This window comes from Kitasatospora mediocidica KCTC 9733 (assembly GCF_000744225.1).
In the GTDB taxonomy this organism is placed as follows: domain Bacteria; phylum Actinomycetota; class Actinomycetes; order Streptomycetales; family Streptomycetaceae; genus Kitasatospora; species Kitasatospora mediocidica.
In genome coordinates, this window is the sequence record NZ_JQLN01000001.1 from 569,455 (window position 1) to 625,576 (window position 56,122).

At 71.5% G+C, this 56,122-nt stretch carries 52 protein-coding genes and 2 pseudogenes (2 of these 54 running past the window's edge); 20 read left to right on the plus strand and 34 right to left on the minus strand.

Features of this window, described 5'->3' with window-relative positions; all coding sequences use genetic code 11:
• The 3 genes from BS80_RS02560 to BS80_RS02570 form a co-directional block, all read left to right on the plus strand.
• Positions 1-111, plus strand: partial view of an ANTAR domain-containing protein gene (locus BS80_RS02560; protein WP_035792079.1) — the final stretch only. 477 nt of this gene lie to the left of the window's left edge; only the last 111 of its 588 coding nucleotides appear in the window; the start codon falls outside the window, past its left edge; it ends in the stop codon at positions 109-111.
• A gap of 623 nt (positions 112-734) precedes the next feature.
• Positions 735-1,073 carry a hypothetical protein gene (locus BS80_RS02565; protein ID WP_198045406.1) on the plus strand — a complete coding sequence of 113 codons (339 nt, stop codon included), beginning with the start codon at positions 735-737 and terminating at the stop codon, positions 1,071-1,073.
• 221 nt (positions 1,074-1,294) lie between these two features.
• Positions 1,295-1,687 (plus strand): hypothetical protein, encoded by a 393-nt coding sequence (locus BS80_RS02570; protein ID WP_035792081.1) that lies wholly within the window; start codon positions 1,295-1,297, stop codon positions 1,685-1,687.
• 656 nt (positions 1,688-2,343) lie between these two features.
• On the opposite strand, the gene BS80_RS40290 is transcribed toward BS80_RS02570, so the two are convergent.
• The 12 genes from BS80_RS40290 to BS80_RS02620 form a co-directional block, all read right to left on the minus strand.
• Positions 2,344-2,598: a hypothetical protein gene (locus BS80_RS40290; protein WP_157535786.1), complete on the minus strand. Its 255-nt coding sequence runs from the start codon at positions 2,596-2,598 to the stop codon at positions 2,344-2,346.
• 191 nt (positions 2,599-2,789) lie between these two features.
• Positions 2,790-3,485, minus strand: a complete 696-nt coding sequence (locus BS80_RS02575; RefSeq protein ID WP_157535788.1) for a hypothetical protein — start codon at positions 3,483-3,485, stop codon at positions 2,790-2,792.
• Positions 3,486-3,644: 159 nt separating this feature from the next.
• A complete protein-coding gene (locus tag BS80_RS02580; protein WP_232246315.1) occupies positions 3,645-3,869 on the minus strand; it encodes a ferredoxin in 225 nt (74 codons plus the stop codon).
• Entirely contained in the window at positions 3,860-5,203 is a 1,344-nt protein-coding gene (locus tag BS80_RS02585; protein WP_083974112.1) for an NADH-ubiquinone oxidoreductase-F iron-sulfur binding region domain-containing protein, read from the minus strand. The genes BS80_RS02580 and BS80_RS02585 overlap by 10 nt, the downstream gene beginning before the upstream one ends.
• Complete coding sequence (locus tag BS80_RS02590; protein WP_051965758.1) at positions 5,200-5,937, minus strand: ferric reductase-like transmembrane domain-containing protein; 738 nt, start codon at positions 5,935-5,937, stop codon at positions 5,200-5,202. Before BS80_RS02590 ends, BS80_RS02585 begins: the two co-directional genes overlap by 4 nt.
• Entirely contained in the window at positions 5,934-6,896 is a 963-nt protein-coding gene (locus BS80_RS02595) for an FAD:protein FMN transferase (RefSeq protein WP_035792085.1), read from the minus strand. The genes BS80_RS02590 and BS80_RS02595 overlap by 4 nt, the downstream gene beginning before the upstream one ends.
• A gap of 690 nt (positions 6,897-7,586) precedes the next feature.
• On the minus strand, positions 7,587-8,972 hold the full coding sequence (locus BS80_RS02600; RefSeq protein ID WP_035792087.1) for a HAMP domain-containing sensor histidine kinase: 1,386 nt from the start codon (positions 8,970-8,972) through the stop codon (positions 7,587-7,589).
• Positions 8,973-8,978: 6 nt separating this feature from the next.
• Complete coding sequence (locus tag BS80_RS02605) at positions 8,979-9,665, minus strand: response regulator transcription factor (protein ID WP_157535790.1); 687 nt, start codon at positions 9,663-9,665, stop codon at positions 8,979-8,981.
• A gap of 160 nt (positions 9,666-9,825) precedes the next feature.
• Positions 9,826-9,984: a hypothetical protein gene (locus BS80_RS38950; protein ID WP_408607330.1), complete on the minus strand. Its 159-nt coding sequence runs from the start codon at positions 9,982-9,984 to the stop codon at positions 9,826-9,828.
• 123 nt (positions 9,985-10,107) lie between these two features.
• Positions 10,108-11,112 carry a YihY/virulence factor BrkB family protein gene (locus BS80_RS02610; RefSeq protein ID WP_051965760.1) on the minus strand — a complete coding sequence of 335 codons (1,005 nt, stop codon included), beginning with the start codon at positions 11,110-11,112 and terminating at the stop codon, positions 10,108-10,110.
• Positions 11,113-11,288: 176 nt separating this feature from the next.
• A complete protein-coding gene (locus tag BS80_RS02615) occupies positions 11,289-11,960 on the minus strand; it encodes a response regulator (protein WP_035792090.1) in 672 nt (223 codons plus the stop codon).
• Positions 11,957-13,081: a sensor histidine kinase gene (locus BS80_RS02620; protein WP_232246316.1), complete on the minus strand. Its 1,125-nt coding sequence runs from the start codon at positions 13,079-13,081 to the stop codon at positions 11,957-11,959. Before BS80_RS02620 ends, BS80_RS02615 begins: the two co-directional genes overlap by 4 nt.
• Positions 13,082-13,337: 256 nt before the next feature.
• On the opposite strand from BS80_RS02620, the gene BS80_RS02625 reads away from it, so the two are divergent.
• The 5 genes from BS80_RS02625 (at position 13,338) to BS80_RS02645 (ending at position 16,600) form a co-directional block, all read left to right on the plus strand.
• Positions 13,338-14,258 carry an ABC transporter ATP-binding protein gene (locus tag BS80_RS02625; RefSeq protein WP_035792095.1) on the plus strand — a complete coding sequence of 307 codons (921 nt, stop codon included), beginning with the start codon at positions 13,338-13,340 and terminating at the stop codon, positions 14,256-14,258.
• The gene (locus BS80_RS02630) at positions 14,255-15,109 is read left to right on the plus strand and encodes an ABC transporter permease (protein WP_035792098.1); all 855 of its coding nucleotides are present in this window, start codon (positions 14,255-14,257) and stop codon (positions 15,107-15,109) included. The genes BS80_RS02625 and BS80_RS02630 overlap by 4 nt, the downstream gene beginning before the upstream one ends.
• Positions 15,110-15,592: 483 nt before the next feature.
• Positions 15,593-15,919, plus strand: a complete 327-nt coding sequence (locus BS80_RS02635; protein WP_035792101.1) for a PadR family transcriptional regulator — start codon at positions 15,593-15,595, stop codon at positions 15,917-15,919.
• Complete coding sequence (locus tag BS80_RS02640) at positions 15,916-16,272, plus strand: DUF1048 domain-containing protein (protein ID WP_035792104.1); 357 nt, start codon at positions 15,916-15,918, stop codon at positions 16,270-16,272. Before BS80_RS02635 ends, BS80_RS02640 begins: the two co-directional genes overlap by 4 nt.
• Before the next feature lies 1 nt (position 16,273).
• A complete protein-coding gene (locus tag BS80_RS02645) occupies positions 16,274-16,600 on the plus strand; it encodes a DUF1048 domain-containing protein (RefSeq protein ID WP_035792107.1) in 327 nt (108 codons plus the stop codon).
• Positions 16,601-17,003: 403 nt separating this feature from the next.
• On the opposite strand, the gene BS80_RS02650 is transcribed toward BS80_RS02645, so the two are convergent.
• The 4 genes and pseudogenes from BS80_RS02650 to BS80_RS02665 form a co-directional block, all read right to left on the minus strand.
• A complete protein-coding gene (locus tag BS80_RS02650; protein WP_051965762.1) occupies positions 17,004-18,296 on the minus strand; it encodes a cytosine permease in 1,293 nt (430 codons plus the stop codon).
• Between the two features lie 172 nt (positions 18,297-18,468).
• Entirely contained in the window at positions 18,469-20,661 is a 2,193-nt protein-coding gene (locus BS80_RS02655) for an exo-alpha-sialidase (protein WP_035792110.1), read from the minus strand.
• 306 nt (positions 20,662-20,967) lie between these two features.
• Positions 20,968-21,342 (minus strand): annotated as a pseudogene (locus BS80_RS43995) (helix-turn-helix domain-containing protein); the annotation flags it as partial.
• Between the two features lie 36 nt (positions 21,343-21,378).
• On the minus strand, positions 21,379-22,968 hold the full coding sequence (locus BS80_RS02665; RefSeq protein WP_232246317.1) for an alpha/beta fold hydrolase: 1,590 nt from the start codon (positions 22,966-22,968) through the stop codon (positions 21,379-21,381).
• Between the two features lie 658 nt (positions 22,969-23,626).
• Here BS80_RS02665 and BS80_RS02670 point away from each other — a divergent pair.
• From BS80_RS02670 to BS80_RS02680, 3 genes are all read left to right on the plus strand, one after another.
• Complete coding sequence (locus BS80_RS02670) at positions 23,627-24,205, plus strand: TetR/AcrR family transcriptional regulator (RefSeq protein WP_035792113.1); 579 nt, start codon at positions 23,627-23,629, stop codon at positions 24,203-24,205.
• A 160-nt stretch (positions 24,206-24,365) separates the two neighbouring features.
• Positions 24,366-24,575: a hypothetical protein gene (locus tag BS80_RS02675; RefSeq protein WP_035792116.1), complete on the plus strand. Its 210-nt coding sequence runs from the start codon at positions 24,366-24,368 to the stop codon at positions 24,573-24,575.
• Complete coding sequence (locus tag BS80_RS02680; RefSeq protein WP_035792119.1) at positions 24,562-25,953, plus strand: Asp-tRNA(Asn)/Glu-tRNA(Gln) amidotransferase GatCAB subunit A; 1,392 nt, start codon at positions 24,562-24,564, stop codon at positions 25,951-25,953. The genes BS80_RS02675 and BS80_RS02680 overlap by 14 nt, the downstream gene beginning before the upstream one ends.
• Here the strand turns inward: BS80_RS02680 and BS80_RS37430 are convergent.
• The 6 genes from BS80_RS37430 to BS80_RS02710 all read right to left on the minus strand — a co-directional run bounded on the left by BS80_RS37430 (position 25,908) and on the right by BS80_RS02710 (position 30,950).
• A complete protein-coding gene (locus BS80_RS37430) occupies positions 25,908-26,159 on the minus strand; it encodes a hypothetical protein (RefSeq protein WP_157535794.1) in 252 nt (83 codons plus the stop codon). The two genes, BS80_RS02680 and BS80_RS37430, sit on opposite strands and share 46 nt — an antisense overlap.
• Positions 26,160-26,368: 209 nt before the next feature.
• Entirely contained in the window at positions 26,369-27,742 is a 1,374-nt protein-coding gene (locus tag BS80_RS02690) for a Ni/Fe hydrogenase subunit alpha (RefSeq protein ID WP_035792122.1), read from the minus strand.
• Entirely contained in the window at positions 27,739-28,527 is a 789-nt protein-coding gene (locus tag BS80_RS02695; protein ID WP_035792125.1) for an NADH-quinone oxidoreductase subunit B family protein, read from the minus strand. Before BS80_RS02695 ends, BS80_RS02690 begins: the two co-directional genes overlap by 4 nt.
• Before the next feature lies 1 nt (position 28,528).
• Positions 28,529-29,344: an FAD/NAD(P)-binding protein gene (locus BS80_RS02700; RefSeq protein WP_035792128.1), complete on the minus strand. Its 816-nt coding sequence runs from the start codon at positions 29,342-29,344 to the stop codon at positions 28,529-28,531.
• Positions 29,341-29,802: a cyclic nucleotide-binding domain-containing protein gene (locus BS80_RS02705; protein WP_035793107.1), complete on the minus strand. Its 462-nt coding sequence runs from the start codon at positions 29,800-29,802 to the stop codon at positions 29,341-29,343. Before BS80_RS02705 ends, BS80_RS02700 begins: the two co-directional genes overlap by 4 nt.
• Positions 29,799-30,950: a 4Fe-4S dicluster domain-containing protein gene (locus BS80_RS02710; RefSeq protein WP_035792130.1), complete on the minus strand. Its 1,152-nt coding sequence runs from the start codon at positions 30,948-30,950 to the stop codon at positions 29,799-29,801. The genes BS80_RS02705 and BS80_RS02710 overlap by 4 nt, the downstream gene beginning before the upstream one ends.
• Positions 30,951-31,124: 174 nt before the next feature.
• Here BS80_RS02710 and BS80_RS02715 point away from each other — a divergent pair, with 174 nt between their 5' ends.
• Positions 31,125-31,658, plus strand: coding sequence for a hydrogenase maturation protease (locus BS80_RS02715; RefSeq protein ID WP_035792133.1), 534 nt, complete (start codon positions 31,125-31,127; stop codon positions 31,656-31,658).
• Positions 31,659-31,736: 78 nt separating this feature from the next.
• On the opposite strand, the gene BS80_RS02720 is transcribed toward BS80_RS02715, so the two are convergent.
• From BS80_RS02720 to BS80_RS02745, 6 genes and pseudogenes are all read right to left on the minus strand, one after another.
• On the minus strand, positions 31,737-32,372 hold the full coding sequence (locus tag BS80_RS02720) for an Rv1733c family protein (protein ID WP_051965775.1): 636 nt from the start codon (positions 32,370-32,372) through the stop codon (positions 31,737-31,739).
• Positions 32,373-32,738: 366 nt separating this feature from the next.
• Positions 32,739-35,153, minus strand: a complete 2,415-nt coding sequence (locus BS80_RS02725; RefSeq protein WP_051965777.1) for a phosphoketolase family protein — start codon at positions 35,151-35,153, stop codon at positions 32,739-32,741.
• A gap of 55 nt (positions 35,154-35,208) precedes the next feature.
• Positions 35,209-35,733, minus strand: a complete 525-nt coding sequence (locus BS80_RS02730) for an amino acid kinase family protein (protein ID WP_035792136.1) — start codon at positions 35,731-35,733, stop codon at positions 35,209-35,211.
• 17 nt (positions 35,734-35,750) lie between these two features.
• Positions 35,751-37,340: pseudogene (locus tag BS80_RS02735) on the minus strand (oleate hydratase); the annotation flags it as partial.
• Between the two features lie 198 nt (positions 37,341-37,538).
• The gene (locus BS80_RS02740; protein ID WP_035792142.1) at positions 37,539-38,759 is read right to left on the minus strand and encodes an arginine deiminase; all 1,221 of its coding nucleotides are present in this window, start codon (positions 38,757-38,759) and stop codon (positions 37,539-37,541) included.
• A 35-nt stretch (positions 38,760-38,794) separates the two neighbouring features.
• A complete protein-coding gene (locus BS80_RS02745; protein ID WP_083974115.1) occupies positions 38,795-40,231 on the minus strand; it encodes an amino acid permease in 1,437 nt (478 codons plus the stop codon).
• A 318-nt stretch (positions 40,232-40,549) separates the two neighbouring features.
• Between BS80_RS02745 and argF the strand changes: the two genes are divergently transcribed.
• Positions 40,550-41,551: an ornithine carbamoyltransferase gene (argF, locus tag BS80_RS02750; RefSeq protein WP_035792145.1), complete on the plus strand. Its 1,002-nt coding sequence runs from the start codon at positions 40,550-40,552 to the stop codon at positions 41,549-41,551.
• A 26-nt stretch (positions 41,552-41,577) separates the two neighbouring features.
• The gene (locus BS80_RS02755) at positions 41,578-42,495 is read left to right on the plus strand and encodes a carbamate kinase (protein WP_035792148.1); all 918 of its coding nucleotides are present in this window, start codon (positions 41,578-41,580) and stop codon (positions 42,493-42,495) included.
• Positions 42,496-42,686: 191 nt separating this feature from the next.
• On the opposite strand, the gene BS80_RS02760 is transcribed toward BS80_RS02755, so the two are convergent.
• The 3 genes from BS80_RS02760 to BS80_RS02770 all read right to left on the minus strand — a co-directional run bounded on the left by BS80_RS02760 (position 42,687) and on the right by BS80_RS02770 (position 45,365).
• A complete protein-coding gene (locus BS80_RS02760) occupies positions 42,687-43,508 on the minus strand; it encodes an ABC transporter permease subunit (RefSeq protein WP_035792151.1) in 822 nt (273 codons plus the stop codon).
• A complete protein-coding gene (locus BS80_RS02765) occupies positions 43,505-44,434 on the minus strand; it encodes an ABC transporter ATP-binding protein (protein WP_035792154.1) in 930 nt (309 codons plus the stop codon). Before BS80_RS02765 ends, BS80_RS02760 begins: the two co-directional genes overlap by 4 nt.
• Before the next feature lie 85 nt (positions 44,435-44,519).
• Positions 44,520-45,365, minus strand: a complete 846-nt coding sequence (locus BS80_RS02770; RefSeq protein WP_035792157.1) for a universal stress protein — start codon at positions 45,363-45,365, stop codon at positions 44,520-44,522.
• A 267-nt stretch (positions 45,366-45,632) separates the two neighbouring features.
• Between BS80_RS02770 and BS80_RS02775 the strand changes: the two genes are divergently transcribed.
• Both BS80_RS02775 and BS80_RS02780 read left to right on the plus strand, forming a co-directional pair.
• The gene (locus BS80_RS02775; RefSeq protein ID WP_035792160.1) at positions 45,633-46,334 is read left to right on the plus strand and encodes a response regulator; all 702 of its coding nucleotides are present in this window, start codon (positions 45,633-45,635) and stop codon (positions 46,332-46,334) included.
• 79 nt (positions 46,335-46,413) lie between these two features.
• Complete coding sequence (locus BS80_RS02780; protein ID WP_035792162.1) at positions 46,414-46,794, plus strand: pyridoxamine 5'-phosphate oxidase family protein; 381 nt, start codon at positions 46,414-46,416, stop codon at positions 46,792-46,794.
• Positions 46,795-46,809: 15 nt separating this feature from the next.
• Here BS80_RS02780 and BS80_RS02785 read toward each other — a convergent pair whose 3' ends face one another.
• A complete protein-coding gene (locus BS80_RS02785) occupies positions 46,810-48,519 on the minus strand; it encodes a GAF domain-containing sensor histidine kinase (RefSeq protein ID WP_035792165.1) in 1,710 nt (569 codons plus the stop codon).
• A gap of 190 nt (positions 48,520-48,709) precedes the next feature.
• On the opposite strand from BS80_RS02785, the gene BS80_RS02790 reads away from it, so the two are divergent.
• The 4 genes from BS80_RS02790 to BS80_RS02805 all read left to right on the plus strand — a co-directional run bounded on the left by BS80_RS02790 (position 48,710) and on the right by BS80_RS02805 (position 54,475).
• Positions 48,710-49,156, plus strand: coding sequence for a universal stress protein (locus tag BS80_RS02790; RefSeq protein WP_063771869.1), 447 nt, complete (start codon positions 48,710-48,712; stop codon positions 49,154-49,156).
• Between the two features lie 98 nt (positions 49,157-49,254).
• Positions 49,255-51,963, plus strand: a complete 2,709-nt coding sequence (gene mgtA, locus BS80_RS02795) for a magnesium-translocating P-type ATPase (protein WP_232246318.1) — start codon at positions 49,255-49,257, stop codon at positions 51,961-51,963.
• Between the two features lie 291 nt (positions 51,964-52,254).
• Complete coding sequence (locus tag BS80_RS02800) at positions 52,255-52,947, plus strand: CBS domain-containing protein (RefSeq protein WP_035792168.1); 693 nt, start codon at positions 52,255-52,257, stop codon at positions 52,945-52,947.
• A 199-nt stretch (positions 52,948-53,146) separates the two neighbouring features.
• A complete protein-coding gene (locus tag BS80_RS02805; RefSeq protein ID WP_035792171.1) occupies positions 53,147-54,475 on the plus strand; it encodes a PP2C family protein-serine/threonine phosphatase in 1,329 nt (442 codons plus the stop codon).
• A 183-nt stretch (positions 54,476-54,658) separates the two neighbouring features.
• Here the strand turns inward: BS80_RS02805 and BS80_RS02810 are convergent, their stop codons facing one another.
• Together BS80_RS02810 and BS80_RS02815 are read right to left on the minus strand one after the other, a co-directional pair.
• Positions 54,659-55,516, minus strand: coding sequence for a universal stress protein (locus BS80_RS02810; protein WP_035792174.1), 858 nt, complete (start codon positions 55,514-55,516; stop codon positions 54,659-54,661).
• Between the two features lie 167 nt (positions 55,517-55,683).
• Positions 55,684-56,122 carry the final stretch of a universal stress protein gene (locus BS80_RS02815; protein WP_198045407.1) on the minus strand. The gene runs 506 nt beyond the window's last position, so 439 of the gene's 945 nt are visible here — the last part of the coding sequence; its start codon lies beyond the right edge, outside the window; the stop codon is at positions 55,684-55,686.

A 56,122-nucleotide genomic window follows, 5' to 3' on the forward strand; every position in this document is an offset into this window, starting at 1 on the left:
GCCCAGGCCGAACTACGCCGCCTAGCACGCCACGCACGAACCAGCCTCAGCGCCACCGCCCAGTTGGTCATCCACTCTGCGTCTCAGCATTCCCGGCCAGGGGCGCTGTGACTCCCGCACACCGCGCGATACCGGCCTTACGGGTGCTCCGCATACGACTACGCCCACCTGCCCTCCGGTCCCGGCACTCCGCCCCTCCCCCGCCCACTGACGGACCAGCGCCCGGCAGACCGGCTCGTCGGCCACGGGTGCCTGCAGCAACACCAAATCCTTCTCTCCGCGGCGGCCTCGCCGACCTCAACCTGCCACAGGCAACGCATGATTCGAAGCGCAGCCGGTTCACGCGCCCCGCGCTCGGCACGACTCTGTCCCGAAGCGCACGGCGGTGCTCTGGCGGCCCTAGCTCGGTGCTGTCGAGCAGGCTGGGTGTCAGATGCCCTGGTATCACGAGCTTGCCGCCACCGAGACCCGGCGCCCTCACGATGCGGCAGTGGAACGCATTGCCCGTCATGCCGAGCCTGAACGAGCGGGATCCCGATTCAGAGGATTCTCGTAGCCACCGACGGTGGCCCCCTTGCTGACAATACGTCAGCATTGTTCCTGCCACGTCAAGTCCGCGCTCGGTGGCAGCTCCCCGATGTGCACCCCACGGGGACGCGCCGGGCTCGCCGCCGCGCCCGACGCCCCGGTTTTCCGCACCACCAGGTACCCCTTCCCATTCCCCGGAGGCTCTGATGCCCATGCCCGCACTCGCCCCTGCCCGCATTCTCCCCAGAGCGGCGGCCGCGCTGCTCTGCCTGGCCGTGTCCTGGATCCACGTCCAGGACCAGGGAGGATTCCCCGGCGACAAGACACCGCACTACGTCGCCAACGGCTACTACCTGCTGGAGGCGACCGGCATCCTCTGCGCGGTCCTGCTCCTCGTAGGCAGCCGGCTACGCGTCAACCACATCGAGTGGCTGCTCGCCGCCGGCGTCGCCCTCGGCCCCTGCTCGGCTTCGTCCTCTCCCGCGGCCCCGGGCTGCCCGATTACAGCGACGACAAGGGCAACTGGACGGAGCCCCTCGCCCTGATCAGCGTCGCCGTGGAGGGCACCCTCCTGATCATGGCTGCCACGATCCTGCTGACTGCCTTCAAGGCCGGACGGAACACCGTCGGACAACGTGTGCCCAGCCGCTCGACCGCCCGCTGACCGGGGCGGCAGCCACGCCAGAACCCTCGGGAATCGACCCACTCGCCGACCAGGGATCGTCCGTCCATCGCGCGTTGCTCCGAAAGCAGGGATGCCGCCCGCATGAACCGGATCCAACTCCGCGCCACAGCAAGCAGCTTCACCCTCGCCTTCCTCGCACTCATCGGTTCCCCGACGTCCGCTGCCACACCGACGTCCGGCTGCTCCGCCGTCGTCGCCCATGGCAAGCAGATCTGCCTCAGCGTCAGTCCGCAGACCATCACCGCGCACACGATCGTGCGAAAGGGCGGTCGAGGCTGGTTCGGCCAGATCGAGATCGACGACCCGACCGGCCTCCTGATACGCACCGGTGACAACTCCCTGCCGGCGCCCGCCGACTGGGCCACCAGCCAGGCCGGCACGGGTCGCGGCCGATACTGCGCCATCGACTGGCGCCGGGACGTCTACGGCCAGACCTTCTTGGAAGAGAACAGCACCTGCATCACGGCGAGTTGAGGAACATCGCAGCGAGCGCCCCCCAGCAACGAACACCCACCCCCACCGCCGTCTACGACCCGCATCGGGCACCCCACCCTGAGAGCGCGCCCGAAGAACAGGAGAGGACACACTGATGACTGGAGGACGGCTCACACGACGCAGTACCGCGACCGCGGGCCTGGCAATCCTTTGCCTGGCGGCACTGCCCACAGCTGCCGGCGCGACCACCCCACGTTCCGCTGTCACGACGTGCTCCGGACAACGGATCGGCAAGTCCATCTGCCTGAACTTCGACGGCCCGGCGTCTGCGCCGACCAGCGTGACGGCCACGGTGAACGTCGCCACCGGTGGCCGCGGTTAGGGAGGCCGGATCATCCTCAGCGGACCCACCGGTCAACTTCTCGTCACCGGCCTGCACACGCTGCCGGCGCCCGGCAGCTACGCGGTCACCGTACCCGGCGACGGACCCGGCCAGTACTGCGGCCTCGACCAGGCATGGGACGGCTTCTCCCAGGTGTGGGCGTACCAGGAGGAAATCTGCGTCACCACCCCCTCAGCAAACTGAGAGCACTCCAGGGCGGTGCGATCGGACACCACATGCTCCCCCCCTCGCACTCTCTGCGATCAGCGAATGCGATGGGGCTGCCGGCCAGTCGGATCCTGTGTCGACCGGGTCAGGAACCGCCGGATGTGACGTGGTGCCGGCCGGTACCAGCGGATGGGGGCTGGGCGGACGGCTGCAGGTGGTGCTGCGCCGGCGAACTGCTCGTGCCGGGGTTTGTGGCAGTTGCGGCCTGACCGGGCAGGACATGGGCGAAGACACCGGCCAGGGCCGCGCAGAGCACCGCTGCCGCTGCCGCGCAGCGACGGGTCCAGGACGCCGTCCTCGCCAGGCCCTCGTCACGCAGGCGCTTGCGAGGGGTGTTCACGGGCCGCACCTCCAGATGCTCACCGCGCTGACGGTGCAGCCGTATCCGAGAGGCGGCGCACCAGGATTTCACGCTGACTCCAGTGTGCTGGAGCATCGGTATGAGACGGGTGAAGAAACCCTGCAGGACTTCTTCAGATGCGCGCTCGGCACAGGTCGATGGTCGCCCTCGGCCGGTACCCCGTTGCCCGGCTACGCGCCGCTTGTCGCGGAAGCCACAGAACGCCGGGCGTGGTGGCGCGAGTCGTGGTGAGTGGATGAGCTCCAGTGGGACGCCAGGGGCGCGCCGGCCAGAGCGATGGCGAGCCCCGCGCCCAGGGCCAGCACCAGCAGCGACCAGCGCGCGGCTGCACCACCGATCCGGGCGGAGCCGGAGCCGTGGCGTGCCGACCGGGTCCGCAGATCGGCACCGATCAGGCGGGGCAGCCGCCAGGCGTGTGCCAGGACGTGCGCTGTCATCGCGGCGGCCCAGCACACGAAGCTGGCCTTGTGCAGGAAGAGGACCGGGACCGGTCCGGTGTCGCGTCCCAGGAGGGCGAGCGTGCTGCCGGTGGCCAGGAGCGCGACGGTGGTGACGACCACGAGGGGTGCGAGCAGGCGCAGCAGCAGGTGCGGCGGCCCCTGGCGGCGGTAGGCGGGGTGGCCGGTGTAGTAGCGCACGAAGCGGTAGCCGGTGGAGCCGAGCTTGAGGCAGACCGGGCCTATCAGCAGCATGCCGATGAAGAAGTGCCAGGTGAGGAGCTGCCCCAGGAAGAGGATGGTGACGCCCTGGGCGGCGAAGAGCACCAGCAGGAGCGCGCCCACGGCGGCGATCAGTCGCCGGTTGCCCTCGGGACCGCCGCGGCGGCCCTGGTCCTGCGGCATGGTCCCGCTCTCTGCTGGTGCCATGTCGCTGCTGGTCAAAGCCATACGGGCCGTCCGCCTTCCACTGGTGCCGGTCCGGGGTTCGCGCGGTGCCCCGTGTCTGCGTCAGGCCAGGGCAGACAGCAGTGTGCCGGAGCATCGACTAAGAAGTGGTTCAGGTCACGCGTGAGATGTCCGCCGCAGTCACTGGCGGTCGGTGGCCCGGTCGAGCCGCAGGGCCAGGACCGGGCAGGCCGCGACGGCGCGCCGGGCGTGGGTGAGCAGGTCGTCGCCGACGATGGTGTCGCGGATGATCGGGTAGCCCCATTCGTCGAGGTCGATCAGCTCGGGGAGCAGTTCGGCGCACAGGCCTCGTCCGTCGCAGGCGATGCGGTCGATGCCGAGCCGGTGGGTGCGGGTCATCGCCATCCCTCATCCTGGGGGGCCTGGGCGTCGGGGAAGGGCAGGACGGGTTGGCGACCGGCGGCGGCGCATGGTCCGCCGTTGAGGTGGTGGTGGACGTCGTCGGCGAACGTGTGCAGTGCGGTGGTGGCGAGCCGGGCCGCGCCGTCGGGGTGGCGGCAGGCGCCGCGGCCGGGGAGCTGGCCGGTGCGGCGGTGCAGTCGCTCGATCAGCGCGGAGTCCGGTCGGCCCCAGGCGAGTTGGATGAGGTCGTCGGCGACGGCGGGCAGCCCGAAGCGGCAGGGTCCGCACTGGCGGGCGCTCTGGGCGGCGAGGTAGTCCAGTACCCGGGCGGTTTCGGCGAGACCGCACGCGTCCTGCGGAAGGGCGACCAGGACGCCGGCGCCCGGCCCGGCACCGGCTGCGGCGAGGTCGGTCTTGGTGAACGGAACGGCAGCGGCGGGGGCAGCGGGGAGCCAGCTGCCGAAGAAGCCGCCGACCAGGATCGCCTGGACGGGCTCGGCGGCTCCTCCCGCAGTGCCCAGGATGCTCCCGAGCGGCGTGCCGAGCGGGATCTCGTAGACGCCGGGAACGCGGACGGCGCCGGAGAGCGTGACCAGGGTGGTCCCCGGAGCGTCCGGCCGTCCGGTGCTACGGAACCACTCGGCGCCGTAGCGGGCGATGAGGGCGAGGTGCGCGAGGGTCTCCACGTTGTCGACGAGGGTCGGGCGTCCGTCCACACCCTTCTCGAAGGGCCGGGGTGGGGTGGCCATGGGGCGGGCCTCGCCGCCGTTGAGCCACCGCACCAGGGAGGTCTCCTCGCTGGAGACGTAGTGGTGCGGAAGGGCGTGCACCTGCACGGGGATCCGGTCGAGCCCCGCCCGGCCGCGCTCCTCGATGGCTGCCGTCAGTCGGCGAACCTGATCGGCCCGGGTGCGCGGCAGGCACAGGTGGACGGCCTCGGCCCCGACGGCTGCGGCGGCCAGCGTGGCACCGTCCAGGACCAGGTGCGGGGCGAGGTCGAGCAGCACCTCGTCCTTGCGGCTGGCCGGTTCGCTCTCCATGCCGTTGACAACCACCACGGCCGGCCTGCGGCCCTCGGAGACCGAGCGCAGCTTGCGGCCGGTGGGGAACGCGGCGCCGCCGCGTCCGGTCAGTCCGGCTTCCTCCACGGCCTTGATCAACAGGGTCGCCGGATGGTGGCCGGGGGGCAGTGGGGGTGGGCCGTAGCGGTGCAGGTGCTCCGCCAGGTCGGCGCGCCCGCCGGTGCTGTACCAACCGTGCAGCAGCCGGGCGCCGTGCGGGCCGCTGCGCCCGTCCTGGGCCTGCCCGGTCAGGACGGCGTCCGGTCGCTCGTTCACGCGCTCTCTCCCGTACGGTCGACGGTCGTTCGGTCAACGGTCACGGTGGCGACGCTCGGTTCGGCGCCGTCGGCGCGGTGCGCCCAGCCGGCCTTGAGCGGGCCGGTGGCCAGGAATACCGCCAGCACGACCGGGACGGTGGCGACCACGAGGGCAGCCCAGACCCGGCCGACCCGGTGGCCGGGGCCTGCCCGGTAGAGCCGCCACCACACGGCGACCACCACCACGGCCAGGCAGCCGGTGGAGAGGACCAGTTGGAGCGAGAGCCGGGTGTCCGTCCCGGTCCCCGCGCCGTGGAACAGGGCCAGCGGCCAGCTCGCGTACGCCAGCCAGTGCACCGCCTTCCAGCGCCGCTGCCCGATCCGCAGCCGCACCGCACTGGTCACCAGGACGGCGAGCAGCAGGTCGAACGCCAGCGTTCCCAGGCCCAGCCAGAGCGGGCGGTAGGAGGAGGCGAACGGCACGAACGCGTCCAGCCAGGTCAGGTGCACGAAGGTGTCGGCGATCGCGGTGACGATGTGCAGCGCGAGGAAGACGAGCGTGAGGATCGCGAGGTTGCGGTGCAGGGTGCCGATCTCGAAGCGGGCGATCCGCTTGGGCGTGTACTGGCCACCCGCGACTATGCCCAGCATGACGGTGGCGGTGAGCAGCAGCAGGGCGACGGTGCCGCCGGCACGGGTGGCGTACCAGAGGGGGCTGGGGCCGGCCGCGGCGAGCTGGACGGTACCGATCATCGGGGGCCTCCCTCAGGGCGGTGGGGGCTCGGCAGGTCGGCGGGCCAGCCGCCCAGCCGGGCCACGGACCCGTCCACGCGCACCAGCCGCGCCGGCAGACCGGTTTCGCGCAGCCAGTCGAGCGCCCGCTCACCGCGGACGATCGCGGCGGTGCTGGCCGTGTTGGCGTCCACGCAGGTCGCGGCGGCGACGCTGACGGTTCGCCAGAACGGCGCGGCGACGTCTCCGGTGGCGGGGTCGACGATGTGGTGGAGCCTGCGGTCGGCGCGCTGCCAGGTCCGCACGGTGGTGCCGGAGGTGGCCAGGCCGCCACTGCGAACGGCCACCACCGGGTCGGACTCGCAGGAGGGCGCCGCGTGGTCGTCGGCGATCGCTATCTGCCAGCCTTCGGCCGGCGCGGGGCCGGCGGTGGACAGGTCGCCGCCCAGGCACACCAGCACCCCGCACCCCGCGGCATCCGCGGCACGCCCTGCCGCCCGGTCCGCAGCCAGCGCCTTGGCTGTTGCGCCCAGGTCGAGCGCCGCCCCGGGTGGCAGTCGCAGGCGTCGGCGCTCGGGGTGCCACTCGACGGTGCGCCAGCCGGACGGGCGCACCGGCGCGACCGGGCGGACGTCCTCTGGCCGCAGCGAGGCGAAGGTCCGGTCGTAGCCGAGTGACACGAGCGACGGTCCGACCGTCGGGTCGACCGCGCCGCCGGTGAGTTCGGCGGCGCGCAGCGCGGTGGTGATCGCCTGCGCAAAGAGCGGCCCGACCGTGACCGGGTGCCCGGAGGCGGCGTTGACCTGGGACAGCTCCGAGTCCGGGCGGAACCGGCTGCAGGCCAGGTCGATCGCGGCGAGCTCTTCCTCCAGGACCTGCCGGGCCGCCTGGATCCGGGTGGGATCGGCGACCAGCAGCACCGCGGTGGTGCCGAGCGCTGTGAACCGGGTGACGCCGGGGCCGGCCGTCGTGGCGCTCATGATGCACCGGACTTGGTGGGCGGCGGCTGGGGAGGCTGGACGACCGGCGCGGGCGGCTGAGCCGGGGGCTGCAATGCGGGCGGCTGCGGAGCAGGCGCCTGCCGAGTCGGCGCGGGAGCCGGCTGCGGCGCCCGGCTGGTGGGGATGCTCGATTGCGTGCGCGCCGGCGTCGGTGCCTGCGGGCGGGCGGGGGCGGGTGAGGTGGACGGTTCGGTGGGCGCCGGGGCGGTCGTCGGCGCCATGGACGGCGTGCTGGGCGCGGCACTGGCCGGGTCGGCTCCCGTCGAGGGGGAAGCGGCACGCGGTGCCGGGCCGACGGCCGCGCCGGGCAGCGACTGGGCGTACCCGGCGCCCATCACCACGGAGCCGGCGACTGCGCCGACGGCCACCGCGACGGTGGTCAGCCTGACCCGACGGAGTCCCCGGTCCCGTCGCCGGACCGTCCGCCCGCCCGGGACTCGCTCTGGGTGGGGCATCGTGGTGCTCCTCCTGCTCGGGTGTCCCGGGCGCGCCCCACACCTTCGCGGTGAGACAGACCCAGCAGACGCACCTGCCGCACGTCTGGCTTCCAGCCTCCGGGACGAGCGGTCGGGATACCGTTCAGAAAACCTTCGCAACCCGTTAAGCCGTCGAGAATCATGCTGAGAACCGGCAGACACGAGGGAATGCCCAGGGCGCCACCGACCGCTCTCAGTCGGCGGCCGGCAGTCCAGCTCTGGGCCCCTGGTCGCGGCCGCGGCGAGCACGCGGAAGCTCCAGCACGACGGTCAGTCCCCCTCCATCGGTGTCCTCCAGGCGGGCGGTGCCGCCGTTGGCGGTGATCAGCCGGTGCACGATGGCCAGGCCGAGGCCGGTGCCGCCCGCCTCCGGGTTGCCGAACCGGCGAAACGCGGACGCCCGAGCGCGAACACTCATCCCGGGGCCGTCGTCGACCACCCGCAGCTCCACCGTTCCGCGATCCGCTGTGCCCTCCATACGCACGCGGCCCCCGACCGGGACCGCGTCCAGCGCGTTGGCCAGCAGGTTGTCGAGTACCTGCTCCAGGTCTCCGGACCCCAGATGGGCACTGAGCCCGTCCGGACAGTGTCCGGTGAGAGCGACCCGGCACTCACTCGCCACCGGCTCCCAGGCCGCGATGCGCTCCGTCACCACCCGGTCCACCCGCACGGTGACCGGCCGAGGGACCGTGCTCTCGGCCCTGGCCACCGCGAGCAGCCCGTCCACCAACCGCGACAGCCGGGCGATCTCCTCTTGTGCACCCACCAGGTCGCTGGCCGTCTCCTCGTCGGAGTCGGCAACGAGCACGTCGAGGCGCAGTCTCAACGCCGCCAGTGGGGTGCGGAGCTGATGGGAGACGTCGGCGATCACCGTCCGGTGCCCGTGGACGAGGACCTCGTTGCGCCCCGCCATCGTGTTGAAGGTCGCCGCGAGCCTGCGGACCTCCTGCGGCCCGTTCCCGGTCGGCGCGCGCACCTCCAGCGCGCCCTCGCCCAGTCGCTGGGCGGCCTTGTCCACCTCGCTCAGCGGATGGCCCACCCAGCGCGCGAGCCGGACCGAGAGCAGTGTGCCCGTGAGCAGTCCGGCAACACCGATGGCAGCGAGCCAACCCCACACCACCGCGATCCGGTCGTTCAAGGGATCGACCGACCTCACCAGTACTGCCACGCCGACGGCGTCTTCGCTGTCCCCGATCGGCACCGCCACCTTCAGCCGGTCGTCGGCCTGCGTCACGACCGTCTGCGGATGCGCCAGGACGACGGCCACCATCGCGGGGACGGTGCCGCCGGTGGCCGTGGTGCACGAGGTGCGCGCGATTTCCTGCCCGGTAGTGCCGTAGGCCGCGGCGCAGCCGCCGTCCGCCTGTGTTCGTGCCAGGACCTGCAGCATCTCGGTGTCGGGCTTGTGGTCGGAGAGGGTCTCCTCCGCGGCGGAGGCCACAGCGCGGGCACTCGCCTCGGTGGCGCTGCGGAAGGAGGTCTTCTCCCGTTCCGTCAACAGCACCCCGAGCGGAACCACCGCCAACACCAGCAGCACGGTGACCAGGGCCAGCACGGTCAGGGCGATCCGGCGGGTCATCGCCGCTCAGCCCGGATCGCCGAGACGGAAGCCCCGGCCGTAGACCGTCTCCACCAGCCCCGGCACACCGAGCTTGCGACGCAGCGCCGTCATGTGGACGTCCAAAACCTTGGACGGGCCGTACCAGTGCGCGTCCCAGGCCCGCTCCAGGATCTCCTGGCGCGTCACCACCCGGCCCGGGTCCACGCTCAGGCATTCCAGGATGTCGAACTCCTTGGGCGTCAGCACGATCTCGCTCCCGTCGACGGTCACCTTGCGGGTGCGCGAGTCCACGGCCAGCGGCCCGTGCCGCAGCAGTTCCGGTTCGGCCGGGCGGGTGCGGCGCAGCACCGCCCGGATCCGTGCCAGCAGCTCCGCCAGCCCGAAGGGCTTGACCAGGTAGTCGTCGGCCCCTTCGTCCAGGGCGGACACTCGATCGCCCTCCTCGCCACGCGCGGTCACCACGATGATCGCCGCGTCGTATCTCCGGCGCAGCAGGCGGCAGACCTCGACGCCGTCCACATCGGGCAGGCCCAGGTCGAGCAGAACCACATCGGGCTCCGGCCCGGCTACCAGGGCCGCGCGACCGGTGTCGACGCTGTGCACCGCGTAGCCGGCGCGGTCCAGGCCGCGCACCAGCGACCGTGCGATCCCCGGGTCGTCCTCGACCACCAGCACCCGCAAGGCTTCGGCGTCCACGTTCATCTCCTGCATGGACCCAGCGTAGGCGGGCCGTGTGATCCAGGGCGCCCCGACCGGGCACCGCAAGAGACCGGCAACGACGCGCCCCAGGGTTTCTAGCGCCGCCGGACCGCGAGGACCTCGTCACCTTGCTCGGGCAGCATGGCGGCGACCCAAACTGCGGTCGCGCTCGTCACACCTGGACCTCCTCGCTGCCGAGTTCTGCCAGCAGACCGCGGGTGCGGGCCTGGATATCGTCGCGGATCGGGCGGACCGCCTCGACTCCTTGCCCGGCCGGGTCCAGTGCCGCCGCGAGCAGCGCTCCCAGGTCGGCCATGTCAACATCGCTCATCACGTGTCCCCTTCGCTCCGTCCCCGAACCCGTCCCCCGTCCCCGGCCCTGATCCCCGGCCCTGAGCACCTCGCGGGTCGCCTTCCCCAGGTCGCCCGCTCCAACCGCTCCCCGGGGATCACCTCACGGCTCCTCGGGTTCTCCGGGCACGGCCTGGTGGAAGTCGACCGTGACCTCCTCGCTGGCCCGGTAGGCGGCGGCGGTGGCGTAGGAGGTGTAGGCCAGGCGGTCCGCCCGGGTCAGCGGCGCGTCCTCGGCGAAGGGAGCCGCGATGTTGCGCGGCCACAGGCGGCGGGTGCGCACCGTCGCGCTCTCCGCGCAGACGATCAGGGTGAGGGCGCCGAGGTAGATCCACGCCATCAGGCCCAGCACGATGCCGAAGAGGCCGTAGGTGGCCGTCGCGCCCCGCAGTTGGTGCCCGATGTAGTAGGTACTCACCCCCAGCAGCACCTGCCAGACGGACGCCGCCGCCAACGCCTCCGGCCACAGGCGGCGGACCCGGAGATGACGGTCGGTCAGAACCTTGAAGCTGATCAGCAACAGGCCCGTGTCGACCGCGATCGACAGCGGGACGGCGGCGGCCCGGACGGACCATTCCAGCGAGGCCCCCCGGGCGTGCGCGGTGGCGGCGAGGGCGGCCAGCCCGCTGGAGACGAGGACGGCGCTGGCGAGAGCGGCCAGCAGGAGCAGGCCGCGAAGCCGGCCGACCAGCGCGCTGGGCCGGAGATGCTGGGGGACGGCCCAGATCGTGTTGAAGGCGTTCTGCATCGCCTGCGCCACTCCCAGCGCGCCGTAGAGACTGCCGCCGATGCCGACCGCCAGGGCGAACCCGTTGCCCTGGAAGGAGTGGATGTTGTGCCCGATCTGGTCACCGATCACCGGGAACTGACTGAGCGCGGAGTGCAGCACCTGCTGTTGCAGCTGGGTGTCACCGTGCAGCGCGAAGCCCAGCGCCGTGACCAGGAGCAGCAGCATCGGGAAGAGCGAAAGGAAGCCGTAGTAGGTGATCAGGGCTGCCATGTAGCCGCCCTGATCGTCGAGGAACTTGTAGACGACGGCAACGGCGAGGCCCACCCGGCTGTGCTGTCGTTGGTACCGGTCGAGTCTGCCGAGCAGGCTGAGGGTCATGGGTTGCCGCGTCCTGGGGATGAGTGCCGAAAACCGCTGGATGTCCACCTCACCTGTCCGCTCCGCTCACGGGCAAACCGGCCCGCCCCTCGAGCGCCGCGCCCGAGTGCTCCCCCGCTTCCGGGGCCGCCGACTCGACGGCTACCTCGCGAAGACGGAGAGCGGGACCACGCAGTTCACCGAACGCCTGGAGGCGGTGTGACCAGCCCCATCTCATAGGCGGTGATGACGAGTTGAACCCGGTCCCGGGCGCCGAGTTTGGTGAACAGCCGTGACACGTGTGACTTGGCGGTGGCCACCGTGATGAAGAGATCCTCCGCGATCTCGGTGTTCGACCGGCCGCGTCCGACCAGGGTAAGCACTTCGCGTTCCCGCTCGGTGATGCCCTCGACCGGCCGTGCGGAGCGCTCGGGGGCGGCTCCGGGGCGCGCGACGAAGTCCGCGATCAGACGGCGCGTCACTCCCGGGGCGATCAGTGCGTCGCCGGCGGCGACCACGCGGATCGCCGCGAGAATGTCGTCCAGCGCCATGTCCTTGACCACGAAGCCGCTCGCGCCGGCTCGGAGTGCGCCGTAGACGTGGTCGTCCTCGTCGAAGGTGGTCAGGACGAGGACGCGGGTCGTCGCCGGACCGGCAGTGATCAGGCGAGTGGCCTCGATCCCGTCCATGCCGGGCATCCGGATGTCCATCACCACGACGTCGGGGCTGACGTCCCTGACCAGTTGGACCGCCTCGGCGCCGTTGGCGGCCTCCCCGACCACTTCCAGGTCGGGGTAATCGGCCATGATCACGCGCAGACCGGACCGTACCAGCGGCTGGTCGTCGGCGAGTACGACCCGAACGGTCATCGGCCCTCCACCGGGGCTCCCACGGGTTCGGGCAGCGGCAGCCGGGCCGCTACCCGGAAGCCGCCCTCGGGACGCGACCCGGCGCTGAGGTGGCCGTGCAGCAGACCGACCCGCTCCCGCATGCCGACGATGCCGAAGCCGTGGACCGATCCGTCCCCGGTGGAGCCGCGCCCGTCGTCGACGACCTCCACGGACAGCTCCTCGGACCCGTAGTCGATGGCCACCAGGCAGTGCCCGGTGCCCGCGTGGCGGACCACGTTGGTCAGCGCCTCCTGCACGATACGGTAGGCGGACAGGTCGATGTCGGCCGGCAGCGGACGCTGCTCCCCACGGCGACGCACGTCGACGCGGACCCCCGCGTCCGCGGTCGCCGCCGCCAGCCGTTCGATGTCCGCCAGGCCCGGCGCGGGCCCGAGCGGGTCCTGCCTCGAGGCGGCGTCCGGGTCGGCCTGACGGAGTGCCACCACCGTGCGCCGAAGACCCGACAGGGTCTCTCGGCTGGTGGCCTCGATGGCGCGCAGTGCCTCGCGCGCCTCCGCGGGCTGCGTCTGGATGACCCGGCTGCCCACCCCGGCCTGGATCGCGATGATGCCGATGCTGTGCGCGACCATGTCGTGCAACTCCCGGGCGATCCGCAGCCGTTCGGCGGTCACGGCCTCAGCGACCGCCTGCGAGCGCAGCGCCACCGCGTGCTCGCGACGCTCGCGACTCAGCAGGCCGCCCGTCCACGATGCGGCCAGCGCCAGGAGGGCGATCACGGCGTTGGCGGTCAGGTTGTCCTCGTGTGCGAAACCGCCTATCACCAGGAGCTGCACAGCTGAGGACACGGCCACGGCGACGATCGAAGCCCACCGCGTGCAGGTGGCCACGATGAAGCCCAGGACGAAGTCCACCGCGAGGTACGACAGGAACTGGCCCTGATACGACACCGACAGGCTCGGATGGACGGAGCCGGGAGGGACCACCACCACGGCGACGGACCCGAAGAGCGTCAGGGCCAGCGCCAGCAGCGGCATCCGTCGCAGCACACCGACGAGCAGCACCATGGCGAGCAGGGACCCGACGGCGTGGACGGTGCCGGAGGCACGCGGGGCGCCACACAGCAGCAGAAGCACCGTCACGGGGTACAGGAGACCCCCCGCCCAGGCCATGACCTTCGTTCGCGTCATCGGCGGTGTGCACTTCCCGGAAGGGGGTTGCGACGCGAAACGCGCGCAGGCAGCGAGGTGGTCGGTGTGGCGTCCATGCCGCGACCCTAACCGGCCCCTCCCCGGGAGGCATCCGCCCGTGGACGTACGCCCACGGGCCAACCCGGCCGCGCGATTGCCGCCCACGGCCCAATGCCCGCACAGGGGACCTCCCGGCAGGGTTGCCCCCGTGATCGAAGTCAACGAACTCACCAAGCGCTACGGCAGCAAGACCGCCGTCGACCACCTGTCCTTCACCGTGCGGCCCGGCCAGGTCACCGGGTTTCTCGGCCCCAACGGAGCCGGCAAGACCACCACCCTGCGGATGGTCCTCGGCCTGGACGCGCCCACCGGCGGCACCGCCACCGTCAGCGGCGTCCCCTTCCGCACCCACCCACGCGGCCTGCGGCACGTCGGCGCCCTCCTCGACGCCACCCAGGTCCACGGCGGACGCAGCGCGTTCGCCCACCTGTCCGCCCTGGCCCGCAGCAACGGCATCCCGCCGCGGCGAGTGACCGAGGTGCTGGAGGAGGTGGGCCTGGCCGAGGCGGTGACCCGCCGCATCGGCGGGTTCTCGCTCGGCATGAAGCAGCGACTCGGCATCGCCACCGCGTTGCTCGGCGACCCTCCCGTGCTGATGTTCGACGAGCCGATCAACGGCATGGACCCGGACGGTGTGCTCTGGGCGCGCCGGTTCTTCCGGCGCCTGGCCGCCGAGGGCCGCACGGTCTTCCTCTCCAGCCACCTGATGTCGGAGATGGAGAACACCGCCGACCGGCTCGTCGTCATCGGCCGGGGCCGACTCCTCGCTGCCGAGTCGGTACGGGACTTCGCGGCCCGCGGCACCCGCCTAGCCGTCGTGGTGGGCACACCGCAGGCCGCCGAGCTGACAGCGGTCCTGACCGCCGCAGGCGCGTCGGTCGAGCCGGAAGGCTCCGCGGGTGCCGAGCGGCTCGCCGTGACCGGGCTGCCGGCGGACCGGATCGGCGCCCTCGCCCACGAGAACCGGATCGCGCTGAACGAGCTGACCACCCGAACCGCCTCACTGGAGCAGGCCTTCATGGAACTCACCGCCGACAGCGTCGAATACCAGGCAGGACACCCCCGATGACCACACTCACCGCCGTCCCCCCGACCGGCGCGGCCGCACCCGCCGCCGAGCCGCCCGCCCGCTTCCCCGACCTGTTCGCCGCCGAGTGGATCAAGATGCGGTCACTGCGCTCCACCCCGTGGGCGCTGGCCTTCACCACCCTCTTCGTCATCGGGTCCGCAGCGGTGGCAGCACTGTCGGACTACCACAACCAGCCGCACTACTCCGCGCTCGGGCAGCGGCCCCACCTGTTCGCACTGGGCGACGCCTTCCCGCCGGCCGGATACCTGACCCTGATGCTCGTCGCAGGCAGCATCGGCGCGATCACCGCCGTCAGCGAGTACAGCAGCGGGCTGATCCGCACCACGACCGTGGCCGTCCCCGCCCGCGGCTCGGTGGTGCTGGCCAAGGCGGGCGTGCTGGCCGCGGTCTGGACCCTGCTCGGCACCGTCATCGCCGCCGCTTCCTTCGCGCTTTCCCAGACCGTCCTGGACGGTTGGCACGTCAGCTTCCCGATCACCCACCCCCACGCCCTCCAGGCCCTGGCGGCGTCCGCACTGCTGGCCCCGGCCTGCGCACTGGTCGGTCTCGGCCTCGGCGTGCTGATCCGGCACAGCGCCGCCACCGTGGTCACCACCGCCTTCACCCTGCTGATGCTGCCCCCGATCTTCTCCTCGGGCTCACGCTGGTCTGCCGACATCCGCCACGCGATGGTGCAGAGCGCGTGGGGGCGCCTGATCCAGGACTGGGATCCATCGCCGGGCGACGGCTTCTTCTCCCCCACGGTTACCGGCTCCTGGGTCACGTACGTGGCCTGGCCGCTGGTCGCGGTCGTGCTCGCGCTGGTCGTTGTGCGGCGCCGCGACGTGTGAACGTGCCTGCGGGGCGCGCCTATCGCGCCCCGCAGGCACGTGCCGGGGGCGAGGCCCCCGCAGCACCTGCGAGACCGACGCCCGACGACATCGAGCGCCACCCCTGCCCGCGCGACACGGTCTTCTCATGGTGTCGGGTCTCCTTGACGGTGTGGGTGCCGGTGGGTGCCGGCGGTGCCTCCTGGTTCAACGACCTGGAGGGGATCGGGGGTTGGCGTCGCGTTCGACAGCGCCCACCAGCCCTGGTTCCACGCAGACACCCGCCTGCTCGGCCCCGACCCCACCCCCACCGGACTCGCAGCCCGCATCCACGGCGCCTGGATCGCCTTCGCCCGCAGCGGCGACCCGGGTTGGGCCCGCTACGACCCGCGGCACCCAGCTGCGGCGATGGCCCACTGGATACTGCCGCCCTCCGCTACTCGGTGGTACCGTATAGTGGTACTCGGTATCACGCAGTACCAGCAGGAGCGAGGAGCACCGGCGATGGACGACCTGACGGAGATGTTGAAGGGCACGCTCGAAGGGTGCGTGCTCGAAATCATCGGCAGCGAGGAAACCTACGGGTACGCCATCACCCGCCGACTGAACGAGCTCGGCTTCGCCGACGTCATCGAGGGGACGGTGTACACCATCTTGCTGCGGCTGGAGAGGAACGGGCTCGTCCAGGTGACGAAACGACCGTCCGGGGTCGGTCCGCCTCGCAAGTTCTACGCGCTCAACGACGCCGGACGCGAGGAACTCGCGACGTTCTGGGCGAAATGGCAGTACCTCTCATCACGCATCGACAGGCTCAAGGAGGGCGGGAGATGAACTTCTGGGAGAAGGTCACAGGCAGCGATCTCACCAGGGAATGGACGGCGTTCGAAGCCCGGGCCGAGGCCCTGCCGGACGACTACCGGGCGGCGTGGGGACAGATCATCGCCCACCTCGTCCCGTACGGGGACTTCACCGGCCGCAACCTGATGCCGATCCTCGACGCCGCCCTGGGGCTGCTCGAAGGAGCAGCGGCGGACGGGCAGAGCGTCCACGACGTGCTCGGCGAGAACATCCAGGGCTTCTGCACCGCGCTTGCCGGTGGAGCAGGGGCTCGAACCTATCGCGACCGGTGGCGCGAGCAGTTGAACAGGAACGTCGCAACGAAGTTGAGCCGGCTGGGAGGCTGACGTGAGCATCCAGGACATCGTCGAGGGCAAGAAACAGTGGCGGGCGCACGTGGCTCGGGTCAGGGCTCTCCCGCCGGACTACCAGATCGTCTACAAGGAGATGCAGAGGTACCTGTTCAAGGTCGGACCGATCAGCCTGTCCGACGGGCCCCTGCTCCCGGGGATCGTCGACTTCTTCGAGGAAGGCGTCGCCGCGGGCAAGGGCGTCCTGGAACTCATCGGCACCGACGTCGCCGCGTTCTGCGACGACCTGGTCAAGGACTCCCCCACCTATGCGGATGTCTACCAGGCATCCATCAGCGCGGAACCCGGCTCGAACGAGAAGTGACGCCCGCCGCCCCACCGGGCCCAGACCGTCAGCGGAGCAGGTTCATGCGTTCTCCACGGCGGATCGGGCGGGCTCGCTGTCCGCGGCGCGGCTGACGCGGGCCCTGGAACACGGTATCGGGCCCCGGTGCCCGATACCGCGTCCACTCACCCGGTCAGAACTGGATCAGCCCCACCGGCGGAGTGCCGAGCGCCAGCTCCCAGCCGCTCCACCGCACGCCGGGGACCAGGTAGTTCTCGTAGATGTTGCCGTCGCTGCCCAGCACGTAGGTCACGTTGGTGCCGTTGGTGTCCTTGGTCGAAACCGGCGTGCCGATGAACTTCCCGCAGGGTTTCCGCGCGCCGATGGGCGGGCCGGGCGGGGGGCAATCGCTATCCCATGAGAGGCCGGTACGGTCCGGAGCTCAGCCGCAGATCACTGGCGTCGCTCGGGCCGGGTCCAGCGCGTTGGTGACCAGGTGCAAGGCGGTGGGCGCGAAGGCGACGGCCACGTGTCCGGCGAGCGACAGCGGGCAGTGCTCCTGGACCACCTCGTTGTCCACGCCCGCCCGGCCGGCGCCGCCGAGGAACTTCAGGTAGTAGTTCGGGAGCATGCCGCCCTGTGAGTGCCCCACGATGTCAACCTTCGCGGCGCCGGTCGCGCCGCGCACCAGGTCGACGAAGCGGCCGAGCTGGACCGCCGAGTCGGCGATCGGCCCGAGCCCGCCGAGTGGCAGCAGGCGACCGCCGCCGGCCGAAGTGACGCCGGTTACCAAGCCGTAGTCCAAGGCGAAGACGCAGGCGGGCCATCCGTTGGTGGGCCTCGCGGCCCGCGGTCTGCCGGTGGGGTTCTGCTCACCCGTGGCGATGGTCGCCGAGGCGGCGCCGACCACCGCGAGCAGCGAGACGCCCACGAACACACCGACGGCCGGGTAGAGAGCCACCTTCCAGCGCGCAGTTGCAGCGGGCAGGTAGCGGGTGTAGTCGGCGGCGAACGGGTTCCAGCCGGCGGCGTACCCGAAGGCCGTACTGAACGCCAGCAGGAAGCCGCCCGTGGTGCCCGTGGTGCTCGCCGCTCCGCTCAGGTGGGCCTTGCCGAGGGTGACCGCGGACGCTGCCAGGAACACCACGGTCAGCGGCGGCAGTGCGTAGCGCTCGAAGCCATGCACGAAGTTGTGCCCCAGATAGGCGACCGTGATCTGGGCGATCACCACCAGGACCAGGCAGAGCAGCGTCGGCATCCCGGAGAGGGTGGCCAGTGCGAAGGCGCCGGAGACACTGTTGACGGCGAACCAACCCAGGCCCGCCCCAGCCGCGTTGAGGGCGGCCGGCAGGGCGTTTCCCCGCCGCCCGAACGCCAGCCGGCCGACCACCATCTGCGGAACGTCGAACCTCGGCCCGTACACGCTGAGCCACCCGTGGGTGGCCGAGCCGACGGCGGTGCCGAGCAGCAGCGCCGCGGTGGCCGTCCAGAACCCGAGGCCGAAGAAGAGCACCGAGATCACGCCGATGTAGACCGTCGCGAACTCCATGTTGGGGGAGAGCCACGTCCAGAGCAGCCCCAGTGCGCTGCCGTGCCGGGCCGATTCGGGGACCGGCTCGGCGCCCGTGGGCTCGACGGCGAGGACGTGGGAACCATAGGCGGTGATGAGGGCGTTCGGGTCTGCGGGGGCGCTGACGGACGTACCGTCGTCCCCTCTCGCGGGGGCTGTCGTCATACCCACCAATCTCGGGCCCACGCGCACCGGCGCCAACGTACGGACCGTACGCAGCCAGGCGCGCGGTGACGTACGTTCTGTACGCACCGCGCCCCTTGCGAGGGGCTTCCCACTGCTGAGCGGTGGGAAGCCCCTCCAGGTCAGGGACCGTGATGCACGGGTCCTGTGTCGTTCAGGAGGCGTTGAGCGCGGTGTCGTCGATGACGAAGCCGGTCTGCAGGGAGGCGTCCTCGGTGCCGGTGAACTTGAGGGTCACCGTCTGTCCGGCGTAGCTGGACAGGTTGAAGGAGTAGAGGGTGTAGCCGGTGTTCTTGTTGAGGTTGGAGTAGGTGGCGAGCGTGGTGCCGTTGGCGGTCACCGCGAGCTTGTCGTAGGCGGTGGTGCCGGTCTCGGCGGTGTCGATGTGGAGGTAGAAGGCCAGGGTCGCGGTGCAGCCGGCGGGGATGGTGACGCTCTGGGAGAGGGTGTCGGTGTGGGTGCTGCCGTAGCCGTCCAGCCAGGCTTTCCAGCTGCCGGAGTGGGCGGGTTCGCTGCTGGAGTTGTCGATGACGCCGGCCGAGGCGGTCCAGGGTGAGGCGGTGCCGGTCTCGAAGCCGGGGTTGCCGAGCTTCTGGCCAGGGTTGCTGCAGCCGCTGGTGGGGTTGACGGTCCAGGTGAAGGACGTGGACCCGGAGGCGGTGCCGGAGGAGGCGGTGACGGTCACGGTGGAGGTTCCGGCGGTGGTCGGGGTTCCGGAGATCAGGCCCGAGGCGGAGATCGACAGACCGGTCGGCAGGCCCGTCGCGGAGTAGGTCAGGCCGGCGCCGCCGGAGTCGGTGCCGGAGATCTGCAGCGAGACCGCGGTGCCGGCGGTGGTGGTCTGGTTGCCCGGGTTGGTCACGGTGACGGTGTTGCCGGATGACTGGCCGATGGGCAGGCCGCCGACGGGTGCGTACATCGCCACGTCGAACGTGCTGCCGCTGGGGGCGTGGGCGACCGGGATGACGGGCACGGCGTTGCCGCCTGCGAGGACGGAGGTGGAGATGTAGTCGCCGAACATCCGGCCCTGGCTGGTGTTCGGCAGCCAGGCCAGCGTCATCGGGCCGGCGAGCTGGACGGGGGCGGTCCAGGTGGCGCCGCCGTCGGCGGAGGAGACGTAGCCCGCATCGAGCTGGCAGGTCGTGTCCGTGCAGGAGGCGTTCGGGTAGTAGTAGTACGTCAGGCCGAGGCGAGCGGTGCTCCCCGAGCTGCTCGGGTCCACGCCGACGCCCGGCGTGAAGTGGTCCACCGTGCTGGTGGCCGCGTCGATCGGCACACGCACCGGCGTACTCCACGACGTGCCGTTCGTGGAAGTCGACATGATGATGTCGTTGCTCGTGCAGCCGCTGCGGAAGCGGCAGTCGGACCACACCGCGTAGACCGTGCCGGAGGCGTCGATCTCGGCCGACGGCAGCGAGCTCTCACGCAGCGTGTCGCGCGGGCTGCGCGTGCCTATGTCGGCGGCGGCGTCGTCCTCAAGCCCGGAGACCGTGTGGTGCGAGACAGTGGCGATCTGCACGCTGGAGCCCCAACTCGCACCGCCGTTGGTGGAGGTGAAGGAGCGTTCCGCGTCCGAGCTGGCCGAGGAGAACGGCACGACGACGGTGCCGTTGGGCTGTACGACCGGCTGGCCGCCCAGCCCGCTGGGGCTGTCGGCGGGGCCCAGTTCGTTGCCCCAGGTCGCGCCGGCGTCGGTCGAGGTGCGCATGTGCTCGATGTCGCCGGCGCCGGCGTCGTCGTACTCGGTGTAGCAGTGCCCGTAGTACGGGCTGGCGGCGTGGTCGTCGCAGACCGTCCAGTTCTTGTCGTACGACGCGTTGGTGGACACGGCGACGGGGTTGCCCCAGGTGTGGCCGCCGTCGGTGGAACGGCTGAGTTCGACGTCGACGTTGTTGCCGGTGGTGATGCCGAGCCAGGAGACCATCCAGACGCCGTCCTTGGCGTCGTAGGCCACCGACGCGTCGCTCACCTGCCCGTACGGGCCGCTGGTGTTGGCGGTGGTGGCGGGCATGAACCCGCGCGTCCAACTCTGGCCGCCGTCAGTCGACGTCGCCCACCCGATGTTGGAGGCGCCACCACCGGTGACCCGGCCGACCTGGAACGCGGAGACGATCGTGCTGCCATAGCTGTAGGTGTCCGGCTCGACCTCGGTGGCGTGCTGCGCCTGCGAGTCGGAGTACGGGTCACTGCTGATCTGCGTGAGAGCGGGAGCGGTGACCGGGGACACCTGCGGGCCGTGGGAGGCGGCCTGGGTGGTGACGGCGGCAGACGCGGGAGCGGTGAACGCCGTGGCGGCGGCCAGCGCGCCGACGAGGAGTAAAGAGCCTTTTCTAGCCAGTCCGGACATGTCTCTCCTGACATACCAAGCAGTACCGGATGGAGCGTCGGCTGCCGCCGACACGGGGCAGCCGAATGCTGGCGCGCCCACCGCCGCCGGGAAAGGCAATGGCATGGCGAGAACATGACATGTCGCATTCGCGTCAGGTCCGGCGTGGCGGGTTGACGGTGGCCCAGCAACCGGTGTGGGCACGGACCTCGGCCCCGCGCTCGCGGGGATCGCTCCCGGGTGCGGGCGGATGGCTCCGCCAAGGCCATCGCAGCCGAGATCCGCGACGGATAGAGCCGTGCAGGGCGGGTCACACGGGCCGGCGAATCAATGGATACCCAGGTCCAGTTCCGCCAGCACCCCCGACCGCCGTCGGCTCACGGCCTGTATCCCCCCTGGGAAACCAACCGTGGGCCTACGGCCGTCGACAAAGTGCTGATCGAGATTCATCTCGATCAGCACTTTGTGCTTTCCGGAATCGCAGGTCAGGATCAGCCCAAGCCGCTGGTACAGCGCGGCTCGGTCGGTGGGCTCGGCTCGGGCGAGGACGGCGGCGTTGAGGATCCGCCAGACCGTGGACGGCACGATGGAATGACCCAGTCGGGCCAGTTCGCCCTGGATACGCCGGTGGCCCCAGCGGGGGTTCTCCTTGGCCAGGCCCAGCACACGTCTCTTGATGGCGGACGTGACTGGTGGGCGTCCGGTGCCGCTGCGGCGTTATCGGTTGGCCGGTTGGCCCTACGGCCCGATCTCGAACACCGGCGGCTGGAGACCGGTCAGGCATTCCCTGTTCGGCGCGGTCGGAGTGTCGAAGAACGAGCGGGTGATCGTCTGCGCACACGGCGAGTCGGCGAAGACCACGTGGGCGACGTACGGGACCGTGACTTCGGTGGACCGGCTCAGCGTACTGGCGGCGTACGGCCCGTTGCTCGGTGCGGTCTGGGCGTCGAACCCGCCCGACAGGACGAGAGTCGGGATGTCACTGTGCGTCACGTCCCGGACCGAGCGCGGCGCCGCGGGGACATCCCAGGCGCGGCAGTCGGCGTGCAGCCAGCCGAGCTGCGGGGCGTTGGCCAGCACCGACTCGGGGAACGACGGGAACTCGCGCCGCCCTCCCTCGACAATGTCGGCCTCGCTCTCGAACGGTGTCCACTCGCTGCAGAAGACGCCGTAGTTGAGACCGTACGAAGACCTCCCCATGGCCTGCGGGCTGAGCTTGCCGGCCGCCCACTGCTCGGCGATCCGCTGCGGGTTGCCGTGGGCCAGCTCGTCGATGGAGCGGGGCACTCCGGCCGCCAGGTGGCTGGCGGAGGTCAGCCAGTTCACCAGGACGCCGCCGTCCAGGACGACCTCCACCGGCGCCGGTTGGCCCGGGACGGTGACGGTGGTGGTGACCGGTCGGGCTTCGAGCTCACTGACGAGGCGCTCGAAGGTGCCCTTCGGGTCCGGATAGCGCGAGTTGCAGGCGGGTTGGTCCGCGCAGGTCTTGAAGATGCTGTCGAAACCCTCCCGCGCGGCTTTCCAGGTGACGGCTCCCCCGGCCAGGGATGGCGGCAGGATGCCGTCGATGCCGACCGACCGGATGCCTTCCGGGTGCAGGCGCAGGTAGAGGAGGGCCAGGTCGGTGCCGTAGGAGATGCCGAACACGTTCCACTGTTCGATGCACAACGCCTCGCGCAGGTCGGCGTAGTCGGCGGCGCTCTCGGTGCCGTTGTACGCGCTGAGGTCGGCCCCTCGGCCCACCAGCTCGTCGCGGCAGGCCTGCGTCGCCTCGACGTGCTCACGCCCGGTGGACGGCGCACCGTAAACGAGGCCGAGGGCACGTGCGTTGAACGCGTCGATGTTCGGACAGGTGAGCTGCGGGTCGGCGGAGTAGGTCCCCCGCTGGGACATGAAGATCACGTCCCGGTCGCTGTTCAGGCCCCCGTCGAGCGCCAACTTGATCTCGGAGACCGAGTCGTCGCCGGGCCCGCCGGCGAGCCACACGATCGGGTCGGGTGCCGGTCTTTCCGTTACGGACGGCACGATCGCCACTCCGAGGGTGATCGTCCGCCCGTCGTGCCGGGACCGGTTCTCGGGCACGGTGAGCGTTCCGCACCGCGTCCTCTCCGGAAGCGGGATCGGGTCCGCCATCCTCGGGCAGGGGCCCGGCTCGAAGTGGGCGGGGCCCACCGTCCGGGCGACCGTGCCGAGCGACGCTCGGGCTCCGGACCCGGCCCGGGCGGGCAACGCGGCGAGGCCGACGACGAGGAACCCGGCCGCGGCCCCGGCCAGTGTGGCGCGGAGCCGTCGCGCGATGCGGCGGCGGGGCGGGGGGATGGACATCATGCGGTTTCCGTTTCGGGGGTGATGGTGAACGGTGCGGGCGCGAGATCTGCCACACAGGCGCTCTCGGGCGCGGTCGGATTCACGAAGAAGGAGGCCAGGACGGCCTGCGCGCAGCACGACTGGGGGCCACCCAGTGGCCGATTCCGGGAATCCGCACGACGGTCGAGCGAGACAGCGTCCGGGCCGCGAACCGGCCCCGGGCTCCCGCCCGCCGGCGGCTGCGCCATCACCGTCAGGGGATGCTCCTCAAGCCGTCGTCGTTCGGACCTGCCATTCCTCCGAGGGGACGGCAGGCAACCCGGGCTGATGCCCTGTTTCATCATGTGATCTCGTCTCACAAGTTCGCGGAGGGGGACGGCCCCGCGTGGTTCCGCCCGGCGCCGCCCGGTTCGTACGGACACTGCGTACGCCACCCTGTGTCCGCAGGGCGACGCCCACCACTCATGAACTCCACTTGGAGCAGGTCGGCATCACCCTGGCCCGTCGAGGTCACCGTGGCCCCCGAGTACGCGCCCATCGCCGCGAGAGCAGGCTCGTCGAGTCTGACCGCCGCGGTGGCGCTGCGCCGAGTGGGTGGGTGGCTCTGCGGTGCTCTGGCACGGACTGCGCCCGGAGCCTGGCCGCCCCAGACGCAACTTCTTCGCATTAAGCTGTGCGCATGAGCACCCAAGCGACCACACGCCCCGGCGGGCGCAGCGCCCGCGTCCAGCAGTCCGTGCACCAGGCCGTCCGTGATCTGGAGGCGGAGGTGGGGCGGAGTGCGCTCACCGTGCCGCTGATCGCCGCCCGCGCGGGAGTGACGCCGTCCACCGTCTACCGGCGCTGGGGGGACCTGCGGGAACTGCTGTCCGACGTGGCCGTCGAGCGGTTGCGCCCCGATGGTGCGCCAACCGACCACGGCAGCCTGCGGGCGGACCTGGAGGCATGGGCGGCGCAGTTCGCGGAGGAGATGTCCTCGACGGCGGGCCGCACGTACATCCGCGACGCCCTGCTGGGCGACCCCGAGCAGGGCAACGCGATTCGCTGCTCCGATTACGCCGCCGAGCAGTTGAAGGCCCTCGGTATGCGCGCAGCCGGGCGCGGGGAAGCCGTGCCCGATCTGGAGACCCTGCTGGACGTCGTCGTCGCTCCCCTGATGTACCGCATCCTGTTCCGTCCCTCAGACCTGTCGACGGCCTACACCGACCGCCTGGTGGCGGCGGCGGTCGGCCGGAGTTCGCTCCCTCCGCAGGCTTAAAAGCCAAATGTTTGCGTTTCGGGTGCCGCGAGGCCTAGTCTCCCTAAAGCAAAACGTTCGCCTTTAGGTGTGAGAGGTGCTCCATGCTCACGTCGCAGCCCGCCGTTCCCCTCCCGCCGCCACTCCGCCGCTCCGGCCTCGACCGATAGGGAGAACATCTATGTCCGCCGCCGAACTCACACCGCCGGAGGCCGCCCGCTGGGCCGCCCGCGCCGGACTCGTGCTGCCCGCGGAGCGCCACAGCGCAGTCGCCACGGTCGCCAACCACATCCACAGCGTCGTCATGGTCCTGCGCGAGCTCGACTTCGCGGACGTCCCGCCCGCCGCCGCCTACCGCGCCGCAGAGGAGAAGCACGATGCGGCCGTATGAACTGTCCCTCGCCGCCGCAGCGGACGCGATACGCGCCCGCCGGCTGTCCCCCGTTGAACTGGTCGACTCCGTCCTGGATCGCATCGAGAAGGCGGAGCCACACCTCGGCGCCTACGTCACAGTCACCGCGGAGCAGGCGCGCCGGGCGGCGGGCGAAGCCGAGCGCGCAATGGCACAAGGCCGCTACCAGGGACCGCTGCACGGCATCCCGATGGGGCTCAAGGACCTGATCGACGTAAGCGGGATGGCCACCACGGCCAGCTCCCGGGTCCGCGCCGACCATCGCGCGACAGCGGACAGCACGGTCGCCGCGCGGCTGGGCGCGGCCGGCGCGATCTTGCTCGGCAAGACCCACACCCACGAATTCGCGTTCGGCCTGACCACCCCGCAGACCCACAACGCCTGGGACCACGGCCGGGTCGCCGGCGGCTCCAGCGGCGGCTCCGCGGTCGCCGTCGCGTCCGGCAGCGCGACCTTCGCCCTGGGCACCGACACCGGCGGGTCGATCCGGGTACCCGCCGCGCTCAACGGGGTCGTGGGCCTCAAGCCGACCTACGGCCTCGTCCCGCGTCACGGTGTCATCTCCCTGTCCTGGTCGCTGGACCACGTCGGCCCGATCACCCGCACCGTCGAGGACGCGGCCCTGGTCCTGACCGCGCTGGCCGGACACGATCCGCGCGACCCCGCCTCGTTGTCCGTGCCCGCCACGGACTACCGGCCCGGTGCCGGCACAGACCTGACGGGGCTGCGCATCGGCCTGCCGCGCAGCTACTACTTCGACAACGTCCACCCGCAGGTGGAGACCGCCGTCCACCACGGCATCGCGCAGCTGGAGGCCTTGGGCGCCCAGCTCGTCGAAGTCGACATCCCGATGACCCGCTACATCCAGGCCACCCAGTGGGGCCTGATGGTGCCGGAGGCAGCCGCCTACCACGAAGGCAGCCTGCGCACGGCCCCCGAGCTGTACCAGGAGGACGTCCGCATCCTTCTGGAAGCCGCCGAGTTGATGAGCGCCGGTGACTACGTGCGCGCCCAACGCTCCCGCACGCTCATGCGCGCCGCGTGGGCACGGATGCTGGAGGACGTCGACGTGATCGCGGCCCCGAGCGTCCCGATGCCCGCGGTCGGGGCCGACGAGGAGACGATCAACTGGCCCGACGGCACGGTCGAGAGCGTCTCCGACGCCTACGTGCGCCTCTGCGCCCCGGCCAACATCACCGGAGTACCCGCCCTGACCCTTCCGGTCGGCCAGGACGCGGCGGGCATGCCCATCGGCATGCAGCTGCTCGGCCGGCCCCTCGGTGAGCGCACACTCCTACGGGTCGGCCACGCCTACGAGCAGACGCAGCCCACCCGGCTACTCGCCACAACGGCCTGACCGCCGGCGCTACCCGGCCACCGTGCGGAACTTCCGCTGTGCAGGCGGACGCCGCCGGTGTTCAGGACGTGCCGGGGCAGGCCGTGGGCGACGGCCAGGGCGGAGGCGCGCTCTGCGGCCCAGCCCTTCACCGCGCCGCACGGGTCGAAGTGGGGTGGGTCGCCGACCGCCCAGGCGTCGAACACACCGTCGCTGTCCTGCTTCAACTGCTCGCAAAGGTGCAGGACTTGGCGGAATGCCTGGGCCCTCGGGGTGGTCGGCGAGGGCGGTCAGGGGAAGGCGTCCGTCGCGGATGCGGCTGATCGGGCTGTCCGGTGACCAGAGGTGGCCCACCGGCGGCTAGGCCGTGTCTGACAATTCCCGCCGGGCCCGCGACGCCGGGCATCCCGGCTGGACGCGAATTGTCAGACACGGCCTAGTGCCGCGCTCGTTGCACGGTGAGGTCGAGGAAGTGGGTCGAGCAGGAGATGCAGGGGTCGTGGTTGCGGATGGCCCGCTCGCACAGGGCGGTCAGTTCGGCGTCGGTGGGCTCGTCGTGGCCCAGGCGGGTCTGGACCTGGCGTCGGAGGTCCTCCTCGATGGCGCCCTGGTTCTGCGCGGTCGGCGGTACCAGGACGGCGTCGGTGATCGTTCCGGACGGGTCCAGGGTGTAGCGGTGGTAGAGCAGGCCGCGTGGCGCCTCGGTCGCGCCGTGGCCGGTTCCAGCGCGTGGCGGAACTTCGGTGCAGGGGCTCGGCGCGGGCTCGTAGGCGTCGATGATGCGCAGGGCCTCGTCGACGGCGTACAGGACCTCGACGGCGCGCACGACGATGCTGCGGTAGGGGTTGCGGCAGACGGCGCCCTGGGCAGGGTCGCCGAGCCCGGCCTCGTGGGCGGCTTGGCGGGCGATCGGGGAGAGCAGGCGGCCGCTGACGGCGTACCGGGCGAGCGGGCCGGTCAGGTGGCGTCGTCCGTCGAGCCGGGAGTGCAGGGCGGTGGAGTGCGGCACCTGGTGCTCGACGACGTGGTCACCAAAGGCGTGGAGCGGAAAGCTGTGGGTGGGCAGCGCGCGGTCGCTGTCCGCGGCCAGGCCGGCCGTGCCGGGGGCGGGCATCACGGTGGGGGTGCCGCATTCGATGGCATAGGTGCCGGGTTCGGCCAGGGCGAGCAGGTCGTGGTCGCAGCCGGCGTCGGGGAAGTCGAAGGCGGCGACCCAGCGCACGGTCTGTGCGGCGTCGTCGCGAGCCCGGCGCAACCGCTCGGCCAGCGGACGCAGTTCGGCGGTCGTGGGCAGGCGGTGGAAGCCGCCGAGACGAACGTTGACGGGGTGGATCGCACGGCCGCCGAGGACTTCGAGGATCGCGTTGCCGGCCTGCTTGAGGCGAAGGCCGCGCTCCACGTCGGCGCGGTGGGTGCGAGCCAGGTCGACGGCGCCGTCGGCACCGAGGAAGTCGGGGGCGTGCAGGAGGTGGACGTGCAGGGACTGGCTCTCGATCCACTCGCCGCAGTAGAGCAGGCGACGCAGGGCGGCCGGCTGCCCGGTAACGGTGACACCACACGCGTCCTCGATGGCGCGGCAGGCACTCAGCTGGTAGGCGACGGGGCAGATGCCGCAGATCCGGGAGGTGATGTCGGGCGGCTCGGTGTGGGCGCGTCCGCGCAGGAACGCCTCGAAGAAGCGTGGGGGTTCGTAGATCGCCAGCCGGGCCTCGGTGACGCTGCGGCCCTCCAGGCCGAGGTGGAGCGCGCCCTCGCCTTCGACGCGGGCGAGCGAGCCGACGTGCAGCACACGGGATCCGCGGTGGGTCACCGTTCCAATTCCTTCCGGGCTGCCGCGTCGAATTCCGGGGCGGCTGCGTTGAACGTGCGCAGCACGCGCACCACGTCGAGGGTGTCCATTCCGTCGCGGTGCAGCAGGGGGACGAGGGCGGGGAGGTTGGTGGAGTCGCTCGGGCCGAAGCAGCCGTAGCAGCCGCGTCCGTAGGTCGGGCAGACGGCGCCGCAGCCGGCGTGGGTGACGGGCCCGAGGCAGGGGGTGCCGTGGGCGACGGTCACGCAGACCGTGCCGCGTTGCTTGCACTCGAAGCAGACGCTGTGCGCGGGTACGTTCGGGGTGCGGCCGGCCAGGTGGGCGGTGATGACCTCCAGCAGCTGACGGCGGTCGATGGGGCAGCCGCGCAGCTCGAAGTCGACGGGGACATGGGTACTGATGGGGGTGGAAGTGGCGAGCGTGGCGACGTAGTCGGGCCGGGCGTAGACGACGGCCTGGTACTCGGCCACGTCGGCGTAGTTGCGCAGGGCCTGGACGCCGCCGGCCGTCGCGCAGGCGCCGATGGTCACCAGGCGGCGGGAGACGGCGCGGATGTGGTGGATCCGCTCAACGTCCTGCGCGGTGGTCACCGAGCCCTCGACCAGCGACAGGTCGTAGGGGCCGGGTGCGGTCGCGCTGGAGGCTTCGAGAAAATGGGCGATGTCCAGGTGGTCGGCGAGCGCGAGGAGTTCGTCCTCGCAGTCCAGCAGGGTGAGCTGGCAGCCGTCGCAGGAGGCGAACTTCCAGACGGCGAGTCTCGGGCGTCGGCGGGCATCGGTCGGCATCTCACAACTCCCTGACCAGCAGGAGGGATCGGGCGCGGGTCCAGGTGACGACCGGGCCGTCCCGACACAGCAGCAGCGGGCCGAGTTGGCAGTGCCCGCAGTGGCCGGTGCCGCAGTGCATGGTGCGCTCCAACGAGACGCGGATCCGGTCCGGTTGAACGCCGCGCTGCACGAGGTCGTCGGCGGTGGCCCGGATCATCGGCTCGGGGCCACAGACGAACGCCGTCGCGGAGTGCGGGTCGAAAGAGGCCCGGTCCAGCAGGGTGGTGACCACGCCGACGTCGCCCTGCCAGCGCTCGTCGGCGCGGTCCACGGTGGTCAACACCCGGGCGTCCGCCTGCCAGCCGGTCAGCTCGGCGGGGTAGAGCAGGTCACCGGGTTCACGTGCTCCGACCAGGACGTTCAGTCGCCCGTACCGTTCGGGCGTGGCGAGTGCGGCCAGGACAAGCGGGCGAAGCGGCGCCAGGCCGATGCCACCGGCCACCACCAACAGGTCGTCGCCCGCGGCTTCGGGCAGGCCCCAGCCGGTGCCGAACGGACCGCGCACCCCGACGCAGTCGCCGGGCCGAAGCGCACGCAGGGCACTGGAGATCGCACCGACCGCGCGGACGGTGTGGGTCAGGCGGTTGCCATCGATGCCGCAGACGGAGAGCGGGACGTCGCCGACGCCGAAGGCGTACACCATCGCGAACTGGCCCGGGGCGAAGGGCGGCAGAGGCGCACCGGCCGGCTCCAGCACGATCGTGGCGGTGTCGTCCGTCTCATCCCGATGGGACACCACCCGGTAGGGCAGCGGGACGGCGGAGGGAGCCGTCACCTCGCCGCCCCGGTATCGGGCGGCCCGTACAGGTCCAGCAGGCGGGTGCGGGTGGCCTTCAGCCGCCTGGCGATCACCTGGGCGACGCCGTGATTGACCGCCAGGCCAAAACCCGGATCCTGCACGCATGCCTCACGGACCTTCGGCGCGTCGAACTCGGCGGCCAGCAGCGCGCTGCGTGCCCGGGCGCCGAGGTGCCAGCGGTAGGGTTCGAACAGCCAGGACCAGCCCAGGAGTTCGCCCTCCCCCAGGGTCTCCACGACGGCCGTGCGACGGCCTGGAACGTGGATATCGAGGGCGACCGAACCGGAGCGGACGATCCAGAAGCGGTCGGCCCTGCCGTCCTCCTCGAAGAGCCGCACCCCGGCGGGAAACGAGACCTCACGCGCGAGGGCGAGCAGTCGCGACCGGTGGGCCGGCGCAAGCGTGGCGAGGAAGCCCGACGCCTCGGTGGTCACCGCGTTCCCTCCGCCGCGCCGCTCTCCCACTCGCGGTTCAGCGCGTGGGCCTCCTCGGTGATGTCGATGCCGACCGGGCACCACACGATGCAGCGCCCGCAACCGACACACCCGGAGCTGCCGAACTGGTCGTGCCAGGTACCGAGTTTGTGCGTGGCCCACTGCCGGTAGCGGCTGTGGGAGGAGTCGCGGACCGGGCCGGTCGGGAGGTGGGAGAAGTCCCGGTCGAAGCAGGACTCCCAGTGCCGCCAGCGCTCGGCATGGTCGCCGGTCAGGTCCGTGACGTCCTCGACGGAGGTGCAGAAACAGGTCGGACAGGCCATCGTGCAGTTTCCGCAGGTCAGGCAGCGGGCAGCGACGTCGTCCCAGCGCTCGGCCGTGAGCGTCTCGCGCATCAGGACCTGCAGGTCCACCAACGGCATGCTGCGACCCATCCGGTCGGCCGCCTCGGCGACCCGGTCCCGCGCGGCGGTCCTGGTCGCGGCGTCGGCCACCCGGGCGGGCAACTCGGCCAGCACCGACTCCCCCTCCGCGCTCCCGGCCCGCACCAGGAAGCGGTGCCCGTCGCCGTCGACCACCTCCGTCAGCGCCAGGTCGTAGCCGGGACCCGCGGCCGGCCCGGACCCCATGGACACACAGAAGCAGGTGGCCCCCGGCTCGGTACACTCCACCGCCACCAGGAACGCCCGCTCCCGGCGCCCGACGTAGGCCGGATCGCTGTACATCCCGCCGGTCAGCACCCGGTCCTGGATCGCGATGGCCCGCAGGTCGCAGGGGCGCACGCCCAGGAAGGCGTAGGACGGCGGAACGCTCGCGTCCGCCGTCATCACCAGCGCGCCGTCAGCGCCACGAAGAGCGGTCCACTGCCGCACGCGCGGCGGGTGCAGGAACGTCTTCCAGGACTGCGGGCCCGCACTGTGCGCGAAGGCCGCGCCGTCCTCGCGCGCACGCAGCCGGTAGAGGCCGGCCTCCAGTTCGACGCCCCAGCCGTAGGGCAGGTCCGCGCCGTCGGAGAGCTCGGCCAGCACGATCGCCCCGTCGCGCACCGTCGGCCCGACGACGGTCCGGCCGCGAGCCACCAGGACCGCGATCAGCGCGTCCAGGCCGTCCTTGTCGAGTACCGCGGTCGCCACCTCGTCGTCCGTCATCACCAACCTCCCGGCGCCGATCATGCTGTCCGGGTCAGTATGGGCACGGACCCGGGGGCTGACGCGGGCCGACGGGCTCTGCTGTGGCTCAGGTGGCGGTGGACTTGACCCGTATGGACCCACCCACCCCGTGCACAGGACTGGTGGGTGCGGCGACCGGGAAGAGCCACGCGTATGAGCAGCGCAGCGCGGATCGCCGTCATCGGTGTCGGGAACGAGTACCGCCACGACGACGGCCTCGGCTGGGCCGTGCTGGCCCGGCTCACCCGGCGAACCGAGCAGCTGCCGGACGGGACCGCTCTCCGGGTCTGCGACGGTGACCCGGCCCGGCTCATCGGCCTGTGGGAGGGCGCCGACCTCGCCGTCGTGGTGGACGCCGCACACGCCCACCCCGGCCGGCCGGGCCGGGTGCACCGGCTCGGACTCGACGCCGGACCGTGGTCGAGTGCTGCGGGTACCACCAGTTCGCACGGGTTGGGACTCGGCGAAGCCGTCGAACTCGCCCGCACGCTCGACCGCCTACCGGGACGGCTCGTCGTCTACGCCGTCGAGGGTACGGACACCAGCCCGGGGATCGGCCTGTCACCCCTGGTCGCCGCCGCCGTGGGCCCGCTGGCCCGCCGGATCGCCGGCGAAATCGCATTTCACCACCGCCGCGGCAGGCCGGCGCCGTGTCGTCGGGAACCGCGCGAGTGTGAAGGTCCGTGAAGCGCCCGCCCGGCACGGTGGCCAGGACGGGACAGCAGGACAGCAGCTCGTCGCGGCGTGACGATCGGAAGGACGGCATCAGCACTCGCCGTTCTCCGGACGGCGGTTGCGCCCGGACCAGAGCGGCTCGACCTGCTGCCAGCCACGCTCCCAACCATGCTCGGCCCGCCGGTCGAGCACCCGACGGCGGACGGTGTAGCCGGTCAACGCCGTGGCACCTGTGACAGCGAAGGCGCCGAGACCGTACAGTCCGGCCGTCGTCTCCACCTGGCGGTCGGGTTGCGGTGGCTTTGCCGGATTTCCGCTGTCGTCGACCCAGAGCGAAACGCGAACACCCGCCGCGGTTCCGGCCGGTACCGGGAGGACGCCGGTCCGGTGGTCGGTCGGCGGGTAGTCCCAGGCCGCCTTCGCCGAGGTGGCGGACAGCATCGGGTTGTCGCCGACCGCGGCCAGCGTGGTGGCGGTCACCTGGTGGCGGTGCCCGGCGGTCCGGTGGGCCTGTGCCAGCATGCCGTCCAGCCGAGTCAAGGCGAACAGCGTACTGAAGGCCACGCAGAGCACCAGGGTCACCGTGATGGTGAGCAGCAGCCGACTGCGGGCCCGGTCGACCGGGCGGCAGAGAGGGTTGCGGTCCTGCCCGACGGCGCGCCACAGCTGGCGCGCGAGCGGCGTGCAGGAGTGCGGGTGCCGGTGCGAGACAGATGCAGCGGGCATGGCGCGCCTCCTCGGTGCCGCGCGGTTCCGCGGCGCTGCCCTCAGTCTGTTACACCGACCTCCGCAGCCCCTAGGGTCCAGCGGTACCGGGAGCCGGGCCGGTGGGCCCAACAGCTGGAGACCGTGCTCCAGTCGGTCAAACAAGCCGGGCCGGCATCCGACGGTTCGGCCGGCGTCCCACCCTCGCGCCGCGCCACGGTCAGCGGCGCAACCGTCACACGCCGCGCCGTCGAACGAGCCAATACTGATCAGAGCCGCCCGCAAGAACCCCCGTGAAAACGTCGAATCCCGAATTGCCGGTGCTCGGACAGGCCGACGCGTGACGTGCTGCTCGCCGGTGGTCCGCGAGCCACTCAGTGGGCCGCTTCAGGCGTTCCAGGTCCAGTCGGTGACCTCGGGCAGGTCGGTGCCGTGCTCGCGGATCCATGCCTGGTGGCGGAACCTCGTGTCGACCATCTGCTGGCGCAGGGACGCGGCACGGACGGCCAGGCCGGGCGTGCGGTCGATGACGTCCATGACCAGGCGGTAGCGGTCGAGGTCGTTGCGGACCACCATGTCGAAGGGCGTGGTGGTGGTCCCGGACTCCTTGTAGCCGCGTACGTGCAGGTGCGGGTGGACGGCGCGGCGGTAGGCGAGGCGGTGGATCAGCCAGGGGTAGCCGTGGTAGCCGAAGATCACGGGCTTGTCCCGGGTGAAGAGGGCGTCGAACTCGGCGTCCGGCATGCCGTGCGGGTGCTCCTCGGCGGGCATCAGCCGGGCGATGTCCACCACGTTCACCACTCGCACTGCCAGCTCCGGCAGGTGGCGGCGGAGCAGGTCGGCGGCGGCCAGCACCTCCTGGGTGGGGACGTCACCGGCGCAGGCGAGGACCACGTCGGGCTCCCGGCTGCCGTCGTCGGTACCGGCCCACGGCCAGATACCGGCGCCGCGGGCGCAGTGCTCGCGGGCCTGTTCCAGGGTCAGCCAGTCGAAGCAGGGCTGCTTGCCCGCCACCACGACATTGACGTAGTCGCGGCTGCGCAGCACGTGGTCGGCGACGGCGAGCAGCGTGTTGGTGTCCGGCGGGAAGTAGACGCGCACGGCCTCGGGGCTCTTGTTGAGGACGTGGTCGACGAAGCCGGGGTCCTGGTGGGAGAAGCCGTTGTGGTCCTGGCGCCAGACGTGCGAGGTGAGCAGGTAGTTGAGCGAGGCGATGGGCGCGCGCCAGGGGATCTGGCGGGTGGTGCGCAGCCACTTGATGTGCTGGTTGACCATGGAGTCGACGATGTGGACGAAGGCTTCGTAGCAGGAGAAGAGGCCGTGCCGGCCGGTGAGCAGGTAGCCCTCCAGCCAGCCCTGGCAGGTGTGTTCGGAGAGGATCTCCATCACCCGGCCGTCGTGTGCGAGGTGTTCGTCAGTGGGCAGGACCTCGGCCTGCCAGGCTTTGCCGGTGGCCGCGTAGACGTCCTGGAGGCGGTTGGAGGCGGTCTCGTCGGGGCCGACGATGCGGAAGTCACGGCGGGTGGCGGAGTCGGCCATCACCTGTTCCAACAACCCCCCGAGCACTCGGGTGGGTTCGTGCAGGGTGCTGCCGGGCTTGTCGACCGGGACGGCGTAGCGGTCCAACTGCGGGATCGGCAGCTCGCGCAGCAGCAGCCCGCCGTTGGTGTGCGGGTTGGCGCCGAGCCGGCGGGGGCCCTCGGGCACGCAGGCCAACACGTCGGCGGTCGGGCGGCCGTCTTCGTCGAAGAGTTCCTCGGGTCGGTAGGAGCGCAGCCATGTCTCCAGCTGGGCCAGGTGGGCGGGATTGTCACGGACCTGGTCGAGCGGTACCTGGTGGGCGCGCCAGGTGCCCTCCACCGGGACGCCGTCCACCACGGCCGGGCCGGTCCAGCCCTTGGGGGTACGCAGCACGATCACCGGCCAGGCCGGGCGCCCGGTCGCGCCTTCCGTGCGGGCGGCGTGCTGGATGCCGGCGATCCGGTCCAGCGCGGTGTCCATCGTCGCCGCCATCTCACGGTGGACCGTCAGCGGGTCCTCGCCGGTGACGTACAGCGGGTCGTGGCCGTAGCCGCGCAACAGGGCGTCGAGCTCGGCCTCGGGCACCCGGGAGAGCACCGTCGGGTTGGCGATCTTGTAGCCGTTCAGGTGCAGGATCGGCAGCACCGCGCCGTCGTGCACCGGGTCGAGGAACTTGTTGCTGTGCCAGGACGCGGCCAGCGGGCCGGTTTCTGCCTCTCCGTCGCCGATCACGCAGGTCACCAGCAGGCCCGGGTTGTCGAGCGCGGCCCCGTAGGCGTGCGAAAGGCTGTAGCCGAGCTCACCGCCCTCGTGGATGGAGCCGGGCGTCTCGGGGGCGACATGGCTGGGCACACCACCGGGGAAGGAGAACTGGCGGAACAGGCGGGTCATGCCGTCGGCGTCGCGGGTGATGTCCGGGTAGGTCTCGGTGTAGCTGCCCTCCAGCCAGGAGTTGGCCAGCACGGCCGGGCCGCCGTGGCCCGGGCCCCAGACGCAGATCGCGTCCAGGCCGCGTGCTCGGACCACCCGGTTGAGGTGGGTGTGCACCAGGTTCAGTCCGGGCGAGGTGCCCCAGTGGCCGAGCAGCCGCGGCTTGATGTGCTCCGGGGTGAGCGGCTCGCGCAGCAGCGGGTTGGCGAGCAGGTAGATCTGACCGACCGCCAGGTAGTTGGCGGCCCGCCAGTGGGCGTCGAGGGCGTGCAGCTCGTGCTCCGACAGGACTGCGGGCGGCAACGACGGTGTGACGCGCGGCTCGGTGGCGGCGGGCTGGGTGGCGGACATGCTGGCGGACTCCTCGGGGCCGGGGACGTGCGGGGCGCCGTACTGATACCCAGCGTCACAGATCGACCGCAGCACGCACAGGGCCGACCGGGCCACGCAGGAGCAGTCGACCCGGGACTTGTGGCCCACTGTCGGCAGCTCGCACGCGTAGGCGGTGGACCCGGGACTTCCCGGGGTCCACCGCCTTTTCCGAGTGGGTGCAGGCGGTCCGCGGGTGGGGCAACCCGGAAGCTGCCTGTGCTGCTCCGACCCGCGCGGCCTGGACGATGGTTCCGGTGGTTCCGAGCAAGATGCCAAGGGCATCGTCGAGCGGGCCGATCGCGGCAAGGCCAGCGGTGCGTTCGGCAAGGAGGGCGGCCGCTTCGACCTTGGGCCGCATGGAACCCGCCGGCAGGTCGAGGGCGCGCAGCTGTTCCGGGGTGGCCCGGAGCAGCGGGCCGGGGTGGGCGGCGCCGTAGTGGGTGAAGACGTGGGTGACCAGCGCGACGACCGGGCGGCCCGGCAGCCGGCCGACCAGGCGGTGGACGTCGGCGCGCAGCGCGTGGTCGGCTGGCGAGCTGTCCGCGTGCAGCACCAGCACGAGGCGGGTGGAGCCGGCTACCGGCGGTGCATGGTCTCCAGTGCCTGCACGAGCACCCGGGGGTCGTGCAGGCCCTTGTAGACGGCCGGGGGCCGGTTGTCGAGCTTCAGCAGTTCGGCGACCGCGGTCCAGGCGGTGCGCACGGAGTACTCGACGGTGAAAACGACATCGTCGGGGACCTCGGCGAACTGGCCGACGAAGGCCAGGTTGGTCGAGCCCTTGGGAACGACCTGGGGCCGGTCGCCGTGCTTGCGGACGAGGAACTGGCTGGTGATGTAGGGCATCAGGCAGGGGGTGACCGTGGAGTTCTCCGTGATGTCCGCGATCGCCGGCTCGTCCAGGCGCAGGTGATGCAGCACCTCCTGGAGGATCTCCTGCCCGGTGCACCGGGACATCGGCTTGCGGACGAAGTCTCCGACCGTGTCCGGGAAGAGACCGTAGCCCCACCAGACGTAGACGCCCTCAGGCTGCTCGCGGTAGACGGGCTGGTGGTTGAGGACGATGGTGAGCAGCCAGCTGGACGAGGAGAAGGTCATCAAGCCGCCCCTGCCGGTCTGCCGGCCGCTGAGCTTTTCCACCAGGTCGAGGAAGGCCGGGTCCTTGGCCGTGACCGTGAAGGACTCCCAGGTGGAGTCGCCGACGCTGCGGTCGAAGGCGGACGGGTTGCCGAAGTCCTCACGGCCGCGGGCGAGTCGGTGCCAGAGCTGCCAGGCGCCGGACTGCCGGGTGGTGTCCGGGACGGGGGCGGCGGTGTCCGAGCCGAGTGCGGAGTTGGCGGTCATGGAGCCGTTGGTGACGAAGACCAGGTCCTTCGGTGCGACGTCGATCTGTTCGTCACGGCCGCCTTGGCGCAGCAGGACGCGCTCCACGGTCGTCCCGGCGCCCGGCTTGAACGCGAGGTCGGTCACCAGGCATCCGGTGCGGATGACGACTCCCTGCGCCCGCAGCCAACTGACCAGCGGCAGCACGATCGAGTCGTACTGGTTGTAGCGGGTGCGGTAGATCCCGGACATGGTCTCGAAGGTCGGGAAGAGGTGGACGAAGCGGTTGAGGTAGCGGCGGAACTCGACGGCGCTGTGCCACGGTTCGAAGGCGAAGGTGGTGCACCACATGTACCAGAAGTTGGTGGTGAAGAAGCCCTCGCCGAAGCAGTCGGTGATCCGCTTGCCGTCCAGCAGCCGTTCCGGCGTAGCCAGGCACCTGACGAGTTCGAGGCGGTCGCGCTCGGAGAACCCCAGCGAGTGGGTGTCGACGATCTCGCCGTGCTGGTCGACCAGGCGCGAGGCGTCGTCCCAGGGGAAGTCCGCATGGGCCTCGAAGGTGTCCTGCGTGACGGACTTGGCGGGGTCGTCGATCGAGGGGATCGTGGACAGCAGGTCGTAGGTGCAGCGGAACTGCGCCTCGAACATCCGCCCTCCGCGCATGGTGTAGCCCGTGTCGGGTGTCCCACCGGCGTCCAGGCTGCCGCCGAACTGGTCCTGCTCCTCCAGGATCTGGATGTCACTGCCGGCGAAGCCGCCGTCCCGGATGAGGAACGCGGCCGCCGACAGTGCGGCGATGCCGCCTCCGACGAGGTAGGCCTTTGCCATGGTGTGCTCCTGTGTTCGCTGTTGGTGGTCGGTGCTCGGCGCACCGTCGGGGCTCTGCTTGCCACCCTGCTCCGTGCGGCGGGTGGCGTCGGTGGGCCGTTGGTCCCTGCTGGGTGTCCGGTCGGCCCGGTGGTGCGGGCCGACCGCGGTGGGCTGCTTGGGGTGTCTCCGGTGATGTGGGCAACTCGGTTGCCGGCCCCACGGATCAAGCCTGTGTCAGGCCGGGTCGCGCTGGATGGGGCAGGTCATGCAGCGCGGGCCGCCGCGGCCTCGGCCCAGCTCGCTGCCGCGGATGCCGATCACCTTGATGCCCTGGTCGCGCAGGTAGGTGTTGGTGGTGGTGTTGCGTTCGTAGCCGACGACGAGACCGGGGCTGAGGGCGAGGAAGTTGTTGCCGTCGTCCCACTGCTCGCGTTCGGCTGCGCGCGCGTCGAGCGGGGCGGTGAGCAGGCGGACGCGGTCGAGTTCCAGGGCGGCGGCCAGCGCGGCGTCGAGGTTGTCGTTCTCTCGGACGTCGAAGCCGGTGGTCCGGGTGGGGTGGGACGTGAGGGTCCAGGAACGCATCGGCGGGAGTTCGGGATAGAGCGCGAAGGCGTCCCGGTCGACCATCGAGAGCACGGTGTCCAGGTGCATGAAGGCGCGGCCGACAGGGAGTTGGACGGCGATCACCCGCTGGGTGTCGTGCGCGGCGAAGAGGCGCCGGGTGAGGAGTTCGACGGCCTGCGGGGTGGTGCGCTCGCCCATGCCGATCATCACGGTGCCGTGCCCCAGGACGTGGACGTCGCCGCCCTCGATGGTGGCGGGACCGTGGTCGGTGGTGCCGTCCAGCAGGGTGTGGGTGCCGGCGAATCGGGGGTGGAAGCGGTAGATGGCGGCACTGTGGACGGTCTCGCGGCGGCGAGCGGCCTTCGCCATCGGGTTGACGCAGATCCGGTCGCCGATCCAGCAGGAGTTGTCGCGCTGGAAGAGGTGGTTGGGCAGCGGGGTGAGGGCGAAGTCCTGGTCACCAAGGCTGTTCCAGACCAGGCTGTGCGGGCCCACTAGGTGCAGGTCGTGCTTGAGGACGCCGCCGATCAGGTAGGCGGCGAGGGTGGTGCCATCGACCTCCTCGCACAGTTCGCGCACCGGGTTGACGAGGGCGGGGCCGACGGTGTGCTCGTTGACGACCTGCTCCAGAACCCACCAGCGGGCCTCGGGGATGTCCAGGGTCTGGGCGAGCAGGTCGGCGAAGTAGTGGACCCGGACACCGTGGTCGCGCAGCACCTGCGCGAAGGCGTCGTGCTCCTCGCGGGCGCGCTCGGCCCACAGGATGTCGTCGAACAGCAGGGCATCGACGTTACGGGGCGTCAACCGGGACAGTTCCAGGCCCGGGCGGTGCAGGACGGCCTGGCGCAGGGTGCCGACCTCGGAGTCGACGCGGAAGGTGTTCGGGGTCATGGGAGTGCTCCTCAACAACGCGGGCGGGGTGGGGTTCAGGCGGCGTGGCGGTGCGGGCTGTCGGGCGCGTCGACGACGGTGCCCAGGGCGGGTGCGGCCGGCAGGGCGCTCTCGCCGTACTCGCCGCGGCTGCGCTTGAGCAGGATGTAGACCGGGATGCCGAGCAGGATGGCGAACAGCCCGTAGTAGACGGTCTGGTAGCCGCTGCCCTGGATCGACCAGTAGGAGAAGACGAGCGCGAGCGAGCTGACCACGGCGTCGCGGACCAGTCGGCCCCGGGCCACCTCGCGGCGGTGGGTGAGCAGCCAGTAGAGCTGGGCGGCCGCCGAGAAGAGGTAGGGAATGGCGGCGGTGAGCACACTGAGCAGGACGATGGCGGTGAAGACGTGGTCGAAGCTGCTGTAGGCGGCAACCGTGATCAGCGAGGCCAGCACGGTGGCCGAGACGATGCCGAAGACCGGGACGTCGCCGCGGCGGCTGGCGAACGCCTTGGGGAAGAGTCCGTCGCGAGCGGCGGCCTCGGGCATCTCGGCGCAGATCATGGTCCAGCCGCCGAGTGCGCCGATGCCGGAGATGATGGCGGCGACGGCGACGACGTTGCCGGCCCAGCTGCCGCCGGCCATCTGGTTGGCGGCGTCGGTGAACGGCGCGGTGGAGGCGGCGAGTCGGGCGTGCGGGACGGCGCCGAAGACCGCGAGGGTGCCGAGCAGGTAGACGGCGGCGCAGGCGAGGGTGCCGTAGAGGGTCGCGCGGGGCACGTTGCGCTCGGGGTCGCGCACCCGGCCGGCGGCCACCGAGGCGGTCTCCAGGCCGATGTAGCTGAACAGCGCGATGGCCGCGGCAGCGGAGACGGCGCCCAGCGGGGAGCCGCCGCTCGCGTTGAAGGGCCCGAAGTCGCCGGCACGGACGAAGAACAGGCCGACCGTGGCCATCAGGATCAGCGGGATGAACTTCATTACGGTGGTGACGACTTGGAAGGCACCGACACTGCGCAGGCCGACCAGGTTGACGGCGGCGGGGATCCACAGGCCGGTCAGCGCGATGGCGGCGGAGAGCCACTTGTTGTGGCCGGTGTTGACGAAGACCTCGACGTAGCCGACCCAGGCGACCGCGATGGCGGCGTTGCCGGCCCAGGCGGTGATCCAGTAGGACCACGCGTTGAGGAAGCCGGCGAACTCGCCGAACGCCTCGCGGGCGTAGACGTACGGGCCGCCGCTGCCCGGCACCCGCTTGGCCAGTCGGCCGAAGGTGAGGGCCAGGGCGATCGCTCCGACGGTGACCACCGCGAAGGCGACCAGCGAGATCGGCCCGTAGGGGGCGAGGGCGGAGGGCAGCGCGAAGACGCCGGTGCCGATGATGCTGCCCACAATCAGGGCGGTCGCGGTGGGGAGGCCGAAGGTCGTAGCGGCCTTGGCCGAGGGCTCGTCCGCCTTCTTCAGGTGCGCAGCGCGGGATGACTTCTCTCTGGGCATGTGCTGTTCCTCGTCGTGGTGGTGTGGTCCCGGACCAGCGCGTTCCTCGTACAGCCGGCGCCGTGGGGATCGAACGGTCACGATCATCGAAGGCCGCGGCAGGCCCTGTCCGGGGCCGAAGGTCCCGAGCACAGGGCCCAAGGGCACGACGGGTGCGCTTCGGGCCGAACGCCCGCCACAAGAGGGCCGATGGTCCCCATGAGCGGGGCCGTTCGCGGACGCCTCACCGCCGGGCGAACATGGGAGCGTTCCGGTGATCCCCCCGAAATCCCCAGCGCTGCCTACGCGGTGGCGCCCTCGTCGAGCCGGAGCCCCACCATGAGCCCAGTCCTGAAGGACCGTCACTTCCTCAAGGAGACCGATTTCACCGCCGAGGAGTTCACCTCCCTGGTCGACCTCGCCGCCCGCCTCAAGGCCGACAAGCGCGCCGGCGCCGAGCAGCAGCGCCTGACGGGCCGCAGCATCGCGCTGGTCTTCGAGAAGACCTCCACCCGTACGCGCTGCGCGTTCGAGGTGGCCGCCCACGACCAGGGCGCGCACGTGACGTACCTGGACCCGGCCGGCACGCAGATCGGGCACAAGGAGTCGATGAGGGACACCGCCCGGGTGCTCGGCGGGATGTTCGACGGCATCGAGTACCGCGGCAGCGGCCAGGAGCGCGTGGAGGAACTCGCCCGCCACGCGGGCGTACCGGTGTGGAACGGACTGACCGACCAGTGGCACCCGACCCAGATGCTCGCCGACCTGCTCACCATGCGCGAACAGAGCGGCAAGCCGCTCCATGAGATCTCCTTCGCCTACCTGGGCGACGCCCGCAACAACGTCGCCAACTCCCTGCTCGTAACGGCCGCACTGCTCGGGATGGACGTCCGGATGGTGGCGCCCCGCGCCCTGTGGAACAGCGACGAGGTCACCGCCACCGCACGGGCGCTCGCCGAGCAGAGCGGTGCCCGGATCTCCCACACCGAGGACGTCCACCAGGGCGTCGCGGGCGTCGACTTCCTCTACACCGACGTGTGGCTGTCGATGGGCGAGGACCACAGCCTGTGGGCCGAGCGCATCGACCTGCTGCGGCCCTACCAGATCAACTCGGCCGTGCTGAAGGCCACCGGCAACCCGGACGTCAAGCTCCTGCACTGCCTGCCGGCCCTGCACGACGCGGGCACCGATCTCGGCCGGGAGATCCGCGAACTGACCGGCCTCGATGCCCTGGAGGTCACCGACGAGGTCTTCGAGTCCGAGCACTCCGTCGTCTTCGAACAGGCCGCCAACCGGCTGCACACCATCAAGGCCGTCATGGTCGCCACCCTCGGCCGCTGACCGCCCTGCCCCTGAGGAGTAACACCGTGCGCATCGTCGTAGCCCTGGGCGGCAACGCCCTGCTTCCCCGCGGACAGCACCCCGACGCCGAGCCCCAGGCCCTGCGGGTCACCGAGGCCGCCCGCGCGCTGGCGCCGCTCGCCCGCGACCACGAGTTGGTCATCACTCACGGCAACGGCCCGCAGGTCGGACTGCTGGCGATGGAGAGCGCGGCCGACCCGGCCCTCGCCCACCCCTACCCGATCGACGTGCTCGGCGCCGAGACCCAGGGCATGATCGGCTACTGGCTGATCCAGGGCCTGCACAACGCCCTGCCGGGCCGCCAGGTCGCCTGCCTGCTCAACCAGACCGTGGTGTCCGCCAACGACCCGGCCTTCCACTCCCCCACCAAGTTCGTCGGACCGGTCTGGACGGAGTCCGAGGCCCGCCGCCAAGCCGCCGAGCGCGGCTGGGCGATCGCCCGCGACGGTGAGCACTGGCGGCGCGTGGTGGCCTCCCCCGAACCCCGCCGGGTCGCCGAGGCCGGCCTGATCAGACTGCTGCTGGACGCCGGGGCGGTCACGGTCTGCGCCGGAGGCGGCGGCATCCCGGTCGTGGAGCACGCCGACGGACAGCTGACCGGCACCGAAGCCGTCGTCGACAAGGACCTCACCGCCGCCCTGCTCGCCGAGGAGGTCAAGGCGGACTTCCTGCTGATCCTCACCGACGTCCCGCACGTCGTCGCCGGCTACGGCACCCCGAAGGCCCGCCCGTTGCACACCACCACCCCGCGCGAACTACGCAGCCTCGCCTTCCCGCCCGGCTCCATGGGCCCCAAGGTCGAGGCGGCCGCCCGCTTCGTCGAACACACCGGCGCCATGGCGGCGATCGGCCCGCTGAGCGACGTCCACGGCATCCTCCAGTCCACCACGGGCACCTATGTCCGGCCCGACCGGCCGATCTGACGTCGAGCCACCGCCACCCGATGGCACAGCGCCGGCCACCCCGCCGGCGCTGTGCCATTTCCCGCTGCTCCACGGAAGGTCGTCTCGGGGCCTGACCGGTCACTCCCTTCCGCGCATGAACTCACCCCCTGCGCTGGGCACGCCCGCTGCCCCGGGCGGGGAGCCGCCCGGGGCAGTCGGCGTGCAACCGGTCAGGGGGCCAGGTCACGGCGGGCCAGCAGCGGCAAGGCAGCGGAGAAGCCGGCCACGCCGACGGCGAGCAGGACGGCGACCGGGAACCACGCGAGGGTGCCGTGGGCGAGGGCGTCGCCGGGTGTGTAGTAGTGGAACGGGCTGAGGAAGCGCAGCGGGGCTGCCGGGCTCCAGGCGAGGGCGACGAAGTTGAGAGCGAAGCCGACCGCGCCGAAGGCGATGGTGGCACCGATGACCTGGGAGCGGCGCCGGGCTGCGGCAGAGACGGCCAGGGCCGGGCCGGCCAGGCTGACACTGAAGCACCAGCCCAGCACCCCGGCGGCGAACACCCCGCGCAGTGGCACCGCCTGGCGCAGCTGCGGGGAGAGCCCGATCCCGACGGCCGTCGTCAGGGTCGCGGCGGCGTTGAGCAGCAGCGTCGCGGCCAGCAGGGCCACGGTGCGCTCCGCGAGCAGACGGGCACGGGTCACCGGGCGGACCATCAGGAGTTCGATGGTGCCGCCCTCCACGTCGGCCGCGACCGCCGCTGCGGCGAGCGAGCCGATAGCGGTGAGCTGCATCGCGATCCAGAACGGGTGGACCAGTCCGGCGCCGAGCAGTCCGGGGTAACTGGCCAGCGAGACGTCCCCTGTCGAGCCGGAGAACGCCTTGAGCGCACTGGCCGGTCCACCGCTCGCGCCGCCGAACAGCTGCGCCGGCGGCACGGCGCGGGTGACGACCACCATCAGCGCCTCGAAGAGCACCATCCCGGCCGCCAGGAAGACCAGCATCCGGCGGCGCCGGGTCAGGGCGAGGACGAACAGAGGGAATCGGGCGCTCATGAAAAGGTCTCCACGTTCTGTTCCGGGCTTCGGTAGAGATCGAGGAACGCCTCGTCCAGTCCGGCCTCCTCCACCGACAGGTCGACGACTGGCAGGGTGGCCAGCAACTCCCGCAGGCCGTCCGCAACCTCCTGCGGTGGGACGAGCAGGCGCAGCTCCGTACCGTTCCAGGCCGGTGACCAGGCTTCGGCGCGCCCCAGCGGGCGCGGCCCGAGCGCGTCGGCGAGGACGAGTCGTACGCGGCGGGCCCGGGTCTCCCGGAGCTCCGCGACCGCCTGGACGGTGACCAGGCGCCCGCCCCGAACAATCGCCACCCGTCCGCAGGTGCGCTGGACCTCGGGCAGCACATGGCTGGAGAGCAGCACGGTGCGCCCGTCGGCCGCGGTCTCCGCCAGCAGGCCGAAGAAACTCTCCTGGACGAGCGGGTCGAGCCCTTCGGAGGGCTCGTCCAGAACCAGCACGTCGGGTTCGTGCTGGAACGCCTGCACCAGCCCGAGCTTCTGCTTCATCCCACGTGAGTACTCGCGCACCGGTCGGGCGAGGTCGGCGGGCAACAGGCCCAGCCGCTCGCAGAGTTCGTCCCGCCGTGGGTTCGGTGCACCTTGCAGGTCACCCAGCAGGCCCAGCGTTTGACGTCCGGTCAGTTCGGGGTAGAGCCGCAGTTCCCCCGGCAGGTATCCCAGCCGTGGGCCGAGCCGGCGGTGGTCGGCGACCGGGTCCATCCCGAGGACCGAGACCCGGCCGCTGGTCGGGCGCAGCAGCCCGACCAGGCAGCGGATGGTCGTGGTCTTGCCCGCGCCGTTGGGTCCGAGGAAGCCGAAGACCTCACCCCGCTCGACGGTGACGTCCAACCGGTCGATACCGATCTTGGGTCCGTAGCTCTTGGTCAACGCGTCCAGCTCGATCGCTGCCGCGGTGTGGTTCATTCGATGCCTCCCAAAGCGCAAAGTCGCTGCGGTAGATCCAGCAGGGGCCGGTCTCCTGGGGAGGCCGGTCCCTGGACAGGGTCGGTCAGTCGTGCGGGATGACGGCCACCGGGCACGGCGCATGGCGCAGCAGCTCGCGGGTGAGCGGTCCGAGGTGGCGACGCCCGCGCCGGGCTCCGATCACCAGCAGGTCGGCGCCGGTGGTGGCCTCCACCAGATGACCGGCAGGAGTGCCGACGAGGGCACTGCGCCGGATCTTCGTCGTGCCGTTACCCTCCAACGGCGTGGCGACCGCCGTGAGCAGCGCCTGCGCGCGCTCCAGGGCCGGCCCGGTGTCCATCACGACCGCCATGCCGGACAGGTCGACGTCCGGGTGCCAGGCGTGGACCACCTCCAACTCAGCCTGGCGGGAGGCGGCCTGGGCAAGCGCGAAACGGGCCGCGGGGCCCGGGTCGTGGTCCGGCGCCACTGCCAGGACGACCCTGTGGGGACTATCCGGCAGCGGCTGCTCGCCGCGCACCACGACCACTGGGAACTCGGCGTGGCGCACCAGCCCGGTGGCGACCGTTCCCGGCATCAGCACGTCTGCCGCCCGGTGCTTGCGGGATCCGACGACGACCAGGGCCGCTCGGCGACCGATCCGCAGCAGCCCCGGGAGCTTGTCGTCGGCGAGAATCCAGGTACTGACCCGCAGGCCCGGTCGGCGGGCGGTCGCCCGGTTCGCGGCCTCGCTCAGCATGTCCTGGACCACCTGCCGGGCGCGGACGTAGTCGGCGCTTCCCGTCTCGTCGGTCTCGTACCGGCTCCATCGCCAGGCATGGGCCACCTGGAGCGGGCGCCCCTGCCGGGCTGCCTCGTCGGCGGCCCAGTCCACCACCCGGGCGCTGTCCTCCGATCCGCCGATCGCCGCCACTACCGGTGCCGTTGTCATGCGATGCCGCCTCTCCCCATTCGTCGGACCGCTGTCGGTGCGGCCGTGCTGAGGTCACTGCACCGCGGTGACGGGGCCGGCGAACAGGGCCCAAGAGTCCCGGTTCCATGGTCCGACGGTCCGTCCACCGTGCTCGGGCCCTTGCCGGGCGGGTAGGGAGGAGAATAGGGCCGACCGGCCCTGGCCGTTCGGCCCTGGACGGGGAAGGCTGCCGGTGAGGCTTCACCTGTGCCGTCGAGGCCGGGCCCAAGGGATGCGGAGATCGCGATGTCGGACGGTACAGCGGGGCTTGAGAAGGCGCCGTTCCGGGTCTTTCTGCTTGACGACCACGAGGTGGTGCGCCGCGGCGTGCACGACATGCTGGACGCCGAACCCGACCTCACGGTGGTCGGCGAGGCCGGCACGGTCGAGCAGGCCCTGGCCAGGGTGCCGGCGCTGCGACCCGACGTCGCGATCCTGGACGTGCGGCTGCCGGACGGCGACGGCGTCTCGGTCTGTCGGGAACTGCGCTCCAAGATGCCGGAGTTGGCGTGTCTGATGCTCACCTCCTTCGACGACGAGGAGGCCCTGCTGGATGCGATCATGGCCGGCGCCTCGGGCTACGTCCTCAAGCAGATCAGCGGCACCGACCTGCTGACGGCCGTGCGGACGGTGGCCTCCGGCCAGTCGATGCTGGACCCGGGCGCCACCACCCGCCTGATGGCCCGGCTGCGCGGCGACGCGGCGGCCGAGCAGCAGCCGACACTGCCCAGTCTGACGGACCGCGAGCGGGAGATCCTCGCGCTGATCGGCGAGGGCCTGACCAACCGCCAGATCGGCCAGAAGCTCTACCTGGCCGAGAAGACGGTGAAGAACCACATCTCCCGTCTGCTGGCCAAACTCGGCGTGGAACGCCGGGTGCAGGCCGCCGTCATCGCCACCCAGGCCGCCCACGACCAGCAGGCGGTGCACCGCCCGGGACGGCAGTAGGTTCTATGCGCAGGATCGGGCCTGGATCGGGGACCATCGGCCCTCGCGGCGCAACCGACAGGGGACGATGATCGGACCCATGACCTCCGATCGTGAGCCGCTGGACGAGCGGCAGTGCCTGCGGCTGCTGGCCGACATGTCGGTGGGGCGCGTGGTGTACACGGTCCGCGCGCTGCCTGCCGTCCTGCCGGTCCGCTTCCGCCTTGACGGCGACGGCAGTCTCCTGCTGCGCGCCCCGGCCGGGTCGGAGGTACCCCGGGCCGTACACGACGCGGTGATCGCCTTCGAGGTGGGGGAGGTCAGCGGAGCGGACGGCGCGGGCTGGAGTGTGACCGTCCTCGGCACGGCGCAGGTACTGCCCGGTAAGGGCGGCGCCGCACCGGAGGAGGTGCTGATCCGGCTGCGGCCCGAGGTGGTGACGGGCCGCGTCCTGGAGTCCATCCCGGCTCCTCCCCGCTGAACACGCCGGCGCGCCTCACTCCGTGCGGAGCGGGACCGTCCACAACAACCGGGTGCCGCCGCCCTCGGGGCTCTCCAGCTCCATCGTGCCGCCCAGCTGCTCCGCGCGTTCGGCCAGGTTGCGCAGTCCGCTACGCCGGCCCTCGGCCGGGAAGCCCACGCCGTCGTCGGTCACCGTGAGCAGGAGGTCCCTGCCGGTCGCCCGGAGGCTCACCTCCACGCGATGGGCCCGCGCGTGCCGCGCCGCGTTGCTGAGCGCCTCGCTCAGGACGGCCATCACGTGGTCGGCCACCTGCGCGGGCACGTCGGTGTCCAGCAGGCCCTCCATGCTGAGCCGGGGCGGGAACCCGAGTGCGGCCTGCGCCTCACCGACCGCCCGGGAGGCACGGGAGCGCAGGCTCTGCACCCCTTCGTCCTCCCGGGCACGCAGGCCGAAGATGGTCGACCGGATGATCTTGATGGTCTCGTCCAGGTCCGCCACCGCCCGGGTCACCCGGTCCGCCGCCCCCTGGTGCTCGATGAGGCGGGCGGCGCTCTGCAGGGTCATGCCGGTGGCGAAGAGCCGCTGGATGGCCAGGTCGTGCAGGTCGCGCGCGATCCGGTCACGGTCCTCCAGCATCGCGAGCTGCTCCGCGTCGCTGCGCCGCTCCGCCAGCTCCAGGGCCAGCGCCGCCTGGTCGGCGAAACCCAGCAGTGGACCGATCTCCTGCTCGGTGAACTCGGGATGCCCGGCCGGGCGCTCCAGCAGCAGTGTGCCGCTGACCTGGCCGGTCGCCGTGCTCAGCGGCACGGCCACCGCCGGGCCCAACCGCTCGAAGCGGGTCGGGCTGGCCGGGAAGCGCGAATCACTGGCGATGTCGGCGCTGGTCACCGCGGCAGCCGCCGCGTAGGCCGCGCCCGACAGCGTGCCCTCCACGGGCACCGTGAGCCCGAGGCGGCCGGCCGCGTCCCCGCCCAGCGCCAGCTCCACCCGCAGCGCGGCACCGGTCGCCACCACCGACACATCGGCCAGCTCCGACTCGGTGATCTCGCGAGCCCGCTGCGCGATCAGCTCGACCACCTGCGCCCTCGGACTGCCGGACAGCAGGCTCCGGGTGATCTCGGCACTGGCCCGCAGCCACAGCTGCTGGCGCTGCGACTCCTGGTAGAGGCGGGCGTTGTCGATGGCCACCCCGGCAGCGACGGCCAGGGTGGAGATGACCGCCTCGTCGTCGGCGTCGAAATCCTCTCCGCTCCGCTTGTCCGTCAGGTAGAGGTTCCCGAAGACCTTGTCCCGCACCCGCACCGGGACCCCGAGGAAGGTACGCATCGGCGGATGGTTCGACGGAAACCCGTATGACGCCGCGCTCTGCGAGATCTCGGACAGCCGCAGTGGTTCGGGGTGCCGGATGAGCTCGCCGAGGGTCCCTTGCCCGGAGGGAAGCGGGCCGATCTTCACGGCCTCTTCCTCGGAGATCCCCACAGTGAGGAACTGGGAGAGCGAACGGCCGTCAGGCCCGATCACGCCCAGCGCCGCGTACTTCGCGTCGACGAGCACCGCCGCCGACTCCACGATCTGCCGCAGCGCCTGGGTCAGGTCCAGCTCCCGGCCTACCAACAGGACGGCCTCCAGCAGACTGTGCACCCGGTCACGCGTCCCCCGGGCGGTGTCGATGCGCGCCTGCAGCTCCTCCAACAACTCGTCCAAGCGCAGCTGCGGGATCCGCGGCGTGTCGTCCCTGCCCATGGGGCCCCTCTCCTTCGTGCCACCGGGTGGTGAACACGTCCCAGGTTCACCGTAGCGGCAGCCGACACCCTTGCGGACCACGGCCTCGAAGGGCCCGATGGTCCCGGTGTGCGGGACCTGGCGGCCCTGTCAACCGGCCATGACAACAAGCAGGCTGACGCACGAGAACACAAACCCCAGGGAGGACCTCATGGAGTTCGACAAGGCAACCGAGCGGCGGATCGTGGTGGGCGTGGACGGGTCCCCGTCCTCGGAGGCCGCCCTGCGGTGGGCGATCGCGCAGGCCGGCCTGCGCGGAGCCGCCGTCGAGGCGCTGACCAGTTGGGAGTACCCAGCCACCATCGGCTGGAGTATCCCGATGACCGTGGACACCGACTTCGGCGCTCTGGCGGGCAAGGTGCTCAGCGAGTGCGTCTCGAAGGCCGCCGGCCCGGACCGCACGGTCGAGATCCGCGAGCACGTGGTGCAGGGCAACGCCGCGCAGGCCCTGGTCGCCGCGGCACACGGCGCGGAGCTGCTCGTGGTGGGCAACCGCGGCCATGGCGGCTTCACCGAGGCGCTGCTGGGCTCGGTGAGCCAGCGCTGCGTGCATCACGCGACCTGCCCGGTCGTGGTCGTCCGCGACGACGAGAACTGATCGACGGCCGTGCCGGTGGCTCGGGCCTCCTGGCCTGCTCCACCGGCACGGCCGTCCCGTCCGATCCGCCTCACCATCGCGAGAACAGGAAGACACCGGTGACCTCCTCCACAGGGCTGGCCGAACACCGTGCAGATGGTCCGCCGAACACCGTCTCATCACGCCGCGGCCTGAGCACGAAGGCCGCGGCCTCGCTCGACACCCGGGCCGTCCTGGACGCCACCGGCAGCAGTCCCGAGGGCCTGTCCGCGCAGGAGGCAGCCCATCGGCTCGTCACCGACGGGCCGAACGCCGTCCGCTCCCACCACGTCAGCGCCCTGGCCGTCCTCGGCCGCCAGCTGCGCAGCGCGCTGCTGATCCTGCTGATGGTCACCGCAGCGGTCTCGTACTTCTTCGGGGAGCAGACCGACGCACTGATCATCGCCGTCATCCTGCTGCTCAGCATCACCCTGGGCTTCGTCAACGAATACCGCGCCGAACGCTCCGCCGAGGCCCTGCACTCACACGTCCGGCACAACACCGTCGTGGTGCGTGGCGGTACCGCCACCGAGGTGGACGTCACCGAGCTGGTCACCGGCGACGTGGTGCGGCTGACCCTGGGTCAGGTGGTGCCCGCCGACGTACGCCTCCTGGAGTGCACGGGTCTGGAGTGCGACGAGAGCGTGCTGACGGGCGAGTCGGCGGCCTCGGAGAAGGACCTGCGGCCGGTTGTCGAGGGGACGGCGCTCGCGGAACTGCACTCGTGTGCGCTGATGGGCACGGTCGTCCAGGCGGGCAGCGCCACCGGCGTCGTGGTCGCCACTGCCGGGAGCACCGAGTTCGGCCGGATCGCGCTGGGTCTGGGCGAGCACCAGCCGGAGACCGACTTCCAGGCCGGACTGCGCCGGTTCTCCATGCTGCTGCTCCAGGTCGCCGCCGTGCTCACCACGTCGATCTTCGTGATCAACCTGCTGCTGCACCGCCCGCTGCTGGACGCCCTGCTCTTCTCGCTGGCCATCGCGGTGGGCATCACCCCGCAACTGCTGCCCGCGGTCGTCAGCACCAGCCTGGCCACCGGATCACGCCAACTGGCGCGCCGCAAGCTGCTGGTCAAACGCCTGGTGTGCATCGAGGACCTCGGCGACATGGACGTCCTGGTCACCGACAAGACCGGAACCCTGACCGAAGGCCGCATCAGCTTCCAGGCCGCCCTGGACCCGCTCGGTGCCGATTCGCAGGAGGTCCTGCGACTGGGACTGCTGGCCACCGAGACCGCCATGGACGGCGAACACCTGGGCGCCAACCCGCTGGACGCCGCACTGTGGGACGCCCCTGGCGTCACACCACAGCGCGTCGGCGCCTGGCAGCGAATCGCCCAACTGCCTTTCGATCACGTCCGGCAGCTCACCTCCTGCCTGGGGAAGCAGCCGGACGGCACCCGGCTCATGGTCGTCAAGGGCGCGCCCGAGACGGTACTGGAGCGCTGCTCGGATCTGCCCGACGGCGTGCGGGACGTCCTGGCCTCCCACTTCGCGTCCGGCAGCCGCGTCGTCGCGGTGGCCACCAAGAACGCCGACGGCCTGACGACACTTGCCCCTGGCGACGAGCAGGGGCTGCGTCTGGCCGGGTTCCTGGTCTTCCTGGACCCTCCCAAGGCCGGCGCCGCCGACTCGCTGCGCCGGCTCGCCGAACTGGGCATCGCGGTGAAGATCTGCACAGGTGACAACCCGCTCGTCGCCGAGAAGGTCTGCGTCGATCTGGGCCTGGCCTCCGGTGGCACGCTGACCGGCCGCGACATCGAGGCGCTGGACGACGAACAGCTGACCGACGCCGCCGAGCGGGCCACGATCTTCGCCCGGGTCTCCCCCGAGGACAAGGCCCGCGTGGTGCGGGCCCTGCGACGGCGCGGACGCGATGTCGGGTTCCTGGGCGACGGCGTGAACGACGCGCTGGCCCTGCACGCCGCAGACGTGGGGCTGTCCGTGGACACCGCCACCGATGTCGCCAAGGACGCCGCTGACGTCGTCCTCCTGGAGAAGGACCTGGGCGTGCTCGCCGAAGGGGTCGCCGAAGGGCGACGGATCTTCGCGAACACCATCAAGTACGTCCTGATGGGCACCTCCAGCAACTTCGGCAACATGTTCAGCGCCGCCGGAGCCTCACTGGTCCTCACGTTCCTGCCGATGCTGCCCTCCCAGATCCTGCTGAACAACCTGCTCTACGACTCCAGCCAGTTGACCATCCCCACCGACAAGGTCGACCCCGAGCAGCTGCGCGCGCCCTCGCACTGGGACATCGCCTTCATCCGGCGTTTCATGCTCTTCTTCGGACCGATCAGCTCGGCCTTCGACTTCCTGACCTTCTGGGTCATGATCGGGATCTTCCACGCCGGGCCGGACCTGTTCCGCTCCGGCTGGTTCGTCGAGTCGCTGGCCACCCAGACCCTGGTGGTCTTCGCGATCCGCACCCGCCGCGTGCCGTTCATGCGCAGCCGCCCGAGCCTCCCGCTGCTGGCTGCCGTACTCGGCGTCGTCGCGGTCGGCATCGCGCTGCCGATGTCGCCGCTGGCGAGCGCCCTGGGCTTCACCGCCCTGCCGGCCGGGTACTTCCTCGCCCTGACCCTGATGACCGTGCTCTACCTGGTGCTGATCGAGGGCGCCAAGCAGATCTTCTTCACCCGCCTCACCGCCCGCCACACCCCCGCGCCCCGAGTGCGCCGACGCGGCCGCGCCCACCGCATCCAGCGCCGGGCCGGGCGCTTCAGCCACCCCGGCCCGCTCACCCCGCACCGCCTCCGCCGACGGGCGCACGCCGCCGCTCACGGGTAACGCCACAGGGCCCTTCGGACCGACCCGGCGGCGGTCGTCCACCCGAGCCGGTCCCCGCCACACACCGCCCCTGCTGGGGCAGGAGATGCGGCGAGGACCGGCTCGTCGCCGTGAACACGACGATCGCGCCTGATGTCTCGTCACCATCCGGCGCAGGGCCGTACGGCAAGGCCAGGGACCCGAAGGGCCCACGTGCGGCACCGGGTCCCCGAACGACAGTAGAGGGACGCAGAATCCGCCGGACGCGACCGCGAGGCGGCAACTGACCACCGTACGAAAGGAATCCAGGCGATGCGACACCGGATCGTGGGAGAGCTGATGACGTCGGCCGTGGTGCACGTGCGGCCCGACACGCCGTTCAAGGAGGTCGTCCAGGTGCTGTCCCGCAACGACATCACAGCGGTGCCGGTGGTGGACGAGCAGGACCGACCGCTGGGTGTGGTCTCCGAGGCGGACCTGCTGTGCAACGAGGTCGCGCAGGAGGACTCCGCGGGGCTGCTGCTCGCCCCGCGCCTGTCGCGCGGTGAGCGGAAGAAGAGCGAGGCGACCACCGCCGAAGGGCTGATGACCCGCCCCGCGGTCTGCGCCCGTCCCGAGTGGACGGTCGTGGAGGCCGCCCGCGCGATGAACCACCGGCACCTCAAGCGTCTGCCTGTGGTCGACGAAGCCGGCCGCCTGGTGGGCATCGTCAGCCGCAGCGACCTGCTGCGGGTCTTCCTGCGCCGCGACCAGGCGATCCGGGAGGAGATCCGGCGCGAGGTCCTGGACGGCGCCCTGGGCATCGCCCCGGACTCCGTCGAGGTCCAGGTGCACGACGGCCAGGTGTCCCTGGCCGGCACGCTCGACCGCCGGAGCCTGCTGGCCGTCGCGGAGCGGCTGTGCCGCAGCGTGGACGGCGTGGTCGCGGTCATCAGCCACCTCGGCTATCGGGTCGACGACACGCTGTCGGCTCCGGCGGTGGCAGCACCCGGAAGTCGCGGCTGACCGGAGAAATCAGGTTCGGTCCGTGCACGGCCCGGCCAGGCTCGGACCGAACCTGCCATAATCGATCCACGGGTGACCTGCGCAGACATTCGAGTCACTCGCTGACCGCCGGACCGCTAACCTCGACCCGTCGAGGCGAGCCTGATCGCCCCTCCCAGCCCGCCCGGGCGACGGCAGCACCAGCGGAAGGGCACCACCGGTGGACTCGCACGACCCCTGGCCCGCACAGCTCCCCTCCCGGCAACTGAGCCTGGACGCGGACCTGGACCGGCTCGGCGAGCAACTGGCCGAACTGGCCCACACCCAGGGGCGGATGAGCGGCCTACTGGACGCGGTCCTGGCAATCAGCCGGGAGCTGGAGTTGTCGGTGGTGCTACGCCGGATCGTGACCACCGCGATGGAGCTGGTCGGGGCGCGCTACGGAGCGCTCGGGGTCCTCGACGAGGGCGGCGGGGAACTGGCCGATTTCATTCCGGTCGGTATGGACGAACGCGAACTCGCCGAGCTGGCCGGAGTCGAGCTGCCGCACGGCCGCGGCCTGCTGGGACACCTGATCGACGACCCCCGGCCGCTGCGGGTCGACGACATCGCCGCGCACCCCGGCTCTGCGGGCTTCCCGCCCGGCCACCCCCCGATGCGCACCCTCCTCGGAGTGGCCATCACCGTGCGCGGCCGGGTCTACGGAAACCTCTACCTCACCGACAAACTCGGCGGAAAGCCGTTCGACCCCGACGACGAGGCTGTGGTCACCGCGCTGGCCGGCGCCGCCGGCATCGCCATCGAGAACGCCCGCCTCTACGAACAAGTGCGTGCGAGCGCCGAACAGTTCCAGCGCCTGCTGCTCCCCTCACTCCCCAACCTGAGCCCCGTCACAGCCTGGGCCGTCTACCAGCCCGCCGCCGAACCCGCGCTGCTCGGTGGCGACTGGTACGACGCGGTGGAACTGCCCGACGGAGGCCTGGTGATGATCGTCGGCGACGTGGTCGGCCACGACGTGAACGCCGCCGCCACCATGGCCCAGGTCCGCAACATGCTGCGCGCGCTGGTCTTTGACACGGCCGCCACCCCCGCCGAGGTGCTGGCCCGGCTCGACCGGGCCCTGAACGCGCTACCGGAGGCGCCGATGGCGACCGCCTGCCTTGCCAGGATCGACCACTCGCACGGCGCCTGGACCCTCCGCTGGAGCAACGCCGGCCATCCGCCGCCCCTGCTGGTCACCACCGACGGCACCGCCCGCTACCTCACCTACGATCCCGATGTCGCGCTCGGTGTCGACACCGACCTGCCCCGCTTCGACCACCGCCAGACCCTGCCCGCCGGCGCCACCGTGGTGATGTTCACCGACGGCCTGGTCGAACACCCCCGCCGCGACCTGGACGAGGGCCTGCACACGATAGCCACCGTCGCCGCTCCCCTGGCGGCCCAGCCCTTGGAGCACCTTGGCGCGGCCCTGGCCGCCGCCCGCCCCGGCGACGGCCACGACGACATGGCCGTACTCGCACTACGGATCCCGGCAACCGACAGCTGACGGCTGACGGCTGATCGACGTACTCACCCCCGAGGGGAGCGGCGTGCGTGGTTCAGGGCGCGGTGGCGCGCTTCGAGCACCACCGCGAACAGGCGTGGCGGCGAAGGCGGTTCGGGGTACAGAACGGGGCCGAAGGTCACGTGTCCCGCTGTCGCAGCTGTCCGCGCAGGCGAAGGGCGTGCGTCAGGCCGTGTGCGGGACCACGGCCACCGGGCAGTGCGCATGGTGGACGACCGCATGAGCCACCGGACCGAGGTGCAGCCCGGGCAGCGAGCGCTCGGGGATCCGTCGGCCGACCACCAGCAGGTCCGCCGACGCCGACGCCTGGACCAGTGCCCTGGCGGCGCCGTGGTCCATCAGCTCCACCGACGTCCGGACCTCGGGGAACTTGTCACTCCAGCGGTCCAGGCAGTCCTGGAGCTGCTGCACCTGCGCTGCGGCCAGCGCGATTCTGATCTGCGGCTGCGGGAGCGGAGCCTTGGTCAGATAGGGCCCGGCAGGGGGAAGGCCGCCGTGAACCGCCCGCAGCACGGCACCGCGTTTGGCCGCTTCCTCGAACGCGAACCCGATCACCTCCTCGCACGGCCGGCTGCCCTCGACACCGAGAACCACCTCCCCCGAGCCGGCGTGCTCGCTCGCCATCCCGGAGCGGACCAGCACCACCGGGCGGTGGGCAACCGCCACCACGTCGAGCGCGACCGAGCCGACGAGCGGACCGGCGAAGCCCCCAAGCCCGCGCGAACCGAGCACCAACAGTTCGCTGTGTTCGGCCGCGGCGCTCAGTACGTGCAGGGCGTCACCTGCGCACCTCACCAGCGACACGTCCAGCTCCGGGAGCAGGCGGGCGATGCGGACGTGGAGTTCCCCAACCGGGTCCGGCAGGCGCTCGGACCGGCCCGTCGCCGCACCAGGACGTGGCGGCCGCACCGCGTGCAGCAGGCGCAGGCCGCTCCCGCTGCGACGGGCCTGGTAGCCGGCCCACTCGGCGGCGGCCGCACTCTGTGCGGACCCGTCCACCCCCACCACCACCGGAAGCTTCATGGTTTCGTCCCCTCTCTCGTTCCCACGACGAGCGGAGCGCCGGCGCGCACTCCGCTGATTCACCGACAGAACTCTCGTACGGCACCGCACTTGGGCGGTATCGGCCGACAGGTCCGCCCCCGACCCCGAACGGCCCTTGTTTCACCGCAAAGGCCGGAGCGACCGACTCAGCGCCGGCGGTGACGCGCCCCGGCGGCCTCACCCAGGTGATGCTCCAACGGCGGCCACGCCCGCAGGTCGGGAGCCGACGCGACGGGGACCACGGCGATCGGGCCGGGCACATGCTGGAGCACAGCCGGCAGCGTCGACCCCAGGCCGGCCGGGTGACCGTCGGCCCATTCACGCCGACCCACCACCAGCAGGTCCGCCTTCTCCGCAGCCCTGACCAGGGCCTCCGCCGGTCCGACATCGGCCAGCTCCTGGATCACGGGCACGTCCGGATAGTGCTTGCGCCAGTCCGCGAGGACCTCGTCAAGCAGTCGGGCCTGTGCCTCCCGTCGGCGTCCGAAGACCACCCCACCCGTCGCCTGCCCACTGGGGTGGACGCAGGCGTGCACCACCCGCAGGCGGCAGGCGTGCCGTTCCGCGGACTCGAAGGCGAACGCT

What these genes read in the sequence shown, in the direction of transcription:
- BS80_RS02800 (WP_035792168.1), top strand. Translation starts at nt 52,255, where the DNA reads ATGCGACACCGGATCGTGGGAGAGCTGATGACGTCGGCCGTGGTGCAC.
- BS80_RS02650 (WP_051965762.1), bottom strand. Translation starts at nt 18,296, where the DNA reads ATGACGACAGCCCCCGCGAGAGGGGACGACGGTACGTCCGTCAGCGCC.
- BS80_RS02575 (WP_157535788.1), bottom strand. Translation starts at nt 3,485, where the DNA reads ATGGCACCAGCAGAGAGCGGGACCATGCCGCAGGACCAGGGCCGCCGC.
- BS80_RS02600 (WP_035792087.1), bottom strand. Translation starts at nt 8,972, where the DNA reads ATGACCCGCCGGATCGCCCTGACCGTGCTGGCCCTGGTCACCGTGCTG.
- BS80_RS02760 (WP_035792151.1), bottom strand. Translation starts at nt 43,508, where the DNA reads ATGAGCGCCCGATTCCCTCTGTTCGTCCTCGCCCTGACCCGGCGCCGC.
- argF (WP_035792145.1), top strand. Translation starts at nt 40,550, where the DNA reads ATGAGCCCAGTCCTGAAGGACCGTCACTTCCTCAAGGAGACCGATTTC.
- BS80_RS02665 (WP_232246317.1), bottom strand. Translation starts at nt 22,968, where the DNA reads ATGATGTCCATCCCCCCGCCCCGCCGCCGCATCGCGCGACGGCTCCGC.
- BS80_RS02770 (WP_035792157.1), bottom strand. Translation starts at nt 45,365, where the DNA reads ATGACAACGGCACCGGTAGTGGCGGCGATCGGCGGATCGGAGGACAGC.
- BS80_RS02780 (WP_035792162.1), top strand. Translation starts at nt 46,414, where the DNA reads ATGACCTCCGATCGTGAGCCGCTGGACGAGCGGCAGTGCCTGCGGCTG.
- BS80_RS02785 (WP_035792165.1), bottom strand. Translation starts at nt 48,519, where the DNA reads ATGGGCAGGGACGACACGCCGCGGATCCCGCAGCTGCGCTTGGACGAG.
- BS80_RS02775 (WP_035792160.1), top strand. Translation starts at nt 45,633, where the DNA reads ATGTCGGACGGTACAGCGGGGCTTGAGAAGGCGCCGTTCCGGGTCTTT.
- BS80_RS02630 (WP_035792098.1), top strand. Translation starts at nt 14,255, where the DNA reads ATGACCACACTCACCGCCGTCCCCCCGACCGGCGCGGCCGCACCCGCC.
- BS80_RS02740 (WP_035792142.1), bottom strand. Translation starts at nt 38,759, where the DNA reads ATGACCCCGAACACCTTCCGCGTCGACTCCGAGGTCGGCACCCTGCGC.
- BS80_RS02745 (WP_083974115.1), bottom strand. Translation starts at nt 40,231, where the DNA reads ATGCCCAGAGAGAAGTCATCCCGCGCTGCGCACCTGAAGAAGGCGGAC.
- BS80_RS38950 (WP_408607330.1), bottom strand. Translation starts at nt 9,984, where the DNA reads ATGAGCGATGTTGACATGGCCGACCTGGGAGCGCTGCTCGCGGCGGCA.
- BS80_RS02565 (WP_198045406.1), top strand. Translation starts at nt 735, where the DNA reads ATGCCCATGCCCGCACTCGCCCCTGCCCGCATTCTCCCCAGAGCGGCG.
- BS80_RS02810 (WP_035792174.1), bottom strand. Translation starts at nt 55,516, where the DNA reads ATGAAGCTTCCGGTGGTGGTGGGGGTGGACGGGTCCGCACAGAGTGCG.
- BS80_RS02675 (WP_035792116.1), top strand. Translation starts at nt 24,366, where the DNA reads ATGTCCGCCGCCGAACTCACACCGCCGGAGGCCGCCCGCTGGGCCGCC.
- BS80_RS02670 (WP_035792113.1), top strand. Translation starts at nt 23,627, where the DNA reads ATGAGCACCCAAGCGACCACACGCCCCGGCGGGCGCAGCGCCCGCGTC.
- BS80_RS02580 (WP_232246315.1), bottom strand. Translation starts at nt 3,869, where the DNA reads ATGGCGATGACCCGCACCCACCGGCTCGGCATCGACCGCATCGCCTGC.
- BS80_RS02640 (WP_035792104.1), top strand. Translation starts at nt 15,916, where the DNA reads ATGAACTTCTGGGAGAAGGTCACAGGCAGCGATCTCACCAGGGAATGG.
- BS80_RS02680 (WP_035792119.1), top strand. Translation starts at nt 24,562, where the DNA reads ATGCGGCCGTATGAACTGTCCCTCGCCGCCGCAGCGGACGCGATACGC.
- BS80_RS02615 (WP_035792090.1), bottom strand. Translation starts at nt 11,960, where the DNA reads ATGACCGTTCGGGTCGTACTCGCCGACGACCAGCCGCTGGTACGGTCC.
- BS80_RS02610 (WP_051965760.1), bottom strand. Translation starts at nt 11,112, where the DNA reads ATGACCCTCAGCCTGCTCGGCAGACTCGACCGGTACCAACGACAGCAC.
- BS80_RS02790 (WP_063771869.1), top strand. Translation starts at nt 48,710, where the DNA reads ATGGAGTTCGACAAGGCAACCGAGCGGCGGATCGTGGTGGGCGTGGAC.
- BS80_RS02570 (WP_035792081.1), top strand. Translation starts at nt 1,295, where the DNA reads ATGAACCGGATCCAACTCCGCGCCACAGCAAGCAGCTTCACCCTCGCC.
- BS80_RS02710 (WP_035792130.1), bottom strand. Translation starts at nt 30,950, where the DNA reads ATGACGGACGACGAGGTGGCGACCGCGGTACTCGACAAGGACGGCCTG.
- BS80_RS02635 (WP_035792101.1), top strand. Translation starts at nt 15,593, where the DNA reads ATGGACGACCTGACGGAGATGTTGAAGGGCACGCTCGAAGGGTGCGTG.
- BS80_RS02765 (WP_035792154.1), bottom strand. Translation starts at nt 44,434, where the DNA reads ATGAACCACACCGCGGCAGCGATCGAGCTGGACGCGTTGACCAAGAGC.
- BS80_RS02605 (WP_157535790.1), bottom strand. Translation starts at nt 9,665, where the DNA reads ATGCAGGAGATGAACGTGGACGCCGAAGCCTTGCGGGTGCTGGTGGTC.
- BS80_RS02725 (WP_051965777.1), bottom strand. Translation starts at nt 35,153, where the DNA reads ATGTCCGCCACCCAGCCCGCCGCCACCGAGCCGCGCGTCACACCGTCG.
- BS80_RS02720 (WP_051965775.1), bottom strand. Translation starts at nt 32,372, where the DNA reads ATGCCCGCTGCATCTGTCTCGCACCGGCACCCGCACTCCTGCACGCCG.
- BS80_RS02590 (WP_051965758.1), bottom strand. Translation starts at nt 5,937, where the DNA reads ATGATCGGTACCGTCCAGCTCGCCGCGGCCGGCCCCAGCCCCCTCTGG.
- BS80_RS02715 (WP_035792133.1), top strand. Translation starts at nt 31,125, where the DNA reads ATGAGCAGCGCAGCGCGGATCGCCGTCATCGGTGTCGGGAACGAGTAC.
- BS80_RS02655 (WP_035792110.1), bottom strand. Translation starts at nt 20,661, where the DNA reads ATGTCCGGACTGGCTAGAAAAGGCTCTTTACTCCTCGTCGGCGCGCTG.
- BS80_RS02595 (WP_035792085.1), bottom strand. Translation starts at nt 6,896, where the DNA reads ATGAGCGCCACGACGGCCGGCCCCGGCGTCACCCGGTTCACAGCGCTC.
- BS80_RS02695 (WP_035792125.1), bottom strand. Translation starts at nt 28,527, where the DNA reads ATGCCGACCGATGCCCGCCGACGCCCGAGACTCGCCGTCTGGAAGTTC.